At 72.0% G+C, this 43,052-nt stretch carries 62 protein-coding genes and 1 pseudogene; 58 read left to right on the top strand and 5 right to left on the bottom strand.

Annotation, left to right across the window (positions count from 1 at the left end):
- Positions 1-111 precede the first annotated feature (111 nt).
- From RIF68_RS01755 to RIF68_RS01720, 8 genes are all read left to right on the top strand, one after another.
- Complete coding sequence (locus RIF68_RS01755; RefSeq protein WP_309049292.1) at positions 112-1,065, top strand: phage tail protein; 954 nt, start codon at positions 112-114, stop codon at positions 1,063-1,065.
- Positions 1,066-1,078: 13 nt separating this feature from the next.
- Entirely contained in the window at positions 1,079-2,254 is a 1,176-nt protein-coding gene (locus tag RIF68_RS01750) for a siphovirus ReqiPepy6 Gp37-like family protein (protein ID WP_309049291.1), read from the top strand.
- Between the two features lie 51 nt (positions 2,255-2,305).
- Positions 2,306-3,190, top strand: a complete 885-nt coding sequence (locus tag RIF68_RS01745) for a hypothetical protein (protein ID WP_309049290.1) — start codon at positions 2,306-2,308, stop codon at positions 3,188-3,190.
- A 3-nt stretch (positions 3,191-3,193) separates the two neighbouring features.
- Complete coding sequence (locus RIF68_RS01740) at positions 3,194-4,999, top strand: glycosyl hydrolase family 28-related protein (RefSeq protein WP_309049289.1); 1,806 nt, start codon at positions 3,194-3,196, stop codon at positions 4,997-4,999.
- Between the two features lie 67 nt (positions 5,000-5,066).
- The gene (locus RIF68_RS01735; RefSeq protein WP_309049288.1) at positions 5,067-6,140 is read left to right on the top strand and encodes an N-acetylmuramoyl-L-alanine amidase; all 1,074 of its coding nucleotides are present in this window, start codon (positions 5,067-5,069) and stop codon (positions 6,138-6,140) included.
- A 2-nt stretch (positions 6,141-6,142) separates the two neighbouring features.
- Entirely contained in the window at positions 6,143-6,400 is a 258-nt protein-coding gene (locus RIF68_RS01730; RefSeq protein WP_309049287.1) for a hypothetical protein, read from the top strand.
- A complete protein-coding gene (locus RIF68_RS01725) occupies positions 6,400-6,828 on the top strand; it encodes a hypothetical protein (protein WP_309049286.1) in 429 nt (142 codons plus the stop codon). The genes RIF68_RS01730 and RIF68_RS01725 overlap by 1 nt, the downstream gene beginning before the upstream one ends.
- Positions 6,818-7,186 carry a hypothetical protein gene (locus RIF68_RS01720; RefSeq protein ID WP_309049285.1) on the top strand — a complete coding sequence of 123 codons (369 nt, stop codon included), beginning with the start codon at positions 6,818-6,820 and terminating at the stop codon, positions 7,184-7,186. Before RIF68_RS01725 ends, RIF68_RS01720 begins: the two co-directional genes overlap by 11 nt.
- Before the next feature lie 53 nt (positions 7,187-7,239).
- Here the strand turns inward: RIF68_RS01720 and RIF68_RS01715 are convergent, their stop codons facing one another.
- Positions 7,240-7,806, bottom strand: a complete 567-nt coding sequence (locus RIF68_RS01715) for a hypothetical protein (RefSeq protein WP_309049293.1) — start codon at positions 7,804-7,806, stop codon at positions 7,240-7,242.
- A gap of 308 nt (positions 7,807-8,114) precedes the next feature.
- Between RIF68_RS01715 and RIF68_RS01705 the strand changes: the two genes are divergently transcribed.
- Positions 8,115-8,702 (top strand): hypothetical protein, encoded by a 588-nt coding sequence (locus RIF68_RS01705; protein ID WP_309049284.1) that lies wholly within the window; start codon positions 8,115-8,117, stop codon positions 8,700-8,702.
- Here the strand turns inward: RIF68_RS01705 and RIF68_RS01700 are convergent.
- Both RIF68_RS01700 and RIF68_RS01695 read right to left on the bottom strand, forming a co-directional pair.
- The gene (locus tag RIF68_RS01700) at positions 8,656-8,979 is read right to left on the bottom strand and encodes a hypothetical protein (protein ID WP_309049283.1); all 324 of its coding nucleotides are present in this window, start codon (positions 8,977-8,979) and stop codon (positions 8,656-8,658) included. The genes RIF68_RS01705 and RIF68_RS01700 overlap by 47 nt on opposite strands.
- A gap of 45 nt (positions 8,980-9,024) precedes the next feature.
- Positions 9,025-9,270 (bottom strand): winged helix-turn-helix domain-containing protein, encoded by a 246-nt coding sequence (locus tag RIF68_RS01695; RefSeq protein WP_309049282.1) that lies wholly within the window; start codon positions 9,268-9,270, stop codon positions 9,025-9,027.
- 313 nt (positions 9,271-9,583) lie between these two features.
- Between RIF68_RS01695 and RIF68_RS01690 the strand changes: the two genes are divergently transcribed.
- Positions 9,584-9,769, top strand: coding sequence for a hypothetical protein (locus RIF68_RS01690; RefSeq protein ID WP_309049281.1), 186 nt, complete (start codon positions 9,584-9,586; stop codon positions 9,767-9,769).
- Positions 9,770-10,287: 518 nt separating this feature from the next.
- Entirely contained in the window at positions 10,288-11,235 is a 948-nt protein-coding gene (locus RIF68_RS01685) for a tyrosine-type recombinase/integrase (protein ID WP_309049280.1), read from the top strand.
- Between the two features lie 54 nt (positions 11,236-11,289).
- Here RIF68_RS01685 and RIF68_RS01680 read toward each other — a convergent pair whose 3' ends face one another.
- Together RIF68_RS01680 and RIF68_RS01675 are read right to left on the bottom strand one after the other, a co-directional pair.
- The gene (locus RIF68_RS01680; protein WP_309049279.1) at positions 11,290-11,478 is read right to left on the bottom strand and encodes a hypothetical protein; all 189 of its coding nucleotides are present in this window, start codon (positions 11,476-11,478) and stop codon (positions 11,290-11,292) included.
- 163 nt (positions 11,479-11,641) lie between these two features.
- A complete protein-coding gene (locus RIF68_RS01675; RefSeq protein WP_309049278.1) occupies positions 11,642-12,034 on the bottom strand; it encodes a hypothetical protein in 393 nt (130 codons plus the stop codon).
- A 217-nt stretch (positions 12,035-12,251) separates the two neighbouring features.
- Between RIF68_RS01675 and RIF68_RS36390 the strand changes: the two are divergent.
- The 47 genes and pseudogenes from RIF68_RS36390 to RIF68_RS01445 all read left to right on the top strand — a co-directional run.
- Positions 12,252-12,464: pseudogene (locus RIF68_RS36390) on the top strand (helix-turn-helix domain-containing protein); the annotation flags it as partial.
- Between the two features lie 73 nt (positions 12,465-12,537).
- A complete protein-coding gene (locus RIF68_RS01670) occupies positions 12,538-12,864 on the top strand; it encodes a hypothetical protein (RefSeq protein WP_309049277.1) in 327 nt (108 codons plus the stop codon).
- A gap of 94 nt (positions 12,865-12,958) precedes the next feature.
- The gene (locus tag RIF68_RS01665; RefSeq protein ID WP_309049276.1) at positions 12,959-13,585 is read left to right on the top strand and encodes a hypothetical protein; all 627 of its coding nucleotides are present in this window, start codon (positions 12,959-12,961) and stop codon (positions 13,583-13,585) included.
- Positions 13,582-13,857 carry a hypothetical protein gene (locus tag RIF68_RS01660; RefSeq protein ID WP_309049275.1) on the top strand — a complete coding sequence of 92 codons (276 nt, stop codon included), beginning with the start codon at positions 13,582-13,584 and terminating at the stop codon, positions 13,855-13,857. The genes RIF68_RS01665 and RIF68_RS01660 overlap by 4 nt, the downstream gene beginning before the upstream one ends.
- Positions 13,857-14,153, top strand: a complete 297-nt coding sequence (locus tag RIF68_RS01655; RefSeq protein WP_309049274.1) for a WhiB family transcriptional regulator — start codon at positions 13,857-13,859, stop codon at positions 14,151-14,153. The genes RIF68_RS01660 and RIF68_RS01655 overlap by 1 nt, the downstream gene beginning before the upstream one ends.
- Positions 14,150-14,323: a hypothetical protein gene (locus tag RIF68_RS01650; protein WP_309049273.1), complete on the top strand. Its 174-nt coding sequence runs from the start codon at positions 14,150-14,152 to the stop codon at positions 14,321-14,323. The genes RIF68_RS01655 and RIF68_RS01650 overlap by 4 nt, the downstream gene beginning before the upstream one ends.
- 82 nt (positions 14,324-14,405) lie before the next feature.
- Complete coding sequence (locus RIF68_RS01645; RefSeq protein WP_309049272.1) at positions 14,406-15,230, top strand: hypothetical protein; 825 nt, start codon at positions 14,406-14,408, stop codon at positions 15,228-15,230.
- 16 nt (positions 15,231-15,246) lie between these two features.
- A complete protein-coding gene (locus RIF68_RS01640) occupies positions 15,247-15,816 on the top strand; it encodes a hypothetical protein (RefSeq protein WP_309049271.1) in 570 nt (189 codons plus the stop codon).
- A gap of 84 nt (positions 15,817-15,900) precedes the next feature.
- Complete coding sequence (locus RIF68_RS01635) at positions 15,901-16,152, top strand: hypothetical protein (RefSeq protein WP_309049270.1); 252 nt, start codon at positions 15,901-15,903, stop codon at positions 16,150-16,152.
- Positions 16,153-16,245: 93 nt separating this feature from the next.
- Positions 16,246-18,714 (top strand): phage/plasmid primase, P4 family, encoded by a 2,469-nt coding sequence (locus RIF68_RS01630; RefSeq protein ID WP_309049269.1) that lies wholly within the window; start codon positions 16,246-16,248, stop codon positions 18,712-18,714.
- 253 nt (positions 18,715-18,967) lie between these two features.
- Complete coding sequence (locus RIF68_RS01625; protein ID WP_309049268.1) at positions 18,968-19,294, top strand: hypothetical protein; 327 nt, start codon at positions 18,968-18,970, stop codon at positions 19,292-19,294.
- Positions 19,291-19,677: a hypothetical protein gene (locus RIF68_RS01620; RefSeq protein WP_309049267.1), complete on the top strand. Its 387-nt coding sequence runs from the start codon at positions 19,291-19,293 to the stop codon at positions 19,675-19,677. The genes RIF68_RS01625 and RIF68_RS01620 overlap by 4 nt, the downstream gene beginning before the upstream one ends.
- Positions 19,674-19,880 carry a hypothetical protein gene (locus RIF68_RS01615; RefSeq protein ID WP_309049266.1) on the top strand — a complete coding sequence of 69 codons (207 nt, stop codon included), beginning with the start codon at positions 19,674-19,676 and terminating at the stop codon, positions 19,878-19,880. Before RIF68_RS01620 ends, RIF68_RS01615 begins: the two co-directional genes overlap by 4 nt.
- Entirely contained in the window at positions 19,877-20,068 is a 192-nt protein-coding gene (locus tag RIF68_RS01610) for a hypothetical protein (protein WP_309049265.1), read from the top strand. Before RIF68_RS01615 ends, RIF68_RS01610 begins: the two co-directional genes overlap by 4 nt.
- A complete protein-coding gene (locus tag RIF68_RS01605) occupies positions 20,065-20,991 on the top strand; it encodes a hypothetical protein (RefSeq protein WP_309049264.1) in 927 nt (308 codons plus the stop codon). Before RIF68_RS01610 ends, RIF68_RS01605 begins: the two co-directional genes overlap by 4 nt.
- The gene (locus RIF68_RS01600) at positions 20,988-21,185 is read left to right on the top strand and encodes a hypothetical protein (RefSeq protein ID WP_309049263.1); all 198 of its coding nucleotides are present in this window, start codon (positions 20,988-20,990) and stop codon (positions 21,183-21,185) included. The genes RIF68_RS01605 and RIF68_RS01600 overlap by 4 nt, the downstream gene beginning before the upstream one ends.
- Positions 21,182-21,349, top strand: a complete 168-nt coding sequence (locus RIF68_RS01595; protein WP_309049262.1) for a hypothetical protein — start codon at positions 21,182-21,184, stop codon at positions 21,347-21,349. The genes RIF68_RS01600 and RIF68_RS01595 overlap by 4 nt, the downstream gene beginning before the upstream one ends.
- On the top strand, positions 21,346-21,564 hold the full coding sequence (locus tag RIF68_RS01590) for a hypothetical protein (protein ID WP_309049261.1): 219 nt from the start codon (positions 21,346-21,348) through the stop codon (positions 21,562-21,564). The genes RIF68_RS01595 and RIF68_RS01590 overlap by 4 nt, the downstream gene beginning before the upstream one ends.
- Entirely contained in the window at positions 21,561-22,070 is a 510-nt protein-coding gene (locus tag RIF68_RS01585; RefSeq protein ID WP_309049260.1) for a hypothetical protein, read from the top strand. The genes RIF68_RS01590 and RIF68_RS01585 overlap by 4 nt, the downstream gene beginning before the upstream one ends.
- A complete protein-coding gene (locus RIF68_RS01580) occupies positions 22,067-22,681 on the top strand; it encodes a hypothetical protein (protein WP_309049259.1) in 615 nt (204 codons plus the stop codon). Before RIF68_RS01585 ends, RIF68_RS01580 begins: the two co-directional genes overlap by 4 nt.
- 161 nt (positions 22,682-22,842) lie before the next feature.
- Positions 22,843-23,031: a hypothetical protein gene (locus RIF68_RS01575; protein WP_309049258.1), complete on the top strand. Its 189-nt coding sequence runs from the start codon at positions 22,843-22,845 to the stop codon at positions 23,029-23,031.
- Positions 23,028-23,243 carry a hypothetical protein gene (locus tag RIF68_RS01570; protein ID WP_309049257.1) on the top strand — a complete coding sequence of 72 codons (216 nt, stop codon included), beginning with the start codon at positions 23,028-23,030 and terminating at the stop codon, positions 23,241-23,243. Before RIF68_RS01575 ends, RIF68_RS01570 begins: the two co-directional genes overlap by 4 nt.
- The gene (locus RIF68_RS36385) at positions 23,243-24,412 is read left to right on the top strand and encodes a hypothetical protein (RefSeq protein ID WP_375165660.1); all 1,170 of its coding nucleotides are present in this window, start codon (positions 23,243-23,245) and stop codon (positions 24,410-24,412) included. The genes RIF68_RS01570 and RIF68_RS36385 overlap by 1 nt, the downstream gene beginning before the upstream one ends.
- Entirely contained in the window at positions 24,409-24,585 is a 177-nt protein-coding gene (locus tag RIF68_RS01560; RefSeq protein WP_309049256.1) for a hypothetical protein, read from the top strand. The genes RIF68_RS36385 and RIF68_RS01560 overlap by 4 nt, the downstream gene beginning before the upstream one ends.
- Positions 24,582-24,893, top strand: a complete 312-nt coding sequence (locus tag RIF68_RS01555) for a hypothetical protein (protein WP_309049255.1) — start codon at positions 24,582-24,584, stop codon at positions 24,891-24,893. Before RIF68_RS01560 ends, RIF68_RS01555 begins: the two co-directional genes overlap by 4 nt.
- Complete coding sequence (locus RIF68_RS01550) at positions 24,890-25,093, top strand: hypothetical protein (protein WP_309049254.1); 204 nt, start codon at positions 24,890-24,892, stop codon at positions 25,091-25,093. Before RIF68_RS01555 ends, RIF68_RS01550 begins: the two co-directional genes overlap by 4 nt.
- Before the next feature lie 85 nt (positions 25,094-25,178).
- On the top strand, positions 25,179-25,835 hold the full coding sequence (locus tag RIF68_RS01545; RefSeq protein WP_309049253.1) for an NUDIX hydrolase: 657 nt from the start codon (positions 25,179-25,181) through the stop codon (positions 25,833-25,835).
- 6 nt (positions 25,836-25,841) lie between these two features.
- Positions 25,842-26,033 carry a hypothetical protein gene (locus RIF68_RS01540; protein WP_309049252.1) on the top strand — a complete coding sequence of 64 codons (192 nt, stop codon included), beginning with the start codon at positions 25,842-25,844 and terminating at the stop codon, positions 26,031-26,033.
- 85 nt (positions 26,034-26,118) lie between these two features.
- On the top strand, positions 26,119-28,236 hold the full coding sequence (locus RIF68_RS01535; RefSeq protein ID WP_309049251.1) for an FtsK/SpoIIIE domain-containing protein: 2,118 nt from the start codon (positions 26,119-26,121) through the stop codon (positions 28,234-28,236).
- A 169-nt stretch (positions 28,237-28,405) separates the two neighbouring features.
- A complete protein-coding gene (locus tag RIF68_RS01530) occupies positions 28,406-28,606 on the top strand; it encodes a hypothetical protein (RefSeq protein ID WP_309049250.1) in 201 nt (66 codons plus the stop codon).
- Positions 28,607-28,916: 310 nt separating this feature from the next.
- Positions 28,917-29,492, top strand: a complete 576-nt coding sequence (locus RIF68_RS01525; RefSeq protein WP_309049249.1) for a DUF4352 domain-containing protein — start codon at positions 28,917-28,919, stop codon at positions 29,490-29,492.
- A gap of 15 nt (positions 29,493-29,507) precedes the next feature.
- Positions 29,508-29,798: an HNH endonuclease gene (locus tag RIF68_RS01520; protein ID WP_309049248.1), complete on the top strand. Its 291-nt coding sequence runs from the start codon at positions 29,508-29,510 to the stop codon at positions 29,796-29,798.
- A gap of 76 nt (positions 29,799-29,874) precedes the next feature.
- Positions 29,875-30,318, top strand: coding sequence for a hypothetical protein (locus tag RIF68_RS01515; protein ID WP_309049247.1), 444 nt, complete (start codon positions 29,875-29,877; stop codon positions 30,316-30,318).
- A 361-nt stretch (positions 30,319-30,679) separates the two neighbouring features.
- Positions 30,680-30,952, top strand: a complete 273-nt coding sequence (locus RIF68_RS01510) for a hypothetical protein (RefSeq protein WP_309049246.1) — start codon at positions 30,680-30,682, stop codon at positions 30,950-30,952.
- Positions 30,891-32,474: a terminase gene (locus RIF68_RS01505; protein ID WP_309049245.1), complete on the top strand. Its 1,584-nt coding sequence runs from the start codon at positions 30,891-30,893 to the stop codon at positions 32,472-32,474. The genes RIF68_RS01510 and RIF68_RS01505 overlap by 62 nt, the downstream gene beginning before the upstream one ends.
- On the top strand, positions 32,456-32,656 hold the full coding sequence (locus tag RIF68_RS01500) for a hypothetical protein (protein ID WP_309049244.1): 201 nt from the start codon (positions 32,456-32,458) through the stop codon (positions 32,654-32,656). The genes RIF68_RS01505 and RIF68_RS01500 overlap by 19 nt, the downstream gene beginning before the upstream one ends.
- Positions 32,650-34,038 (top strand): phage portal protein, encoded by a 1,389-nt coding sequence (locus tag RIF68_RS01495; protein ID WP_309049243.1) that lies wholly within the window; start codon positions 32,650-32,652, stop codon positions 34,036-34,038. The genes RIF68_RS01500 and RIF68_RS01495 overlap by 7 nt, the downstream gene beginning before the upstream one ends.
- Position 34,039: 1 nt before the next feature.
- Positions 34,040-35,086, top strand: a complete 1,047-nt coding sequence (locus RIF68_RS01490) for an HK97 family phage prohead protease (RefSeq protein ID WP_309049242.1) — start codon at positions 34,040-34,042, stop codon at positions 35,084-35,086.
- Positions 35,086-36,576 carry a phage major capsid protein gene (locus tag RIF68_RS01485; RefSeq protein ID WP_309049241.1) on the top strand — a complete coding sequence of 497 codons (1,491 nt, stop codon included), beginning with the start codon at positions 35,086-35,088 and terminating at the stop codon, positions 36,574-36,576. The genes RIF68_RS01490 and RIF68_RS01485 overlap by 1 nt, the downstream gene beginning before the upstream one ends.
- Positions 36,577-36,652: 76 nt before the next feature.
- On the top strand, positions 36,653-37,018 hold the full coding sequence (locus tag RIF68_RS01480; RefSeq protein ID WP_309049240.1) for a hypothetical protein: 366 nt from the start codon (positions 36,653-36,655) through the stop codon (positions 37,016-37,018).
- A gap of 9 nt (positions 37,019-37,027) precedes the next feature.
- The gene (locus tag RIF68_RS01475) at positions 37,028-37,846 is read left to right on the top strand and encodes a hypothetical protein (protein WP_309049239.1); all 819 of its coding nucleotides are present in this window, start codon (positions 37,028-37,030) and stop codon (positions 37,844-37,846) included.
- Positions 37,846-38,298, top strand: a complete 453-nt coding sequence (locus RIF68_RS01470; protein WP_309049238.1) for a hypothetical protein — start codon at positions 37,846-37,848, stop codon at positions 38,296-38,298. The genes RIF68_RS01475 and RIF68_RS01470 overlap by 1 nt, the downstream gene beginning before the upstream one ends.
- Before the next feature lie 15 nt (positions 38,299-38,313).
- Positions 38,314-38,460 carry a hypothetical protein gene (locus RIF68_RS01465; protein ID WP_309049237.1) on the top strand — a complete coding sequence of 49 codons (147 nt, stop codon included), beginning with the start codon at positions 38,314-38,316 and terminating at the stop codon, positions 38,458-38,460.
- Positions 38,460-38,951 carry a hypothetical protein gene (locus tag RIF68_RS01460; RefSeq protein ID WP_309049236.1) on the top strand — a complete coding sequence of 164 codons (492 nt, stop codon included), beginning with the start codon at positions 38,460-38,462 and terminating at the stop codon, positions 38,949-38,951. The genes RIF68_RS01465 and RIF68_RS01460 overlap by 1 nt, the downstream gene beginning before the upstream one ends.
- A 3-nt stretch (positions 38,952-38,954) precedes the next feature.
- Entirely contained in the window at positions 38,955-39,461 is a 507-nt protein-coding gene (locus tag RIF68_RS01455) for a hypothetical protein (protein ID WP_309049235.1), read from the top strand.
- 9 nt (positions 39,462-39,470) lie between these two features.
- Complete coding sequence (locus tag RIF68_RS01450) at positions 39,471-39,920, top strand: hypothetical protein (RefSeq protein ID WP_309049234.1); 450 nt, start codon at positions 39,471-39,473, stop codon at positions 39,918-39,920.
- 140 nt (positions 39,921-40,060) lie between these two features.
- Positions 40,061-43,015 carry a hypothetical protein gene (locus RIF68_RS01445; protein ID WP_309049233.1) on the top strand — a complete coding sequence of 985 codons (2,955 nt, stop codon included), beginning with the start codon at positions 40,061-40,063 and terminating at the stop codon, positions 43,013-43,015.
- The last annotated feature ends 37 nt before the right edge of the window (positions 43,016-43,052 follow it).

The raw sequence follows: 43,052 nt of genomic DNA, 5'->3' as shown, positions 1-43,052 counted from the left end.
CTCGACGGTGTGGTGCACGTCGACCCCCGCCAGTCAGTGATCAGCGCGGAGGACCTGCGGCTGATCCAGCGGCAGGAAGAGGCGCGGCAGCGCGTGGGGAGGCCCGGATAGATGCCCCTGATCACAGCACCGGTCGTCACCCCGGAGGAGCCGACCACTCCGCCGGTGGAGATCCCGGAGATCGGCTACGCGACGGTCACCTACGTCGACCCGGCGGGGACCCGCTGGCCGATGACCGACCTGGCAGCGGACTGGTACACGCTCGCCGACGGCGTGTCCGGGCTGGGGGCCGCGCCCTACGTGCTGACGTCCGATCCGCACCCGCGCGGCGGGGCCCGGCTGCGGCATGTCCAGCCGCAGCCACGTTCGATCGTCTGGCCGGTGCTGGTCAAGGGCGCCGACCATCTCGTGTTCACGGCGAACTGGCGGGCGCTCGCTCGCGCGTTCACGCGGACGCTTCGGGAGGGGCCGGGCTGGCTGGAGGTGGTCCGCCCGGACGGCACCGGCCGCCGGATCGCCGTCTACTACAGCACCGGCTGGGACGGCCGCGGGCAGACCGCGACCGGCATCACGTGGGACTCGGCCGTCGTCACCCTGTGGTGCGAAGACCCGTACTGGCTGGACCTGGCCCCGCAGGTCGTGCACCGTGAGACCGGTACCCAGGTCGACTATCTGGTGCCGTACCCGTCGGTCAGCTCCAGCCAGGTCCTGGGCGCCACCACGGTCACCAACCCGGGCGACGTCGACGTATGGCCGGAGTGGCGGATCACCGGCCCCGCGAGCGTGATCACGTTCACCCGCGGTGACACCGGCGAGAGCTTCACGCTCACGATGGCGGACACTCCGCACGGGCCGCTCCTTGCCGGGGAGACGGTCACCGTGTCCACCGACCCGCCCCGGGTCCGGTCCGGGACGGGGGAGAACCTCGTCGCCGGACTCGACTGGCCCGGCGCCGTGCTCTGGAGCCTGCCACCGGGCGAGACGCCGGTGACTTTCCAGCTCGACGGCGCCGAGGCGGGCAGCGCCGTCGACCTCACCTTCTACCCCAGGTACGAGACCGCGTGAGGAGGTGGTGGCCGTGGCCGTCCAGCTCCTCGTCACCGACCGCAACTTGAACTTCCTCGGCGACCCGATCACCGGCTGGACGACGCTGTCGGTCGACCTCAACTTCAACCAGCCCGCCAGCGGCAGCGTCACGCTGCCCGCCTACCCGGCGGTCATGCAGCTGCTCCAGCCCGGCAACCGGCTCGTCGTCCTGCGGGACGGGGAGGTCTGGTGCGCGGGGCCGATGGAGGAACCGCAGAACTACACGTGGGCGCAGGACGGCGTCGGCACGGTCACCGTCGCCTTCTCCGACGACCTGTCCCGCATCGCCGGATACCTCACCTACCCCGAGCCCGCGAAGACGTTCGCCTCGCAGACCACGAGCAGCGACGTGTCCCGGACGTTCAGCGCGGTGAACGCCGAGACGGTGGTCCGGACGCTGGTGTCGGAGAACTGCGGGCCCGGCGCCCTGGCGGGCCGCCGCATCGAGCAGCTCGTCCTCGACGACGTGGCCGGGATCGGTAGCAGCATCACGCTGTCCACGCGGTTCGAGGCGCTGCTGGACGCCTGCCGCACGGCGGCCGTCACCGACGGGCTCGGGTTCCGCACCCGGCAGGTCGGTGACCAGATCCGGTTCGGGGTCTACGCCCCGGTCGACCTGACCAGCACAGCGAGGTTCTCCGCCGACCTCGGCAACTTGCGCTCCGTCTCCTTCACGATGGCCGCGCCGCTGGCCACCAGCGAGCTGGTGATGGGCGGCAACGACCCGGCCGACGAGGCGCCCGAGGGCGACCCGCCCAACCAGCGGGTCTACGTCGAGGTCGTCTCCGGCGCGGCCGCCGACTGGTACCGCGTGGAGAAGCTGATCGAGGAGTCCGGCAAGGACAACTCGGCGGGGGAGCTGACGCAGGCCGGGACGCTCGCCCTGGGCACCGACAATCCGCAGGCGTCCCTCGCCACGGTGACGGTGGACACCGAGGACCTGAAGGCCGGCCGGGACTACGGGCTGGGCGACCGCGTCACCGTCGTGCTGCCCACCGGCCTGGAGGTCACGGACCTGGTGCAGACGATCCGCCTGGAGGCAACGCCCGACGAGGGCGAGCTGGTGACCACGGTCGTCGGCGACAGCGACAAGACCACCACGACGGCGACCGTGCGCACCGTGCGCGACCTGGCTCGCCGCCTGGGACGACTCGAAGCAAGGGGGTGACCCGCCGTGGCACAGGAATCCTGGCCCAGCCCGGGACACAACAGCCGCAACGTGACCGACGTCGAATACGAGCTGCTGGCCGCGCGGTTCTCCGACGACGGGATCTACGGTGACCCGTCCGACACGGCCGTGGTGTCCGCGGGCACGGGCCTGTCGGTCAACGTCCGTGCGGGCGTCACCGGGTCGCTGCGCGGGCACGGCTGGATGTCCGGCACGTCGACGGTGACGCTGCCGGTCGACGCCAACAGCTCCGGCGCCACCCGCCGGGACCTGGTCGTGCTGCGCCTGGACCGCTCCGACTGGACTGTGCGGGCCGCGGTGAAGACCGGCGGCCCGTGGCTGCCGTCACCGACGCAGGACACCGGCGACACCGGCGTCTACGAGATCCCCCTCGCCGAGGTCACCGTCCTGTCCGGGGCGTCATCGGTCACGGTCACCCGCGGCGAGCTGTACGTCGGCGGTCGCTTCCGTCCCTGCACGTCCACGACCCGCGATCCCGCGCCGCGGGTGGGCGACGGCTGCGTGGAGACGGACACCGGCCGGGTCCGGGTGTGGAACGGCAGCTCCTGGGGCGTCGTCTACTCGAACTCCGGCGTCGTCGACATCTCCAGCCCGCTGTCAGCGTGGGAGATCACGACCGGGTCGATCCTGGAGGAGCGCAACGGGAACGTCCACCTGCGGCTCGGCAGCTTCACGCGGGCGGCCGGCAGCCTCTCCGGGCCCACCGAATCCCGCCTGCCCATCCTGATTCCGGCTGCCTACCGGCACCCCAACCGGGACCACTACACCATCTGCTACATCACTGGCGCCCGCATCGGCCGCCTCACGATCTTCTCCGCGGCAAGCGACCGGCCCGGCCAGGTGTGGCTGACGCAGCACCCGACCATGGCCACAGGCGACGCCTTGCTGAACTCCGGCTCCAGTTGGGTGGTGTGACGCGTGGCACGGTACGACTTCGGGGCGGGCATCGCGGACTACGTGGTGCAGCCGTCCGACGGCCTGTGGGCCATCGCCCCCGGCGCGGTGCTGACCTTCTGGTCGGCGGCCGACGGCGGCACCCAGTACACCGACCTCCTCGACGCCACGGACGCCCCGGCCACCCAGATCGTGGCTGACGAGCAGGGGTTCGTGCCCGCCTTCCGCGGGCCCGACGGCGTGGCCGGCATGTGGGCGGACGCGGGCGGCGCGTCCCGGGCGTGGATGTCCGCGCGCAACGCGGGCGACGCCGGCGGCACCACGGCCGGGTCGGTGCGGGACTGGCTCAACGTGGACGACTACGGCGCCCAGGGCGACAACGTCACCGACGACACCGCGGCGATCCAGGCCGCGCTCGCCGCCTGCCCGATGGGCGGCATCGTCTACCTCCCGGCCGGCGCCTACCGCACGTCCGCGCCCCTGACGATCCCGCCCGCCGTCACCCTCATGGGCACCCACTCCAACCTGATGGCCGTGACGGGACTCACCGATCCGCCCTGCTACATCAAGCCCTTGCCGAGCTTCACGGGCGACGCGGTGATCGAGTTCCTCGACCAGATCGACGGCGGCTACTCCACCATCTCCGCCGAGCACCGCATCCTGTCCGTCATGATCGACGGGCAGGACCTCACCGGGCCCGGCGTCGACGGCATCCGCGCCGCCGGCAACATCCAGAACGTCTCGATGCGCGACGTCACCGTCCGCCGGGTCACCGGCGCCGGCGTCCACACCGAAGCCAACGCGGGCTCGTTCCCGTACTCCTGGCGGCTGCACCGGGTGATGGTCGACAACTGCGGCTGGCACGGCTTCGCCCTGGAGGTGATGACCGACATCAGCCTCATCGACTGCCAGGCCATCGGCAACGGCGCCAACGGCTTCGAGATCGCCAACGCCGCGAACTCGCACGCGATCGGCTGCCGCGCCGAGTGGAACACCGGCAACGGCTTCCACCTGACCGGCAACTGGGCGACCGGCACCGGCTCCGGCGGCATGCTCCTCGGCGACTGCTCCACCGACCGCAACGGGCAGCACGGTGTTCTCGTCGACGCGACCGGCAACCCGCCGATCCAGATCGAGAACCTCCACACCCGCCGCGATGGCCGCAACAACAACCTCGGCGGTGGCGGCTACGCCGGCCTCGCCTGCACCGGGGCCACCGTGCCCGTGCTGGTCGGCAACGTCACCTGTTACCCGGGCGTCGACGACGACGGCACCGGCGCCAACTCCCCCCAGTACGGCGTGCGGTTCACCGGCTGCACCTACGTGTCGGTCAGCTCCGGGTTTCTGCACGCTGACACCGCCGGCTGGTCCGACGGCGGCGGCAACGCCGTCCTGCGCCGCGGCCCGAACATCGGCGAGCGCACCGGCACCACCGCCGCCCCGGTCGACGCGTTCGCCCAGGCATGGGCGGCAGCAGGAAACTTCACCGTCGGCGGATACTTCGCCACCACGTCCGGGCAGTCCGACGGCCAATGGAACATCTGGTCGCCTACGGCCAAGGCCTTGAACCTGGGCGGCGCTGGCGGCGGCATCGCGATCGCCGAGGGCGCCAACGCCCGCATGGGCGTCGCCACGCTGGCAGCCGGGACAGTGACCGTGGCCAACACCTCCGTCACGGCAACGACCCGCGTGGCCGTCTTCCGGCAGGCCGCGGGCGGCACCCTCGGCCACCTGTCCGCCACCGTCAACGCCGGCGTCGGCTTCACCATCACGTCCAACAGCGCCACCGACACGTCGACCGTCGCCTGGCTCCTGCTCGAACCCGCGTAAGCACCTCCTTCCCGCCACGCCCCGCGCCGCCAGCCCGGCCCGGGGCTTCGTCACGTCTGGAGCCCGTATGGCCACACCCCTGTCCGCCGACCGCTTCCTCGCCGCGCTGAGAGCCGAGGGCGTGAAGGTCGCCGAGCGGTCCGGCTGGCGCACCCACAACCGCAACAGCAAGGGCGCCTGGGGCCCCGTCAACGGCATCGTCATCCACCACACCGCCGGCACGAACAGCCTCAACCTGTGCTGGTCCGGAACGGCCGATCTGCCGGGCCCGCTGTGCCACACCCACCTGGCGAAGACCGGCGTCGCGACGATGCTCAGCGCTGGCCGCGCCAACCACGCCGGCACCTTCGCCGCGAACGCGTTCAACTCGATGCTCAACGAGTCCTCGACGCACCCCCGGCCGGACGCCGCCGAGCCGGTCGACGCGAACGCCCGGACCTACGGCATCGAGATCGAGAACCTCGGCAACGGCTCCGATCCGTACCCGGCGGCGCAGTACGACCAGGCGGTGCGGTGGGCGGCCGCCCTGTGCCGCGCGCACGGCTGGACCGCTCACAGCGTGATCGGCCACAAGGAAGGCACCCGCCGCAAGATCGACCCGTCGTTCGACATGGACGCCTTCCGCGACGCGGTCGCCGCACGCCTCGCCCACGACGCCGGATGGAGCCCCGGCACCAACACCAGCAGCGGTGACAGCGCTGCCACCAAGACGGGAGACGACGACATGCCCGACTACGTCAACCTCGGCGTGGCCGAGCCCTACGAGCTGCGGCCCGGCGGCTGGGACTCGATCGAGTTCACCCGCGAGTGGTCGGACACCGCCGGCGACCACGCCACCAACGGCTCGGTGTGGGCACGCGGCCCGGCCCGCTTCACCGGCACGGTCAGCCTGCACATCGAGGAGCTGCCCGTCGGGGAGGTCGTCCAGGCCCGCATGTCCGAGTACGAGGGCGACCGCTTCGTGCAGGACCACCCGATCCACGAGGTCATCGGCACAGCCGGCGGCACCTTCGCCGTGATCCCGCTGACCAAGCGGATCGCCTCCGGGCGCGGCATGCGCGTCCGTCTCAGGAACTACAGCGACCAGCCGGTCACCGTCTCCAGCGCCGTCCTCACCGTCCTGTCCTGGAAGGAATCCTGACCATGTCCCAGATTCATCTTCCCGACGCCGAGACCGTGGTGAAAACCGCGGCGACCTACGGCCGCGACCTCCTGGAGCGCGTCCTCGCCACGTTCCTGCAGGCGTTCATCGGCGGCATCGTCGTCACCACGCCCCTCGACGGCTCCATGTGGTACGCCGCGCTCGCCGGCGGCGTCGGCGCCGCCCTCGCCCTCGTCAAGGGCCTGATCGCCCGCGTCCGGGACGTCACCAACTCGGCGTCGCTGGCCAAGGGCGTCTGATGCGCGCGGCGGCCCGGCATCTGAAGCGGCGGCTGGGCCGCCGCGGCGCACTCCTCACCTGCAAGGGCATCGTCACCGCCGGGTACGGCTCCGGGCAGGTCGTCGAGCCGACCGGCGACCGGCACGGACTCACCCTTCTACTGAAGGCCGCGCCCCTGGAGACGTGGGGGTGGGCGTGGATTACGGCGGGCGCGATCGCGCTGGTCTGCGCCTGGCTGCCGCCCAGGGCCGACTGGCCGGGGTTCCTGGCCGTTTGGCTCATCGCCACCCCGTGGGCCATGGCCTACCTGCTGTCCTGGTGGCCACTGCACGAGTCGCCCCGCGGCTGGGTGCTCGCCCTGATTTTCGGCGCGTTCGGGTCGGTGTGCCTCGTCACCATCGGCTGGGACGAGCCACCGGCACGATCGGAGCCACCGCGTGAGACCTGAGATGCTGACCGCCCTGTCCGCCCTCGCCGTCGCGGGCGTCACGGCCGTGGGCGGCATCGCCACCGCCGTCGTCGGCCGACGGCAGCCACGCGGCCAGCAGCGCCGCGACGACTTCGCCGCGGTCACCGACCGCATGGACCGGGAGATCACCCGGCAGGGCGAGCGGATCGACGAGCTGGAGGCCGAGACCGAGAGGGACAGGGCCCGGATCACGGCGCAGGACTTCGCGCTGCGGTACATCGCCAGCTGGGCCCGGTCGCTGGTCACCTACATGCGTGCCCAGCAGCTGGAGCCCCCACCCCCGCCTCAACCCGTCCCGGACGAAGTCCGCCCGTACCTGCACGACATCAGCTCATGACCGCGGCCCCGCTCTCCTCCGGGAGAGCGGGGCCGCTTTCGTGCGTCCAGAGGTCAGCTGGCCGCGGGCACCGGCCGGGCCTGCGCCCACAGCACCTCGACATGCTCCGCGAACGGGTCGAACAGGCCGCCATTGCCACGGCGCCGCAGGTGAAACAGCGGCGAGTCGTGCCCGAGCAGGTCGGCCAGATGCGGAGTCACCAGCATCTCGTCGTCGAAGCGGAACACAGACAAGGCGATGTGCCTGTCAGACAGACGGGCCTCCAGCCCGTCCCCCTCGATCCGGCTCAGCGCGTCCAGCGTGATCTGGATGCGGGTGGACACGGTGAGCGGCACCGCCTCGATGTCCTCACGCCAGCGCGTCACCTCGGACTCCGGATCGCCGACGAGGAACCGCACCGCACAGCCCGCTGCCGCCTTGGCCGCGAGCCGATCGCCGACGCGCGGCTGCTCCTGCCAGATGAAGTAGTTGGTGTAGCCCGCGTAGGTGACCTCCCGCGTCGCGTCGTCGAGGAGGCGCTCCCACACACTGGTCGGGCACGCGTTGCGGGACGGGTACGTCGCCACGATCTCCCGGTCGGGGCCGCGCGTCACCGCGCCCCGGATCTTCGGCCACAGCACGTCTGCGTCAACTCCTAACGCCCCAGCCACGTCCTCCCGCGTCTGCGGGTGGGGGACACGGTTGGAGTCTGTGATCCAACGGTCCACCGTCTTGCTGCTCACCCCGACTCTACGGGCGAGGCGCGACCGGCTGAGTCCGGCGGCGTCAATAGCGCGTTGAAGCTCCGAATTCAAGTCGTCCCCCCAGGATACTTAGGCCATTTAGGACGGTAGCGCGTAGCGTCCCGAATGGACCCCGTCTGTCAGTACAACCGTCCTTCTGGGGCGTCCACGATGACGGTCACCAGCAACCCCCAACGGAGGTAGCAGTGGCCAACACCCTTTCCCGCCCCGCTCCGGAGACGGTCGCCGAGCGGGCCCGCGAGATCCACGCCGTGTGGATGGCGGACCCGGAGATGCCGGCCGTCCTCGACGGCTGCAAGCGGTACAGCAGCGACTGGACCGACGAGTACGGGCAGGTCCTCATCCCCGAGTACAGCGTCGAGCGCGACGCGCCGCCGCTCATCGACGACGCCCTGCGCGTCATGGCGCTCAAGAGCGCGGTGTACGAGATGACCGACGGCGACGAGCTGGCGGCCGAGCTGCCCGTGCCGGTGCCGATCGACACCGCCGTGCACGCGCTCACCGCTCAGTTCACCGCCCTCTCGCGGGTGCAGCAGCGCACGGGCCGCCTGTTCGTGCACAGCACCGTCCGCGAGCACGAGGCCGGCCGGGCGTGGCGGCTGGGCGACTACACCCACCAGGCGTACCGGCAGGCGTTCGGCCCGGTCGACGAGCGGTACTGGATCGACGAGCCGGAGGCCGAGCGGCGCCGCCGGATCCTCGACGAGAAGTACGCGTCCATCGGGATCACCGAGCGCGGGATGGCCTCCACCATCGACTACGCCGCGGCGTAGCCGACTGGCCGGCGGGCTCCGTCTCCAGCGGTCGGGGAGGCGGGGCCTGCCTGTCTGCCGGAAGGCCGATCTTGTCCGGGTGGACGCAGGCCGGGATGCGGCCGTCCAGCGTGTACCGCCGCCCGTCGACCGGATCGAACGGCGCCTCCCACGACGGCCGGTCGTAGATCACGAACTGGTCGCGCGGGAAGCGCAGCGACGGGCAGATCCCGCACACCGGCCGATCCTCGTGGTCGGAGTCGGGATCGATGTACGGCTGCTGGGCGGCGTCGTCCATGCCGGGAGGGTAGCGGCCTCCCCAGCCGCGCGGGCCCGCATCGGATCAGTCGCTCGGCAGGTCGTCCGCCACGAACGTCCCGATGCCTGTCTCGCCACGCACCCAGCCCTCGCGGCGCAGATGCGCCAGCGCCTTCTGGCTGGTCGATGACGCCACGCCCAGCTCAGTGGCCAGCTCCAGCGTGGACGGGACCCGAGACCCGGGCGGATACGTGCCGTCCTTGATCCGGCAGATCACCACCTGCGCGACCTGACGCCACACCGCGCGCGTCCGGTCAAGATCCTCACCCATACCGGTGACCGTAAGTACCCGCACCATGCCGCGCGACCGCAGGAACGCGCGGGTAACCTCGGTATGGCGCGGTAAGGTCCGAAGTTCAAGAACCCCCGCGCCGTGCTACCGGCCGGGGGCATGGCCGACTGGATGGAGTCGACGTGCGAGAGCGTAGAACACCCGCCCCCACCCCGGCAGCCCCTCGGTGCGCCACTTGCGAACGTCACGAAGCAGCCCTCGCGCAGGCCGCGGAGGAGCGGGACTACTCCCGTGCGACCGACGAGCGGGTCCTCCTCGCCCGGCACCAGCGCAGTGCCCACGGGGGCACTCGGTGACCGCGGAGCCGATGCGGCTGATGACGATGCGCGTGACCGTCGTCCGTGACGGCCGCGTCATCGAGGAGCGGCCCGAAGTCGAGATCACGTCCAACAGCAGACTGGACCCCTACGAGATCACGTCCGCGTGGCCGCCGTGCCAGTGCCCGCGGCACCGCCAGGACACCGCCCAGCCCCGCTGACCCCCGCCGGCGCTGCTACGCCGATGGCGGCGCCCGCGGGACGGACGGCCGCCCCCGCACCCCGTCGGGGGCGGCCGTCACCCACGTTGGGCCAAGTTTGATCTTGGGAGGCCCCGGGGAATGACCGGAGCGCCCCCCTCCGATGAACGGGGTCGGGTAGGCGGTAACCGCGCGAGGTACGCCACCCCGTCCAGATGACGGCCCGACTCCACAGCCGCCCCCGCCCCTCCGGCCGGGGGCGGCTGCCATGAACATGCTGCACGGACTCAACAGGATGAGACGAGACGGACCACACGGCAGGGCGTGGAAAACCCCCCAGAGATGGGGCAGGTAACTTCACTGAACGCGCTCAACGCCCACCAGGTCAGACGGCCCTATGCACATCGCTCACAGTGGGATAATTGCTGCCTACCGGCCGCACGAGCAATCCCCAATCCGTTCGCTGACCTGCTGTTTCATTCCTACAGACTTCCGTAGAACCATTGCACATCGCTTATGCGGCAGATAACTTTCAGTGCATGGCAGCGCACTCAGGCCCCTTCACTCGGCTGATCCGCTCATGGGAGCTCGCCCTGCGTTCCGCGAACAAGAGCCCCGAAACCATCCGCTCCTATCTGCGTTCCGCGAACCTCTTCGCCGACTATCTCACTCAACCGCCACCGCCCGCGAAGGACTCCGGGTTCGATCCCGTCGCCCCCGTTGACGACGTTCTCGACATCAGCCGCAACCACGTCCGCGCCTTCACCGCTCACGAAGTCGCCCGGACATCTGCGAGTAGCGCCCGCTCCCGCTTCCTCGGCGTCCAGGCATGGCTCAAGTGGCTCGTCGAAGAGGAAGAACTCCCCTCTTCTCCGGCCGCCGGTCTGTCGTCACCCCAGATCGAGGAGCCCGAGGTCCCCATCCTCACCCCGGACCAGCTGAAAGCGCTGCTGAAAACCGTCAGCGGCCGCGAGTTTCCCGAGGTCCGGGACCGCGCGCTCATCATGCTGTGGCTCGACTCCGGCGTGCGCCTGTCCGAGGCCGTGAACCGCACTGTGGACGACGTCGACCTGGAGCTGCAGGTCCTCCACGTCATGGGCAAGGGCAGCCGCGGGCGTGCCGTGCCCTTCGGGGCGAAGACGGCACAGGCGATCGACCGATATCTGCGCACCCGCGCCAGGCACCCTGGGGCGAAGGGGCTCGATGCCCTGTGGGTAGGCCTGAAGACCAAGCGGCCGCTGACCACGTCAGGGGCTGGCACTCTCCTGGCCCGACGCTCGGAGGAGGCCGGCCTGAACCGCATCCACCCGCACCAGTTCCGGCACACGTTCTCTCACATGTGGCTCGCGGCAGGCGGCAACGAAACCGACCTGATGCGGATCACGGGCTGGAAGTCCCGGTCGATGGTGGACCGCTACGCGCGGTCGGCGGGAGCAGAGCGGGCGCGCACGGCACACCGAACCCTGTCTCCAGGGGACCGGCTGTAGGGAGGGAGGGTCCCGGTCGGCGTCGGGGCCCTCCCTGGTCGGCTGCCTGCCTGATCAGGCAGCCACGTGCTGCACGGTGAACCCGTTGCGCACGAGGCCGGGCACGCGGATGCACAGCCATGCCAGCGCGGCGGATTCTTCTATCTGCCGAGGGTCGTATGCGGCCCTGACCCGGTCCCCTTGCACGGTGTGCACGACACGGACGCCATCGGTGAGAGTGGCGCGTTCGAGATGCACGGTCACATGACCCCCTGTTCCCCCGCATACGAACCCATGACAGCACGGGCTCGCACACGTGTTCGTTCTGCGCGAGGTCACGTCACTCTACGCCGAGTAACCACGTTCATGCAGTAAGTGGCAGAGAACAGATGTGGAACGTGAGCGGTATGTGGCGATTCTGATCGAGTTACTGATCAGTTTCGGTGGCCCACTTTTCCGCCACCCGGCGCTCCGGCTCCCCAGGCTCGGCGTCCAGGCGACGTAGTAGCGCGGCCGGCGCCCCACCCTCCAGCTCCGACTCCTCGTAGCCGATGAGCTGAAGGTGCGCGGCTGCGGCCACGATCTCGCGGGGTAGGCCCAGGCCGGCGGCGATGGCGCCGACGAGCTGAGGGATCTGGGCTGTCACCCCGAAGGAGCCGCCGCTCACGATCTTGCCGATGAGTCCGTTGCTGGGCTGATAGCCCGTGTCCGGGTCGATCGCCCTCTCGCAGAACTCCTTGACGCTCATCTTCTCGGGGTCCGTGTGCTTGCCGACGTGCTGCTGCACGAGCTCGGTCAGTCCGTCGCGCCGCTGCATCATCGGCCGCCCCTTTGTCTCTGAGTGTCCCAGAACACCCGCGCATGTGAGTCGCAAAAATGCAGGTCAGGGCGTACAACCTTCTGACCGGCGGGATTCATTGTCCACGACTACGGACGTGGATGGTACGCCCCCGGCCTGTGTTGGCCGAATCATTGAACACGGAAGGGATGGACACCGCTTAAGCGGTGTGCTTGAGTATCCACATCCACGGACGTGGATGGACGGAGATGACGTGCGAAACGAACGCCTACGCATTACAGACAGTGACCTTCTGCGCAAGCTCATGCAGCGCGCACCCTCCGGCCCGCTGACTGTTCGCCCCCTGGCCCGGATCGCCGGCATCTCCAAGACGCGCATGGACGACCTCCTCAACGGCCGGTACCCCACGACCACACCGGACGTGGCGACCCGCATAGCGGAGGCCGTCGGCGTCCACCGCGCTGCTCTTTTCACGCCCGACGCATCCACGTCCGTGGATGCGGATGAACGACAGGGAGGACGAAGTGAACACCAGCGAACGGTCGATGCAGCTCCGCGTCGCCGCGCACCTCAGCTGGGCGAAGACGAAGGACCGGCCCGCGCGCACCCTGGCGGCACGCCGCCAGTCGCACCACGGCCGGTTCGTCGAGAAGGCCCGCGAGCTGCACCCGGACGGCACCGAGGCGCAGATCGAGGCGGCGGCTGAGGCGCTGAAGAAGGCGCACTACCGCGAGCTGGCGCTGCGCTCGGCGCAGGCCCGCCGCATCCGCAAGGAGCAGGTCGAGGCCGACAAGCAGCGCCGCACCGTCCAGCTCCTGGAGTCGGCCGGCACCGAGCCCGCCACCGCCTGAACCACCCCTGAACGCGCCGAAGGGCCGCTCTGACTTCCCGGCCCGAGCGACCCCCGACCGGCGCCCCTACACAGCAGAGAAAGCAGAGGTCACCGTGACCACGAACACTACCGAACTGTCCGCCGAGCAGCGCGCCGCGATCGCCGGGCTGATCGGCGATGCGAAGCCCGCGACCGGGGACCTGCTGAAGCGGCTCGCCGCGTCGGTCCGGGACCGGCGGGAGCACGAGCACCCGACGTGGGAGGACCTGTTCTGCCTCAACCTCGTCTCTTGGATGGGCGAGCGGATGGCGCCGGTGCTGCGCCGCCTCCTGGACGCCGAGACCCGAGTTGGCGAGCTGGAGGCCGACCTCGCGGCGAAGGCGCAGGACGCCGAAGCGGCCGTGAAGGGCTGGGGCCGGTCCCGCGAGCGGGTCGCCGAGTTGGAGGCCGCGCCGACCACCGTCTACCGCGCCGAGCACCCGGACTCCGGGATCACCCTCGGCCACTACCGCAGCATCGACGCCGCGCACCAGCACTGCGAGACGCTGGCCCGCCGAGAGGGCGCCACCGGCCTCGTGTCATGGGTCCCCGACGACGGCGACGCGCTCAGCCCCGAGGAACTGACGTTCTTCGACGTCGAGTACTGCGACGGCGACGACGTGCCCGTCCAGACCTGCACCGGCTACGTCGTCACGCCGCTGGAGGTCGCCTCCGAGTACGACGAGGAGGCCGACGAATGAGCCCGCTGCGCACCCTCCGCCGGATCGCCGCCCCCACCGGCCGCCACCGCCGACCGCGCGCCACCGGGACCCCCGACCGCATCCAGGTCTCCCTGGACGGCCTGCTCGACATCTGGCCCGCCCCGTCCCGCCCGCACGACGCCGCCGCCGTCCAGTGCTGGAACGACTGCGAGCCCTGCGGCAGGGCCACCGCGGGCATCGTCCACGCCGACGGCTGGACCTGCGGCGAATGCCTCACCACCGCCCCCGCCCGCACCACCGGGGAGGCGTGATGAGCCAGCGCACCGCCGCCTGGACCGCACGCGCCCTCTGCGCCCAGCCCCCCTACCGGGGCGTCGACTTCTTCCCCCAGCCCAACGACCAGCGCAGCACCGCGAAGGCCGTCGCCGTCTGCGCGGACTGCCCCGTCTGGCGGGACTGCCTCACCGACGCCCTCCGCACGGAGGGCGGCTCCCGGCCCGAGTACCGGCACGGCATCCGCGGCGGCCTCACCGGCTACGAGCGGTACGCCAGCTACAGGCGCGTCACCCAGAACCGCCGCCGCGCCAGGCAGGCGGCGGCGCGGTGAGCGCCGGCCGGGCCCGCGGCAGCGACGCCCTCACCACCGCCGCACGGCAGACCACCGCCGCGGAACGCGTTGCCGCCTCCCGGCTCGTACTCCGCAAGGCCCGCAACCACGACGACCTCCGGCTCCTCCTCGACGCCCTCGGCCTGAACGAGCCGCCGCGCAGCACCTGACCGCCGGGCCCGCCCACTTCCCCCCGGGGCGGGCCCGGCACCCAGCACCACCACCGCACCAGCTCCAGCAGGAAGGCACGACGTGGCGACAACCAGCGGCAGCGACAGCACCGGCGAGATGCTCGCCGAGCGCATCGCCGCACTCATCACGGACACCGCCCACAACGCGCCCCGATCCCTGCAGAAGCGCCTCGGCCCCTCCGAGGTCGGCGACCCCTGCGAACGCCGCCTCTCCTACAAGGAACTCGACTGGCCCCGCTCGGCCGCCGAAAGCGACCCGGCCGCCAGCATCATCGGCACCGGCTTCCACTCCTGGATGGAGGAAGCGTTCACCCGGCGGCAGACGACGCTCCCCGACGGCCGGCCCCGCTACAAGATCGAAGAGCGGGTCACCGTCCAGCAGTCCCCCATCGAGGCCGCCACCGTCGCCGGGTCCACCGACCTGTACGACCGGCTGACGCGCACCGTGTGGGACTGGAAGCTCGTCGGCCACACCACCCTCGACAAGTACCGGCGCGGCGGCCCCGGCCCCCAGTACCGCACGCAGGCCCACCTCTACGGCCTCGGCCAGGAGAACGCCGGCGAGACGCCGGAGCGCGTCGCCATTTGCTTCGTCGGCCGCTACCACGAACTCCGCGTCCACGTCTGGACCGAACGCTACGACCGGCAGGTCGCCCTCGACGCGCTCGCCCGCCTGGCCCGCATCCGCGCCCGCCTCACCAGTCCCGAGGCCGCGGCCTCCGGCTACGACCACACCTGGTGGTCCCAGATCCCCACGAGCGAACTGGCCAAGTGCCGGTTCTGCGAGTGGTTCAAGCCCGGCTCCACCGACCTGTCCGTCGGCTGCCCGGGTGTCCAACAGCCGTCCGCCGCACCGCGGCACGGCTTCGAATCCCTCATCGCATAGAAGGAGACGCATCCGCATGGACGCGAACAGCTTCCTCATGGGAGGCGGCGGCGCCCCCACCGCCAAGTTCCCCACCCCCGGCACCGTCGTCGGCGGCCGCATCACCGAACCCCCGAAGGTCGAGCAGCAGCGGGACATCCAGTCCGGCGAGCAGAAGTTCTGGGGCAACGGCGACCCGATGATGCAGCTCGTCGTCACCGTCCAGACCGACCAGCGGGACCCGGCCATCGAGGACGACGACGGCCGCCGCCGCATCTTCGTCAAGGGCCAGATGAAGAACGCCGTCTCCGACGCCGTCCGGCAGGCGGGCGCGCGCGGCCTGGAGGTCGGCGGCACCCTGCACGTCCGCTACACCCACGACGGCGAGCAGAAGAACCGCGGGTTCTCCCCTCCGAAGCAGTACGCGGCGAAGTACGTCCCGGCCGCCCAAGCCGAACTCGCCGCGCCCGCCGGGGCCGCGGCGGCCGCCGCACCGTCCGCGCCCACCGCGGCCCCGGCCGGCGACCCGTGGGCCACCGCCGCCACCCCGGCCGGGGTGAACACCGTCACCGGCGAGATCACCGGCAACGAACCCCCTCCCTTCTGATCCACCCCGCCAACACCGCCCGCCGCCGCCCGACCCCGCGCCGCGGCGGCGGGCGGCCCAACCCGACAGCAGAGAGCAGCCGACATGCTGAACCACCAGCCCAGCATCAGCAGCGACACCGCCCGGCACGTCCTGTGGCACTACAGCAACCCCAACGGCTTCCGGCCCGGCAGCTTCACCCAGAAGCTCATGCAGACCATCGACGCCGCCGACGTCATCCACACCGCCCGGCTCAGCACCGTCTACCCCGAGCTGGTCGCCGCGATGAACCTCGCCGCCAACGACCCGAACGGCATCGCCCGCCTCCAGCGCATCGCCGGCGTCGCCACCCGCTGACCTTCCCTGTTCCATTACGCCTGCCCGCCGCATCCACGTCCACGGACACGGACGACGCGGGCAGCCCCGCACAACCCTGAGGAGCGCACGACCTTGAGCACCGCACCGGTCCGCGACACGCCACTCGACGGCGCCCTGTGGCTGGTCGGTCACGGCTTCGCCGTCTTCCCCGTGGACCACCCCGGGCTGGAGCGGTGCGTCGGCATCGGCCAGGGGCACGAACCCGCCACTTGCGAACAGCGCGGCAAGCACCCCGCCGTCGCCTTCACCAAGACCCACACCCGCGACCAACAACAGGCGCACGCCCTCTTTGCCGGGCAGCTCCGCAACGTCGGCGTCTTCGTCGGCGCCACCCGCGGCCCCAGCGGCGAGCAGCTGCTCGTCGTCGACTCCGACCGGCCCGGCGCCATCGAGGACACCGCCACCGCCTTCGGCGAGCAGCACACCCCGACGATGCGCGTGCACACCGCGCAGGGTCACCACGACTACTACTGGGCCCCGGCCGGCCTGAAACTCGGCAACAGCCTCGGCCTGCTGAAAGGCCGCTTCGACGGCGACGTCCGCGCGGGCAACGCCTACGTCATCGGCCCCGGCAGCGTCCACGCCACCGGCGTCATCTACGAACTCGACAACCCGGGCCAGCCGCCCGTCGGCGCCCCGTCGTGGCTGCTCGCTGCCCTCACCACCAAGCCCATCCCCGCCCCGGCGCCCGCGGGCCCGGCCGCGCCGATGCCGCTCGCCCCCGAGCGCCTCGACGCCTACACGCGCCGCGCCGTGCAGGCCGAGTGCGACAACGTCGCTCGCGCCGCCGACGGCGAGCAGAACAACCAGATCAACGAGTCCGCGTTCCGCATCGGCACCCTCGTCGGCGCCGGAGCCCTCACCGAAACCGAGGCCCGCCAGGCTCTCCTCGCCGCCGCCCGCGCCGGAGGCCACCCCGACGGCCGCGCCATCCCCACCATCAACAGCGGCCTCACCGCAGGCATCGCTCATCCCCGCACCCCCTGGCCGCCCGCCGCCCGCGACCGCAACCCCTTCGCCGGACTCATCGCCCCCGCACCCGCGGCCACGCCCAGCACCACGGCGCCCGGCACCGCCCGTTGGGCCGCGCCCGCAGAAGCCCCGGTCGCCCTCCCCTCGCCGATGCCCGCCCGCGAGTGGGACGACCTCGGCAACGCCGAACGGATCATCGACCGGTACGGCAGCGAGATCCGCTGGCTCACCGACATCGAACGCTGGGCGTACTACGACCAGGGCCGCTGGACTCTGAAGGGCGCCAACACCGGCGTATGGACCCGCGCCGTCGACACCATCAACCGACTCCACGACGAGGCCCCGAACTACAGCGACGAGGCCCCCGCCCCGGCCCCGGACAGCAAGGCGAAAGAGCCGCCCGCCAGCCCACGGGAGAAGTTCGAGGCGTGGGCCCGCAAGCAGCGCATGCGCCCCAAGATCGCAGCGGCCCGGGAAGTCCTCCAGGCGTACCCCGCCGTGCACACCACCATGGACGCCTTCGACCAGCCGGAGATGCTCCTTAACGTCGGCAACGGCATCGTCGACCTCACCACCGGCCGGCTCCTTCCCCACGACCGGTCCCTGTACCTGATGCAGCAGTCCCCCATCCGGTACCAGCCCGACGCCACATGCCCCATGTGGGAGAAGTTCCTCGACGGCGTCATGCCCGACTCCGACCGCCGCGCCTACCTCGCCCGCGTCGTCGGCTACAGCCTCACCGCCAGCACCGGCGAACAGGTCATGTTCATCCACCACGGCGATGGCCAGAACGGCAAGGGCGTGTTCATGCGCGTCGTCATGGCCCTCCTCGGCGACTACGCCCAGGCCGTGCCCGCCTCCACCCTCATGGCCAAGCACGGCGACGGCGGCATCCCCAACGACATCGCCCGCATGGTCGGCAAGCGGCTGCTGTCCACCAGCGAGACGGGCCGCACCAGCGAAGGCCGCGGCAAGCCCCTCGACGAGGAACTCGTCAAGCGCCTCACCGGCGAGGACCCCGTCTCCGCGCGGTTCCTCAACGCCGAGTTCTTCGAGTTCAAGCCCGTCGGCAAAATCCACCTGGCGACGAACCACCTGCCCGACGTGTCCGGCAGCCACAGCATGGCCCGCCGCCTCCAGGACATCGGCTGGGACGTCATCGTTCCCCCGGCCAAGCGCATCCGCGGCCTCGCCGAACAGATCATCGCCCGGGAAGCGTCCGGCGTCCTCAACTGGGCGATCCGCGGCTGTCTCGACTGGCAGCAGCAGGGCCTGGCCGTGCCCGCCTCCGTCACCGCGAAGACCCGCGAGCACATCGCCACGTCCAACCCGCTCGCCACCTGGCTCGAAGAACAGACCGACGACGTCCTCGGTGCCGTCACCGAGAACGGCCAGCTCTACGACAACTACAAGCAGTGGGCCGAGCGCGCCGGAGTCCGGCACCCCATGTCGATGAAGGCGTTCACGATCCGGCTGCAGGAGCAGGGCTACGAGCAGCAGAAGGACAGCCGCACCCGTCGCTCGGTCACCGTTGGCCTCGCGCTCGCTTCCCTCGGGGGTGCGCGGTGAGCCGTGCGAAGGGGTGCGAAGGGGTTGCGAAGGGGTTTGCGAAGGGGTCTGCGAAGCCTTTGACCTGCGAGTCGAAGGGGTCGAAGGGGTTTTCCTACGCTCCCGCGCATAAGGGAAGGGAAAACCAGTACCCCCCTTACGCAACAGGAGGACCGCGAAACCCCTTCGATCCCTTCGCATTGCAGGTCAACCCCTACGCACACCCCTTCGCGAACCCCTTCGCAACCCCTTCGCACCCCTTCGAGGCCGTTCGGTGACCCGCCTCCCGGCGCATCTGATCGCCGAGCGGGCCGCCCGCGCCGCCGAAACCGTCCGGTACGCGCCCTGCCCGCGCTGCGGCGCCGACACCGTTACCGCCCGCACCCCGGACCGGGTCGCCGCCGTCGACGTCCGCGCCGACCCCACACCCGTCGACCCGGCGGCGATCCCCGCCGACCGACTCGCCTGGTGCCTCGTCGACCACGACCACCTCCCGGCCCGGCTCCGCTGGCGCGACCGATGGCACGCCCGGTCCTGCACCCACACCGTCCTGATCACCCACGTCTGCCCGCCCCGACCCGTACAGGGAGTCCTGCTGTGAGCCGATCGAAAGCCAAGGGCACCGCCGCCGAGACCGCGGTCGTCCGCTTCCTCCGGGCGGCCGGGTTCGCCCAGGCCGAGCGTCGCACCCTCGGCGGCGCCCAGGACCGCGGCGACATCGCCGGCATCCCCGGGGTCGTCATCGAGGTGAAGAACTGCGCCCGTGACCAGCTGCCCGCCTGGGTGGCGGAGGCCGAGCTGGAGCGCGACAACGACCACGCGAACCTTGGCGTCGTCTGGCACAAGCGACGCGGCACCACCGACCCCGGCCGCTGGTTCGTGACGATGTCTGGCGCCCAGTTCGCCGCGCTGCTGCGCGAGCAGCAGGGCCTGCCCGCCCCGGCCGCCGAGGTCGACGCCGCGAACGGCGGTGAGGCGGCGTGATCGAGCAGCCCGCCCGCGTCGAGGGCATACCCGCCGGCCTCACCGTCCGCGGCCTCGATCGCGACCAGACCCCGGTCGCCGACTGGCTGTGCGCCTGCGGCCGCCACGAGCGCGCCACCGGCGGAGCCGCCGTCACCGCGCTCACCGCCTCCGTCATCGCCGGGCACTGCCCGCACCGCGCGGCGGGGAGGGCAGCCGCGTGACGCCCGCCCGGCAGGCCGTGCCCGACGCGCTCACCCCGGTGCTCGCCGCCGTCATCGCCGAACACCCCGCGGCCGGCCCCGAGCTGCTCGCCCGCCTGGTCGTCGCCGAACTGCGCGACCTCGGCTGGCACATCACCGCCAAGCCGCACATCCCGCATCCGCAACCCACCACCCAGGAGCAGACGTGAACACCACCCCGCCCCCCGAGCCGACCGCACCCACCGACCGGGCCGCGCTCCGGGACCGCATCGCCGACATCCTCGCCGCCGCTGACGGCTGGCGCTGGGTCGATGACCGCGACCGCAAGCGCAGCTCCACCTACCGGAGCTACCAGGACCGCGCCGGTGCGGTGATGGCCGTGCTGCCCGCGCCCGCCGACCGGGCCGCCGTCCTCCGTGAGGAGGCTGACCGCATCGACGCCACCCGCGCGGACTTTCCGATCGCCGTGCAGAACGGGATCACGTGGGCCACCAGCGAACTGCGCCGCACGGCCGCCGCCGGGGCGCAGCCCGCCACACCGGACACCGAGACGCCCCGACGCGGCGATCAAGTCGAGGCGTGGCTGAAAGCCCAGCGCGACGCCAGCACCGCGTGGCCCGACTGGCACACCCTGGACTCCGTCCTCGACCGGTACCGGCTGCACGCCGACACCCGCACGCCGCTCGGCGAGCACGTCTGCGAGGGCAAGGTCGTCGGGGACTGCGAGTGCCTGGAGCAGCCCGCCGGGTCTGCTGCCGCGCCCGCGCAGGACACGCCCACCGTCCCGTGTGCCGCCGCCACCCTGCGAGGCCCGCACCCGGCGCACGACTGGGAGCCCCAGCCCGGCATGACCCCGGTCCACTGCCCCGGCACCGCGCCCGCGAAGGACACGCGCCGGTCGTTCGGGGCCCGGCTTCTGGACGCGGTCACGCACAGCGGGCCCGGCTACGACCTCATCCCGACCGCCGAGCAGCCCACCACGCCCGCGAAGGACACGCCGCCCGCCGAGGAGACCTTCTGCGACTTCGGCGTGACGGACGCCCAGGGGTCCGGCTGCGTCCTCCTCGCCGGACACGAGCCCGCGAACCGGCACATCGTCACGCCGGGCGACACCGACGAGGACGACCTGTGATCGCCGAGGCTCTGGACACCCTGTGGACGCTGATCCTCGCGGGCGGCGCGTGGCTGCTCGCCCTCGCCCTGGCCGCCACCGCCGCCGTCTACGCGGCCGGGGTCCTCACGGTGCTCGCCTGCCGCGCGGCGTGGCGGGCGCTCCGAGCCGCCTGGAGCGCCGCCTCCCGGCCGAACGAGCGGGTGAGGGCGTGACCCGCCCGCGGTGCCCGCGCGGCCACTTCCTCCCCGCCACCGGCGACTGCCGATGCACCCGCCCGCGCGCGACCTGCAGCACCGCCGACCTGTACGGCCAGGGCCTCACCCTCCGCCAACTGCACAGCATCCGCACCGTGACCCTCACCGGGAGCTACCTGTGACCATCACACTCGCCCTCGCCGTGCTCCTCGCCCTCTCCACCGGCTGGCTCTGGGGCCACTCCACCGCCCGCGTCCGCCACGTCCCGATCGGTGCGACCGCCGCCGACGACGCAGTCGCCCTCGACCTCGCCGAGGCGTGCTGCGAGCGCTGGTGGACGTCCGCCGGCACCGAACACGACACCGTCCGCTGCACCCGGGAAGGCCACCGAGCATGAGCACCGAGCCCCGCCACACCGCCAGCAGCATCACCGATGACGCGCTGGAGAAGCTGTACGCCGAGCGCGACGCGCTCCTCGCCGAACTGGGCGGCCGGGACGAGGAGGCCCGCGAGCGCTGGGTGCAGAAGCAGCTCGACGAGACCGGGCTGAAGGCGACGGACTTCCGCAACGGGATGGCGATGGAGTTGGAGCCCGCCCGCGAGATGGTCGCCTGCTGGGTCGGTGCCGCACGGGCCATGCTCGGCGACGCCCCCAACTACAGCGAGACGCCCGTCGAGATGGAGGTCAAGGTCGGGGAGAGCCCCGAACGGTTCGCGTTCATCCTGCAGCGCGTCGGCAAGCTCACCCCGCATCAGGCACGGCAGCAGGCCGAGCAGCGTGCCCTCGAACTGGAAGCCGTCGTGAAGCGCGTGGAAGCCCTCGCCGAGGAGAACCCCGTCGGCATCGACACCGCGCTCATCCACGCCGCCCTGGCTGACTCCGAGGAGAGCAACACCCGGTGAACACCTGTGAACTGTGCGGCGACACGGCCGACGGCTACCTGTGCACCCGGCACCGGCAGCAGCTGGCCGAGCGCCTCGGCGACCTGCCCACCCTGTATGCCGAAGTCGCCGAGTGCCTGGTGCCGCGCCGCTCCGGCTTCGGTGAGATCGTCGCCACCCGGGGCGCGGCCGGGCCGCGCTCGCCGCTCGACGAGGACGTCCTCGACACCGTCAACACTGGCCGCGCCGCCGAGCTGGTCCGCTCCTGGCGGGTCGATGTCCAGCGGGTCCGCTGGCCGCACCACAGCGCCCCGCCTCCGGCCGGCCTCGCCGCCGACTGCCGCTGGCTGACGATGGAACTCGACTGGATCGCCACTGCCTACCCGGCGGCCGGTGACCTCGCCCGCGAGATCAGCGACCTGGAGCGTCAGGCCCGCTCGATCGTCGGCGACCCGGTGCCGCGGCCGCAGCGCCTCGGCCTGTGCGTCGCCGTGACGGACGACCAGGGCAGCGTGTGCGGCGCGGTGCTGTCCCGGCTGCCCGGCGGCCCGGTGCGCTGCCGGTGGTGCGGCACCGCGTACAGCACGGAGACCGATCTGCTGCTGCTTGCGCACTACCAGCCCACCGGCTGACGTATGGACATCGCACGAGCGATGTGCTTTGCTATCCACGTCCACGGATGTGGATGACCGTCGGAACCACGACGGGCCGAGCAGCAGCTCGGGGGCGGCAACCCCCGGCGCGCGCACCGCTCGACCCGTCCACCGAACACCTGACCTAACCAGGAGTCGGCATGACCGATCATTCCGCGCGCCCCAGCGCGTCCGCAAGTTCCCCGCACGACAGCCTCGCCGAGCTGCACGCGCAGTGCCGCAGCGACTACGAGCAGGCCGCCGCCACCCGCGCGGCCGCCGCCGGCGCCGCCCGCGACCAGCTCGCCCTCGGCCGCGCGCACGCCGCCGAAGGCGGTGGCCGCCGATGACCGCCTACGACCCGCTCTACACCCCCGGCGAGGACCGGGCCCCGGACGTCCACACCGTCGACCTGGCGCTGAGCATGGCCCGCGAGGCCCTCGACCGCTGCGCCCCGCGGAACGTCCACTCGGCTGGGCAGATGCTCGCCGCGGCCGTGGACCTCGACTACGCGCTGCGCCAGCTCGTCACCGCGCTGGACGCCGAACGGGGTGAGAGTTAGTGAGCACCGTCACCACCTGGGTTCAGGACCACCCGATCATCACCAGCGGCGCCGCGTTTCTGCTCCTCGCCGCGCTCGCCCTGCCCCTGCTGCACGCCCGCCGGCCGCGCGCCGCCGAGCGCACCCCGGCCGCCGTCGTCGTCGCCGCGCTCGGCGCGATCGCCTGCACCGCCTACTCCGGCGACACGTCCTGGCGGTTCGCCGAGCACAGCCTGGACATGACGGCGATCGAGGAGCGGGCGGCCCTGTTCCTCGCCGCCGAGCTGGCCCTGTTCGCCTGTGCCCTCATGGCCCGCCAGAACCTTCGCGACCACGGCGTCCCCGGCGTCCCCGGCACGCTGGTGTGGTTCATCACCGGCGTCCAGGTCATCCCCGCCTACAGCGAATCCGGCGTGGTGGGCGGCACCGTCCGCGCCGTCGTCGGCCCCGTCCTCGCCGCGCTGCTGTGGCACCTCGCCATGGGCATCGAACTGCGGCACGCCCGCCCGGACGCCGCCTCGGCGTCGCTGCCCGCCCTGATCGTCCGCGAGGCCCGCGAGCGGCTGCTGTCCCGCCTCGGCCTCGCCGTCCGGGACCGTACCGCGGAGCAGATCACCCGCGACCGGGCGACCGTCAAGGCCGTCGCCCTGGCCGCCAAGCTCGCCACCATGAAGCCGGCCGCGCGCGGCCGGGCACGGATCGAGCGGCGCCTGTCCGTGGCCGTCGGCAAGGCCCAGGCCGGTGCCGACGAGCAGCAGCGGGCGAAGCTGCTGGAGTTGCTCGCCGCCCGCCGGCACTCCGCAGCCCTCGCCACGATCACCCTGCCGTCGCCGTGGCAGGACGCCGAGGACGCGCCCGAGGACACTCAGGACGCCGAGGACACCCGGCCCGTCCCGAGCGTCCGGCCCGTCCCGCTGGCGGTCCCGCCCGGTGTCCGGCTGCTGCCGATCGTCGGCCGCCCGGCGCCGACGCCGGAACCCGAGCAGGACGCCGAGGACGCCGAAGGTGAGCCGTTGCCCGACCCGCCGCTGATGCTGTCCGCCGACGTCGCTCGGCACTACGGCATCGAGCAGTCCACCGTCCGCTCCTGGGTCTCCGCGGGACGCCTCACCGTCCACTCCAAGGACGCCCGAGGACGCAACCTGTTCCACCGGGACGACCTGCCCGAGTACGCGGAGGCGACGGTATGAAGGCCATCCTCCTCGGCATCGTCCTCGGCATCCTGCTCATCTGGCCGGCCGCGCTGTCGCGCACCGCCGACACCGCCGCCGCCCTCGCCGGACAGCCCACCGCCACCGCCTTCGCCCTCGGCGTCCTGGCCGGTCCCGGCCTGGCCCGCACCGTCAGGGGGTGGAGGTCGTGAGCGACGCCCTGCGCAAGGCTGAGGACGCCGTCCGGGACGCCCAGGACAGCGCGGACGTGGCCCGGATCGTGGCCGCCGTCCTCGCCACCCAGACCGCCCAGCAGCAGACCACCGCCCCCGCCTGCCAGCACCAGCACCCCCGCGGCCGCAGCGCCGGCGAGTGGCTCGGCATCAGCTGCGCCATCTGCATCGGCGGCACCGGCATCGCGTTCGCGTCGATCGCCATCGCCATCGGCGGGATCTCCGTCGCCATCCTCGCCCTGGTCCTGCGCTCCATCTGGCGCGACGTGCAGAAGCGGGGGCGGTGACCATGGGCCTCTTCAACCGGCGCGAGACCGCCGACGACGACCGGGCCCGCACCGGCCGCCTCCTCGACGGCCTCGACGCCGCCTACGACGGCCACACCGGCGAGATCACCGACTTCGAGGACGTGATCATCTCGGCGACCGGCGCCGAGGTCGACGGCAGCCCGTACCCGCCGCCCGGCCACGGCTACCCCCGCCGCTGACCCGCCCTTCCGTCCGGCCGGTCCCCGCGTGGACCGGCCGGAGCGGTGGGGCCGGACAGCCCGGCCCACGACCCGAGAGGCAACCATGAGCCACTCCCCGCAGCACGACACCCACCACTACCTGGTCACCCTCCAGGCTTCCCCGAGCGCGGGCGGCACCACCGGCACCTGGACCGGCACGCTCACCCCGCCCGCGGGCGCCACCCGCCTCGACGTCTACCGGTCGCTGCGCGCCGGCATCGGCCAAGCCAACCCGCCGTTCGCCGACGCCATCGTCCTGTGCTTCGACCTCCAGCCCAACCAGCCCGCCGCCCTGCTGGCCGAGCCCGTCGAGACCATCCGCTACACCGCGGACGTCGTCCTCGTCGACACCGACAGCCGCGTCCTGCTGATCGAGCGCGGCTGGGCCCCCTACCAGGGGCACTGGGCGCTGCCCGGCGGGCACGTCGACCCCGGCGAGACCAGCCGCGCCGCCGCCGCCCGCGAGCTGGCCGAGGAGACCGGCGTCCACGTCACCGCCGACGACCTGCGCCCGCTCGGCGTCTGGGACGCCCCCGGCCGTGACCCTCGCGGCCGGTACGTCACCGCCGCCTACCTCGCCCTCGTCCCCGCCGGCACCGAGGCCGTCGCCGGGACCGACGCGCGCGCCGCCCGCTGGTGGCCGCTCGCCGATCTCCCCGCCCTGGCGTTCGACCACGCCGACATCATCGCCAGCATCACCGGCACCCACACGGAGCGGTGACCACCCATGCCTGACCGCCCCGCCTGGAGCGACCTGACCCGCGGCGAGAAGTTCGCCGTCATCCGCGCCGAGACCACGGGCGTGCGCCGCGCGGTGGTGGCCGGCATGGACCAGCAGCCGGACATCGACCGCCGCGTGGCCGCCGTCTACGACAAGGCCGCCCGCCGCATCGCCCAGGACGCCAAGAAGCGCAAGTAGCTACGCCCCGGGGGCGGCGTCCAGCCTGCAAGCAGCCGCCGTCCCCGGGCCCCGGACCGCCCAACAGAACGACCGGAGACCCAGCATGACCGACACCGTCGTACAGCTCCACAAGGACACCCCCCAGGACGCCCAGGACGCCGCGCCCGCCTCCGCGTCCCCGGCGTCCCCCGAGCGTCCCCGCCGCCGCGTCCGCATCGACCACCTGCGCCGCATCGTCGTCGAGGTCCGCGCCGACGACGGCTACCGGGCCCTGGTCCGCCACGCCGCCTACACCCTCGGCGGCGCCCGCGTCCTCACCCGCCGCGCCTGGGACTCCCGCACCACCGCCCGCCACGAGCGGATGATGCGCGCCGCCGAGGCCGCCGGGAACGAGGAACTCGTCCGGCAGTGGGAGCAGCGCGCCTACGCCTACCGGTTCGCCCGGCACCGCCGCCGCGTCGAGCTGCTCCAGATGGTCATGAACGCCCCCAAGGCCATCGCCACCGGCACCGGCGCCGCGGCCGGTGTCCTGCTCCTGCTCGGCGTCATGCTGGCCTGGGCCAACCACGACATCAGCGACGTACTCACCCCGCTCGCCGCGACCATCGAACTGGTCGGCTGGGTCGCGTTCCTGGCTTCCGTCGTCTGGGAACCGCTGTTGTACTCCCTGCCCGTCCTCGGCCTCGCCGCCGCCTGGTCGGTCGGCCGCCGCCAGCACACCGCGCCCGCCTGGGCGCTGCCCGCCGACGCCGAGGACCGCGACGTCGTCCCCGACGAGGGCGCCATCCTTAAGGCGTTGGGCAACCTCGGCATCGCCCCGCTCAACCGCGCCATCAAGGACGGCTGGCAGGCCCGCTGGGTGTCCCCGACCACCCGGTCCGGCAACGGCTGGCACACCCAGCTCCAGCTCCCCATGGGCGTCACCGTCGAGATGATCAACCTGAAGAAGAACGTCCTGGCGCACAACCTGCTGCGCAAGCCCGTCGAGGTGTGGCCCACCGAGCCCCCCAAGCAGCCCGGCACCCTCGACCTGTGGGTCGCCGACCAGGGCTCCCTGTCCGGCGCCGTACCGCCGTGGCCGTTGCTCACCGAGGGCACCACCGACTACTTCAAGGGCGTGCCCGTCGCCGTGTCCCAGCGCGGAGAGCCCATCGTCGGCAGGCTGATGGCCTCCAACTGGATGGTCGGCGGCATCATGGGCTCCGGCAAGACCAGCATCGTCGTCGCCCTGCTCCTCGGCGCGATCCTCGACCCGCTCGTGGTCGCCGAGGTCTACTGCATGGCCTACAACGTCGACTTCGACCCGCTCAAGCCCCGCCTGAAGACGCTGGTCAAGGGCGACGACGACGAGGACATCGAAGCCGCGCTGCAGGCACTGCGGAACCTCCGCGACGAGGTCACCGCCCGCGGCAAGCTGCTGGAGCTCCTCGGCGGCGACGCCACCAAGGTCACCCGCGAGATGGCGCTGCAGGACCCGCGGATGCGGCCCAAGGTCGTTGTGTTCGACGAGTGCCACGAGCTGTTCATGCACAAGGAGTACGGCAAGGAGGCCGCCGAGCTGGCCATCAAGGTGATGAAGAAGGCCCGCAAGGTCGCCATCACCCTGATCTGGGTCACCGTCTCCCCGACCGCCGACAGCCTTCCGCGCGACGTCACCCGCAACACCAGCCACCGTGTGGCGTTCGCCGTCGGTGACCACGTCGCCAACGACGGCCTCCTCGGCTCCGGCCGCCACAAGGCCGGCATCACCGCCACCACCCTCATCCCCGGCGAGGACATCGGCACCGCCGTGACCGTGGGGTTCACCAACAAGCCGTTCGAGGTGATCCGCTCCCACTACGTCGCCCGGGAGCCGGAGAAGGGCATCGACGAGGTCACCCCCGTCGTCGACCGCGCCCTGCATCTGCTCGACGGGACCCCGGCCGCCGACGGCGAGCCCATGTTCGAGCCCGCCGACCCGCTCGCCGACGTCGCCGCCGTCCTCGGCACCGAGCCGCGCATGCTCACCCAGGAAGTCCTCCACCGGCTCGCCGAGCGACGGCCGGACGCCTACCGCGAGTGGGGGCCGGCCGACCTCAAGCGCGCCCTGGAGCCGTACAACGCCGAGCAGTACAAGAGCGCCGGTAAGTCCGTCGTGGCCCGCGACCGCGTCCTGGAGGCCCTCGCCGACCGTGCCGCCGACACGGAGGCCGACCTCGACGAGGAGCGGGGAGCCGCCTGAATCGGGGGAGTTCTCCCCGCCCGCCTCCCCGACACGCCTCCCCCGGCCCCACCTGCACAAACAGGCTTCGGGGGAGGCAAGGGAGGCATCCGGCATGAGCCCTCGGGAGACGGGAAAGAGGCCCTCCGTGTCCCCCGCGCGGCCTCCCTCGCTGCCGCATCATGGGGGCATGGAGTCGCAGATCATCCGGCCCGGCCACCTCACCGCCCACCAGACCGCCCGCCTCCTCGGCATCGGCCTGCCGGCCGTCCGCCAGCTCGTCCGCCGCGGCCAGCTCGCCCGCTCCGGCGGCACCGACCGTCAGCCCTGGTACGCCGCCGCCGACGTCGCAGCCCTCGCCGCCAAACGCGTGCGACGCGCTGCCGCTTGACCGCAGGTCAGAGACCTGTCACGATCCCGGTGTACAACTGTGCCCTCTGGCACCCACAGACAGCCCGGCCAGTGCGCCGAGGCGCAGAAGAGTCCGACGCCAAAGACGCGGCCGACGTCGGAACACGACTAAGTCCCGGCATCCAACGCTCGCCGCGGTGCGGCCGGGACTCATCAGACGCAGAGCGACGCCCCCGGCCCTTCACCGCCGGGGGCGTCGCTCTGCCCGGTCACAACACGGCCACAGCGGCCCCACAGTGCCCCTGCGCGACAGAAGATGCCCTGAGCATCAGAACGTCCTTGGGGGAACCATGCACACCCGCAGAGCCGCCGCCGCAGCCATACTGCTCACCGCAGCCCTGACCGCCTGCAGCAGCAGCGGAGAGCCTGAGACCATCACGGTCACCAAGACCGTCACCGCCACACCCGAAGCCGACACTCAAGCCGAGAGCGCAGACGACAGCGTCCTGAAGATGGGCGCCGAGCACGACATCGTCGACGCAGAGAACGACCTGCACCTCACCGTCCAGGCCGTCGAGTATCAGCAGCCCTACGAGGGCCCCCAGCCGGAAGCCCCTGCAGACTTCCGGGGCGGCGACACGTGGGCCACCGCCAACGTCAAGGTGTGCAACATCGCCGGCGCTGACGTCAACGTCAGCCAGATGCCCTGGTCCCTCGCCTACGAAGACGGGACCAGCATCGAAGTCACCGGCTCCTCCGGCGGTGACATGCCGAAGCCAGAGTTCCCGATGGGCAAGACGCTGAAGTCCGGACGCTGCGCCGCCGGCCTCATCGCCTTCCCCGTACCCAGCGACAAGACTCCCGAGCGGCTCGTCTACGAAACCGCCACGGCCGGCGTCACCGAGTGGGAGATCCCCAAGACCTGAGCGAGGGAGGCGCCCGTGGCCGGCAACCCCCGCAACGGGCGTCCCTACCGCCGCCTCACCGCCCAGCAGCGCGCCCTTGGCCTGCCCTGCTGGTGGTGCGGCGGCGAGATCGCCTACTGGATCACCGGCCCCGAAGCAGGCCGCCACCCCGCCTCGTTCACCCTCGACCACGCCGTTCCGCTCTCTCGCGGCGGCGACCTCCTCGACCCCGCCAACGCCCGGTCAGCGCACCGCCGCTGCAACAGCGCCCGCGGCAACCGCACCGACGCCGCACGACAGCCGGTCCGCGCATCACGAAGGTGGTGACCATGCCGCAGCAGCCAGCGGGACAGGGAGCCGCCCGCGCCCCTGCGAACCCACCACCGCCGGCGGCGAGGCGCCCATGCTGTACGTCGTAACCGGCCCGCCAGCCGCAGGCAAGTCCAGCTGGATCACCGCCCGCGCCCGGCCGACGGACATCGTCATCGACCTCGACCGCCTGGCCCTCGCCCTCGCCGGGCCCGGCGCCCCCAGTTGGCAGCACGACCCCACGCTGCTGAAGGTCGCGCACCGCGCACGGTTCGCCGCCATCGACGAGGCGGTCAAGCACCGGGACCAGGTCGACGTCTACCTGATCCACACCATGCCCAGCCCGAAGGCCCTCGCTCGGTACAAGCGCTGGGACGCCGAGGTCGTCACCGTCGACCCGGGCAAGGACATCGTCATGCAGCGCGTGCGGGACATGCGGGACCCGGCCATGACCGGCGTCGCCACCCGCTGGTACCGGCAGCACGCCAGGCGCCAGGTCGGGCGGCCGGCCGGACGGCAGGCATCCCGAGCCTGGTAGCCCACCGTGCCCCAGTCACCGACGGCGCCCGGCCTGGGCGGCACCGGCGGGCAGGGCAGGCGGCACCCCACCGGGGACGCACCGCCCCTCTGCCGGTCCACCCCAAGGCGAGCCGCTCACGCGTCGCGATCAACATCACGATTCGCTGCGATGAACAGCGCGATCGCGCCCGATCCGGCGGAGGGGAGGGGGGCCTTTGACCATCGTGAAAATCGGGAAGCGGGCGACCCAAAAGCCCTTGTCGCCCGATTTTTTGCGCGGCCAAATCCTGGCCCTAATCACCGCGAACTCGGGTCGAGTGAAATAGCAACGCGTCACTCAAAGTGACGTGACGCTGTGTGATGACCGGGAAGGGGTGATCATGAGCGTCGCTTCCAGCATCGCCGCCGAGCTTGACGAACTTCACGCCGAAGAGACGTCGCCCGGAATGGCAGCCGTCGCGCTCGCGCTCGCCGAGGCGATCGACGCCACGGAGTCCCTGCCGGAGAAGGCGACCGGCGCCGACAAGCTCCGCTCGATCATGAACGACCTGCGCAAGCTCGCGCCCGTCGAGTCGAAGGGGGACGCGGTCGATGACATTGCTGAGCAGCGAGCGAAGCGCCGAGCAGCCGCCCGCCGGGCAGCCGACGGCTGACGGCGGCCCGCTGCTCGGCTGGCAGGAGCCGCCGATCCAGACGGCACCACCGTCCGCATCCAGCGCCGGGCAGGAGGCCGTCGACCTCGCGGCCAAGGCCGGGCTGAAGCTGGACCCATGGCAGCAGCACGTGCTGCGCGTCGGCATGGGCGAGAAGCCCGACGGGTCCTGGGCGTCGTTCGAGGTCGCCGTGAACGTCCCTCGCCAGAACGGCAAGGGCGGGATCATCGAAGCCAGGGAGCTGTGGGGCCTGTTCATCGGCGGTGAGCAGCTCATCCTGCACTCCGCGCACGAGTTCAAGACCGCCAAGGCCGCCTTCAAACGCATCGAGCGCCTGATACGCGGGTGCCCTGACCTGCACAAACGCGTGAAGGCGTACCGGTACACGGTCGGTGAGGAGTCGATCGAGCTGCACTCCGGGCAGGTCCTGCGGTTCATCGCCCGCAGCAAGGGCAGCGGGCGCGGCTTCACCGGCGACTGCAACATCCTCGACGAGGACATGATCCTGGGCGACGACGCGATGGACGCGCTGCTGCCCACGATGGCGGCCGTCGCGAACCCGCAGATCTGGTACCTGGGCTCGGCGGGCATCGGCACGTTGTCGGTGCAGCTGGCGCGGCTGCGACGCCGGGCTCTGGCGGCGATCGAGGCCGGCGTGCCGGACCCGTCCCTGGCCTACATGGAGTGGTCGGCGGACCTGCACGTCAAGGAGTGCCCGCGCGACTGCACCGCGCACGACGATCCGGCCTCCGACGAAGCCGTGCTGAAGGCGAATCCGGCGGTCGGCTACCGGCTGACGCTGGAGAAGGTCGCCAAGGAGCGGGCCACGCTGAGCCCCGCCGGGTACGCCCGTGAGCGCCTCGGCCAGGGCGAGTACCCGGCCGAGGAGGGTGACGCCTGGGCGGTCATCGGCAAGGACGCCTGGGAGGCTCTGGCGGGCGTCGACAGTGCGCCTGCCGACCCGGTGGCGTTCGCGATCGACGTCACGCCGGAGCGCAGCCACGCGAGCATCTGCGTGGCCGGGCAGAGCGGCAACGCCGTGCATGTCGAGGTGGTCGACAACCGGCCCGGCACGGACTGGGTGGTCGACAGGGTCCGGGCGCTGGCGGAGAAGTGGCGCCCGCGGTGCTTCGTGGTCGACACAGGCAGTCCGGCGGGGTCGCTGATCCGCGACATCAAGAAGCGTCTGCAGGTCGACCCCGAGGACGACGCGGACGGGGACGAGGAGCCGCAGCTCCTGGCCCCGGTCGTGGAGATGAAGACGAGGGACGTCGTGCAGGCCGTGGGCCAGTTCTACGACGCGGTCGCCGCGAGCCGGATCGTGCACCTGGACCAGGCGCCGCTGTCCACCGCGCTGGCCGGTGCGAGGAAACGTGACCTGGGGGACGCGTGGGCGTGGGCCCGGCGCGGCGTCGGGGTGGACATCACGCCGCTGGTTGCGGCGACGAACGCTCGGTGGGGCCTTTCGGCGGATGTCGAGGAGCCGGAGGAGGAGGTGGAGCCGTGGGCCGAATTCGGATGACGCGGACCGCGCTCGCCCGGGCGGGCGTCGTGACGGGCGGCGGGCTGTTCACCGCCGGGGTCGGGCTCGCCATCGGCCTGGCGGCCGCGCTGATGACGGCCGGTCTCGGTCTGGGCGCCTACTGCCTGTTGTTGATGGACGTGGCCCCGCCGAAGGAGAGTCGAGGTGATGGCCCGTGGTGAACCTGTGGCGGGCCTCCCGTTCCCGTGGCGTGTCCCGGGCGATCGGCTCGATCGACGACTACGCGCAGGCGCTTCAGGACTCCCTGGGCTACGGCGGCTACTCGGCGCTCGGCATCACCCAGACCCAGCCCGGGCAGGCCGCGGAGAAGGCGCCCACGGACTTGCCGGGGTACGCGCAGCTGTTCGCGACGAACCCGGTGATCTGGGCGTGCATGGTTGCCCGGCAGATGGTGTTCTCCGCGCCGCGGTTCACGTGGCAGCGGCTGAACAACGGCACTCCGTCGGCCATGTTCGGCTCGTCGGATCTGCGGCTTCTGGAGGAGCCGTGGCCGGGCGGGACGACGCAGGACCTGCTGTCCCGCGATATCCAGGACGCCGACCTGGCGGGCAACGCGTACTGGACGCGCCTCGACAACGAGATGGTCCGGATGCGGCCGGACTGGGTGTCCATCGTGCTGGAGCGCCGCGAGCACCGCGGCGGTCACCTCGGGTGGCGCAAGCTCGGCTACATCTACCAGGAGCCCGGCGAGGAGCCCGTCGCGCTGCTGGCGGACGAGGTGGCGCACTTCGCGCCGGTGCCCGATCCGCTGGCGACGTACCGGGGCATGTCCTGGCTGACGCCGGTGATCCGCGAGGTGCAGAACGACGGGCTGATGGCCCGGCACAAGCGGAAGTTCCTGGAGAACGCGGCGACCCCGAACATGGTCGTCCGCCTGGCCCGCGAGGTCAGCCCGGAGGCGTTCGCCAAGTTCAAGGCCAAGATGGAGGCCAACCACCGGGGCGTGGAGAACGCGTACAAGACGCTGTACCTGGGCGGCGGTGCGGACGTCACGGTTGTCGGCAGCGACTTCCAGCAGCTGGACTTCGCGAAGGTGCAGGGCGCCGGGGAGACCCGGATCGCCGCGGCGGCCGGGGTGCCGCCGATCATCGTCGGCCTGTCCGAGGGCCTCCAGGCCGCGACGTACAGCAACTACGGGCAGGCCCGCCGGCGGTTCGCGGACGGCACGATCCACCCGCTGTGGCAGAACGCGGCGGGCAGCTTCTCCCGCCTGGTGCGGCCGCCCGGCGGCAGCACGTCCGGCGCGGTCCGGCTCTGGTACGACGCCCGGGACGTGCCGTTCCTACGGGAGGACGCCCGGGACGCCGCCGACATCCAGGGCACGCAGTCCCGCACGATCCGCACCCTGGTCGACGCCGGATACACCCCGGAGTCCGTCATGGCTGCCGTCACCGCCAGCGACTGGAGCCTGCTGCATCACACCGGCCTGTTCTCCGTCCAGCTCCAGGCACCCGGCACCTCGGCGCCGCCGTCCGACGCCCGCACGCGGGTCCTGGCCGCTGCTCTCCGGGACGCCATCCGACCGATCGAGGGAGGGGCCTGAGATGCCCGCCATGCAGTCCGTCGCCCGTGACCTGATGCGGTCGGCGCCGTTCCAGCTCCAGCGCGCCGATGGCGACGAGGACGGTGACGGCCGGGCCCTGTCCGGCTACGCCGCCGTCTTCAGCCAGCCCACCGAGATCAACTCCTGGGAAGGGCACTTCACCGAGACCATCCGCAAGGGCGCCTTCCGCAAGACGATCCGCGAGCAGACGCCGGTCCTTCAGTTCGACCACGGCCGGCATCCGCTGATCGGCAGCATCCCCATCGGGGCGATCGCTGAGCTACGGGAGGACGACCAGGGCCTGTTCGTCGAGGCGCGGATCACCGACAACTGGCTGATGCAGCCGATCCGCGACGCGATCGCCGAGCAGACCGTGAACGGCATGTCGTTCCGCTTCGAGGTGGTCCGCGAGGAGTGGCGGGACGTCAACGGCAAGCTCGTCAAGCCCGACGAGGTCCTGGACCTGCTGTGGATGCCCGGCGACCGCGGTCCGCTCCAGCGCGAGCTGATCGAGCTGAAGTGCCGCGAACTGGGCCCCGTGGTTTTCCCGGCCTACGTGGGCACGTCCGTGTCGGTGCGGGCCCGGGACGTCGCGCACGGCCTGGCCGACGACAGCGACGCCCGCGCCCGCCTGAGGGCCTCCCTCGCCCGCGACGCCGCCACTGTGGCGCCGCAGGTCCCCGAGGACCCCGAGCTGCGGCGCGAGGTCGCCACCGCTCTGCTGTACCGGCAGCAGGACACCGTGCCAGCCCGTCTCGTCGTCGACGTGGCGGGCATCGACGACCCGGAGCAGCTCAGCGCCGTCGTGCGCCAGGCGATCCGCCAGCAGACTGCCGCGCCGCTCATCGAGGAGCACCCGGCCGCACGATCCGCCGCCGCGCCGCCCGCACCCGGGCACCCGACGGCACCCAGCACCACAGACGCGCCGCCCGCCGATGGGCACCCGTCGCCCTCCCCCCGCACAGTCCGCATGCGCTCTCAGCTGGCCGAGATCGGCGAGCTGATGGACGGCGTACTGGCGTCCATCGACACGAAGGAGACGAGCTGATGTCACTTCAGCTTTCGCACCAGCAGGCCGTCATCCGCCTGCGTGAGATCCGCGCCCGGCTGGAAGAGCTGGAGCAGCGCGACGCCCTGACCGAGGAGGACGAGCGCCAGTTCGACGAGCTGACGACCGAGTTCGCTGAGGTCGACGACCACCGCCGCCAGCTGGAGCGCCGCAGCGCCCTGGAGCGCGTGCGGTCCGCGACCCAGACGACCGGCCGCCCGCCGGCCGCGGTCGCGGTCATGCCGGGCAGCGCGGCCACCGGCCGCTCGTACAACGAGGACCCGATCCTCAACCCGGACTCGGTGGAGGACCGCCGGTTCCGCAACCCGTGGGACCTCGGCGAGATGCGCACCTTCGACCGCTCCCCGGAGCAGGTCGGTGTCGAGCTGCGCTCCCGGGCCCTGGCCGCGATCGAGAAGATGTCCGCGGCGAACGACCCGATCCGGTCGGCGGCGACCAGCATCATCGAGCGGTTCGACGACAAGCGCGGCACGATCGCCCGCATGTGCCTGGCGACGTCCAGCCCGGAGTACCTGCGGGCCTGGTCCAAGCTGGCCGGCGGCCGCGGGCACATGATGTCCCCGGACGAGCAGCGCGCCCTGGAACGGGCCATGTCCCTCACGGACAGCCAGGGCGGGTACCTGGTGCCGTTCCAGCTCGACCCGACGGTGATCATCACCAGCAACGGCAGCCGGAACCAGATCCGGCAGGCCGCCCGGCAGGTCGTCGCCACCGGCGACGTGTGGCACGGCGTCTCCGCCGGCGCCGTCCAGTGGCGCTGGGCCGCCGAGGGCGTGGAGGCCGGGGACAACGCGCCGACGTTCGGACAGCCCCAGGTGCCGGTCCACAAGGCGGACGGGTTCGTGCCGATCTCCATCGAGGCGATGGACGACGCCGAGAACGTCACCATGGAAGTCGGGCGCCTCCTCGCCTTCGGGAAGGACGACCTGGAGGCCGCGGCGTTCATCAGCGGCACCGGCAGCGGCCAGCCGACGGGCATCGTGACCGCCCTGGCGGGCACCGCGAGCGAGATGGCCCCGGTGACGGCCGAGACGTTCGCAGCGGCCGACATCTACGCCATGGACGCTGCGCTGCCCGCGCGGTGGCGGGCGAACGCCTCGTGGCTGGCGAACCGCGGCATCTACAACCTCGTGAGGCAGTTCGACACCAACGGCGGCGCGGAGCTGTGGGAGCGGATCGGCGCGGACGTCCCGGCGCAGCTGGTCGGCCGCCCGGCGCTGGAGGCCGAGGCCATGGACGCCTCGTGGGACCCGGCCGTGGCGGGCGACAACCGCGTCCTGATCCTCGGCGACTTCGAGCACTACGTGATCGCCGACCGTATCGGCATGACGGTGGAGTTCATCCCGCACCTGGTCGGCGCGAACCGGAGGCCGACCGGCCAGCGCGGCTGGTACGCCTGGTACCGGGTCGGTGCCGACTCCGTGAACGACGCCGCGTTCCGGATGCTCAACGTCGCGACCGCCGTCTGACCGTAGGCGCCTCCTGCGGGCCCCGCCCTCGACTCCGAGGCGGGGCCCGCACCCGTGCCCAGAGAGGAGACATTCCATGGCACTGCGGAGCAAGAGGTCGTTCGCTGCCTACGGTCCGGGCGGGCCGCGCGTGGTGAAGGCCGGTCAGCTGGTCGCCGACGACGACCCGGTGGTCAAGGGCCGTGAGGACGCCTTCGAGTCCGTCGACGCGCATCTGGCGCGGCGCCCGCGCACCGAGCAGGCGACGGCCGGCCCGGGCGAGGTGCGCACCGTGGCCCCGTCCGCCGAGACTGCCGCGTTCGACCCGGCAGCGCACAAGGCCGACGAGGTCCTGGCGTACCTCCAGGACGCCGACGAGGACGAGCGCGCGCGGGTCCTGGCGGCCGAGGCCGCCGGGAAGAACCGCAAGGGCATCGTCGACAAGCTCGACAAGGCCAGCTAGGAGGCGTTCGTGCCGTTCGACCTCGGCGCGACGGTGCGCCTAACCGCTGAGTGCCGGACCCCGGACGGCGCCCTCACCACCGCGGCGACGGCCGCCGTGACGGTCACGCTGCCGGACGGGACGGCCGTCACCCCGGCCGCCGCCGAGACCGGCACCCCGGGCCACTACCAGGCCGACTACGTCACGACGGCGCCCGGCCGGCACTCGGTGCGCTGGCTGTGGACCGGCCCGGCCGCCGCGTACACCGACGTCTTCGACGTCCAGGAGGCGGCGCCTCCGGCGATCCTGTCGCTGGCCGACGCCCGCAAGCACCTGAACCGCGTCAGCACCGCGGATGATGACGAACTGCGGTTCTGGATCGCCGCGACCACGCGGGCCGTCGAGTCGTTCGTCGGCCCCGTGGTGGCCCGGCCGTTCACCGAGGAGCACGAGGTATGCCGCGCGGCGACGGTCGTGCTGCGCCGCACGCCGGTCGTCGCCGTGACCGCGGTCGAGTCCGTGCTGACCGGCGCGGCCTCCTACGCCGTCGACAGCCTCGGTGTGGACGGTGACACCGGCACAGTGTTCCGGCTGGACGGCGGCCGTCTGTCCGGGCGGCTGCGGTTCACCTACCGGGCCGGCCGGACGGTCATCGGCGAGAACATCTCCGGCGCCGCGCGGATCATCCTTCAGCACCTGTGGGAGACGCAGCGCGCGGGCCGCGGCGCCCTGCCCGGCGGCAGCCAGGACTACGCCGTCACCGAGCCCATCCCCGGCCTCGGCTACGCCGTGCCCAACCGCGCGGTGCAGTTGCTGGAGCCGGACCGCCTGCCCCCTGGAGTGGAGTAATGGGATCACGAGTACCCGAGGTGATCGAGACGCTGGTGGCGCTCGCCCGCGCCGATCTCGGGCTGGAGGGCGTGCGCATCTGCGACGGTCCGGAAGTCACCGGCGACACAGACCTGGACTGGCTGGTCATCGGGTTCGACGGTGACGCGTCCGGGGACTTCGAGGCGGCGCAGACCGTGGGCGGCTGGTCCGATCTCAGCGGCGGCCGCGAGGAGGAGTTCCAGCTCACGGTCGCGGCGATCGCCACCAGCGGCGACACGGACATCGCGGCCGCCAGGACACGCGCCTACGAGATCGCCGAGCGCGTCGAGGCCTGGCTGCGCACGAGTCCCGGTCTGGGGCTGCGCTCGCTGGAGGCGGCAGTGGCAGGCACCCGGCTGGTGCAGGACCAGACGGACAGAGGGGCGCAGGTACGGCTGCTGTTGTCGGTGGCCGGCCGCGCCTTCACGTAGAGAGAGGAGCGCGCGGTGGAGAACGTGCGGATGAGGCATGACGGCATCGAGGACGAGATCGAGGTGCCGGAGATGTCGGTGCTGGTGTACGAGCGGTCCGGCTGGAAGACCGTGTCCGACAAGAAGACGGCCAGGGGCCGTCAGGCGCAGGGAGAGAGCTGATGGCCACGCCGATCAACGAGTCGGTCCGGTACTACCGGCGCGGTGTGACCCGCGTGCTGTGGGTGCCCACGATCCTGAACAAGAACAGCCCGACCCGGGCCGAGCTGGACGCGGGGACGGCGCTGGAGGGCGAGACGGGGGCGATGGCCGGGTGGCAGACCACGTCCGGCACCGTGCCCACCCCGGCGCTGGGCAGCAGGTTCACGCCGGTGGTCGGCGGTGAGATCACCGCCGCCGACTCCAGCCTCACGTTCTGGGCGTCCCAGGACGGCGACGACGTGAGGCTGCTGTTGATTCGCGAGGCCCGCGGGTTCATCGTGTGGATGGACGAGGGCGACGTCCCGGCCCAGACGATGGACATCTTCCCGGTGCAAGTCACCTCGCAGGCGAAGGTCCGCGAGCTGGACCAGGCGGCGCAGATCATGGCGCAGTTCGCGATCACCTCGGAGCCCGCCGAGAACGTCGCCATCCCCGCGGCTGCGGCGCCCTGACCGATGGCGGGCAGCGTACAGATCCTGGGTACCGGCCAGCTGCTCACCCTGTCCCGGCGGATGCGGACGGCCGGCGGCCCCCGGCTCCGGCAGAACTTCGGCCGGCGGGTGCGCCGGGCGGCCGAGCCGCTGCACCGCGACCTCCAGCAGGCCATCCGCACGGTGCAGCTGCCCGGCCCGGGCCGGACGACGCGCGGCGGCCCGTCGCCGACCACCCGGCCGCTGCGGGCCACGCTGGCGGGCGGGGTACGGATTAGCGTCCGGTCCGGCGCGATGCCCGGCGCCCGGGTGTGGATGGACAAGAGCCGCCTGCCGCCCGACCTGCGCAACATGCCGTGGGTCATCGACCAGGGCCGGGTCCGGCACCCGGTGTTCGGCAACCGGCGCCGCTGGGCGACGCAGTGGGCGCGGCCGACCGGCTGGTGGACATCCACCGTCGCCGCCGGCACCCCGCGCATGCGGGCCGAGATCGAGCGAGTCCTGGCCGACGTGCGCCGGGACCTGGAGTAAGGACAGACAGTGATCATCTCGTTCACGCAGGACGACGGCACCGTAGAGCAGCTGTCGACGGACGACCTGTCCGCGCGGGAGGCCGCCGCCATCGAGGAGGCGCTGGGCGATACGCAGTGGCAGCGCGTCGAGGCGCTGCTGCAGCTCCAGGACCCGACCGCGCTGCGGGCCGTGGTGTGGGCGTTCCGCAAGCGCGAGCAGAAGGACCTCGCGTTCGACGACTTCGACATCCCCGGCTGGCGGCGCCGCCTGCGGGCCCGGATCTCGCGCGGCGAGATCGAGGACGCCCTGAACAACCTGATGGTGCAGGCCCTCAGCAGCCGGGCGGAGGACACGCAGATCGACCTGCTGACGCCGCACCTGCGCAAGCTCGCCGCTGACCCCGCCGACGTGGACGCTGCGCTGGACGGGCTGGGAAAAGGCCACCTGGTACGCCGCCGCCAGGACTCCGCGGCCTGAGGCAGCAGTACGAGGCGCTGTTCTACCACTACCTGCACATGCAGCCCAGCGAGTACGACCAGCTGTCCGTCGGCCGGTTCCTGAGGCTGGTCGCCTGGCTCGACCAGCACCTGGCGGCACTCAAGAGGAGGTGAACCAGCGTGGCGCAGCGTCTCACCTTCACCCTGACCGGCCGCGACGAGCTGTCCCGCGTCCTGAACGGCACGGCCAACAGCGCGGACCGGCTGCGGCTGCGGCTGTCGGGGATCACCGCCGACAGCGACGGGCGGCTGCGCGACCTCGAAGGCCGGTACCTGTCGGTCACCGACGCGCAGACCCGGCTCGCTGACCGCACCGCCGGGACGACGGACGCCTTCGGCCGGCTGCGCGCCACGACGGACGAACTCGGTGACGCGCTCAAGGCGTCCCTGATCAGCCTCGCCCCGGCGGCGATCCCCGCCGTGGCGGGCCTGGCGTCCTCGGCGACGGTGCTGGCCGGGCAGCTCGGCGCGGTCGCCGTCGCGGCCGGCGCCTACGCCCTCGCCCTCGGCCCGCAGATCGGCGCGATCGGTGAGGCCGCCGACGCGCAGGAGAAGTACGAGGACGCGGTCGCCCAGTCCGGACGTGGCAGTCAGGAAGCCATCAAGGCGCAGCAGGCGTACCAGCAGCAGCTGGCCAAGATGCCGCCCGCTACCCGCGAGGCCGCGGTCGCCGTCGGCCTGCTGAAGGACAACTACCAGGAGTGGTCCGACGCGCTGGCCGACGACGTCATGGCGCCCTTCACCAAGGGCATCGCCGTCGCCAACGAGCTGCTGCCCGAGACGACCGGGCTGGTCAAGGGCGCGTCGACTCAGTTCGACCGGCTGATCACGATGGTGGCCGGCGGCATCAACACGCCCGGCTTCGACGCCCTGAACGACCGGTTCACGGACTTCAGCGAGCGGACCATGCGGAACGCGGTCGACTCGCTGACGATCTTCCTCGCCAAGCTCGACTCCGGGGAGTACGACTCCTCGGGGGTCACGCAGTGGATGGACTGGGCCGCCGAGCAGGGGCCCGTGGTGTGGGACACGCTGGAGAACGTAGCCGAGGCCCTGCTGCACGTGCTGGAGGCAGGCTCAGAGGTCGGGGTCGGCATGCTCGACGTCGTCAACGTCTTGTCCAACATCGTGTCCGCCGTGCCGCCGGAGGCGATCTCCACGCTCCTTCAGCTGGCCATCGCCATCAAGGCCGTGAAGCTGGCCGCAGCCGGAATGGCCGCGGCACAGGCCGGTGTCGCAGCGCTCGGACTGCAGATCGCGGCGATGCGCACGGCGGCGGCCGGGGCGCCCAGTGCGCTCGCTGGGACGACGGCCGCAATCGGTACCCTGTCCCGCACCGCGAAGCTGGCCGTGGCGGGGACCGGAATCGGCCTGCTGCTGATCACCCTCGGCGAGCTGTCGTCGGCGAGCCAGCAACCGAAGCCGGACGTCGACAAGCTGACCACCTCGCTGACCGAGCTGGGCCACTCGGGGAAGGCGTCCGGCGAGGCGGTCCGCGCCTACGGCAAGGATCTGGCCGGCCTCGCTGACAGCCTGCAGAAGGTGGTCGATCCGGAGGGCATCGACCAGGTCCAGCAGTCCATCACCTCGTTCTTCGGCATGGACTCCACGCCGGTGAAGAACGCCAAGGACGACATCGACGCCCTCGACAAAGCCCTGGCCGGCATGGTGTCGAACGGGCAGGCCGACCTCGCGGCGGCGGCCCTGGACAACATCATCGCCAAGATGAAACAGCAGGGCTTCACGTCCGAGGAGATCCGGGGCCAGCTCGACGACTACCGGGACGCGCTCGCCGGGCAGGCCCTGGAACAGGAGCTGGCAGCCCAGTCCATGGGCATCTTCGGTGACCAGGCCCTGGAAGTGCAGGCCAAGCTCGACGCACAGAAGCAGAGCGCCGAGGGCCTGCGGCAGAGCATCCTCGCGTTGAACGATGCGAACCGCTCCGCCTACGACAGCCAGATTCAGTTCGAGGCGGGCATCGACGCGCTGACCGAGAGCTTCAAGGAGAACGGGGCGACGCTCGACCTGAACACGGAGGCCGGCCGCGAGAACGCATCGGCCATGTCCTCCGCCGCGAAGGCGCACGACGAGATGATCGCGAGCGGGATGGCGGCCGGTGAGTCGCTCGGGTCGATGACCAAGAAGTCCGACCAGCTCAGGGAGAAGATGCTGAGCCTGGCGCAGGCCACCGGCATGAGCGATGCCGAGGCCCGCGAGTACGTGAACACACTGCTGGGCACGCCGGGCGAGATCAAGACCGCGGTCAAGCTGGAGCGCGAGCAGGCGATCGCGGGCCTGCAAGAGGTGCAGTCCGAGATCGAGCGGACGCCCGGTGCCAAGTCGGTCAAGGTGTCGACGCTGAACGCCGCGGCGATCGCTGCGCTGGAGGCCGTCGGGCTGAAGACGCGGCAGCTCCCGGACGGCCGGACCGAGGTGACCACCAAGAACGGGCAGGCCCTCGGCGCCGTCGCTGACGTCCGGGCCGCCATCAAGTCGCTGAAGGGCAAGTCCGTCACGGTCTCCGCGAAGGACCGGGCCAGCGCGACGGCCGCGGCCATCAGATCGGCCATCGACAAGGTCCAGAGCAAGCAGGTCACGATCACGGCTGTCTACCGGACGCTCGGCATCGAGGGCACCGCCGGCCGGAACAACGCCAAGATGAACGGCTACGCGCAGGGCGGCCTGATCCGGCGGGCGTCCGGCGGGCCGATCCCCGGGTACGCCGACGGCGGGCAGCTGGACGGGCCCGGCACCCCGACGTCGGACAGCATCCTGATGTGGGGGTCGGCCGGGGAGTACATGATCCGGGCGGCTGCCGTCGACTACTACGGCCAGCCGCTGTTCGACGCGTTGAACGCCAAGACGCTGGAGCTGTCGGCGCTCACGGCGGTCGCCGGACAGGCGGCCTCACCGGGCCTGCCCGCCGCGCAGGCGGCGCCCTCCTCGGCGGCCGTGGCCGAGCGGCAGGCGGTGACGTACAACGTCTACCCCCGCCAGTCAGTGATCAGCGCGGAGGACCTGCGGCTGATCCAGCGGCAGGAAGAGGCGCGGCAGCGCGTGGGGAGGCCCGGATAGATGCCCCTGATCACAGCACCGGTCGTCACCCCGGAGG

It is taken from the genome of Streptomyces sp. (assembly GCF_031178505.1).
GTDB classification, from domain to species: domain Bacteria; phylum Actinomycetota; class Actinomycetes; order Streptomycetales; family Streptomycetaceae; genus Streptomyces; species Streptomyces gulbargensis.
Note: the sequence above shows the minus strand (reverse complement) of the source record. Positions and strands in the feature narration are given on the sequence as shown.

Excerpts from the sequence above, each read along its gene's own strand:
- RIF68_RS01755 (WP_309049292.1), top strand. The coding sequence starts at position 112 with ATGCCCCTGATCACAGCACCGGTCGTCACCCCGGAGGAGCCGACCACT.
- RIF68_RS01735 (WP_309049288.1), top strand. The coding sequence starts at position 5,067 with ATGGCCACACCCCTGTCCGCCGACCGCTTCCTCGCCGCGCTGAGAGCC.
- RIF68_RS01730 (WP_309049287.1), top strand. The coding sequence starts at position 6,143 with ATGTCCCAGATTCATCTTCCCGACGCCGAGACCGTGGTGAAAACCGCG.
- RIF68_RS01725 (WP_309049286.1), top strand. The coding sequence starts at position 6,400 with ATGCGCGCGGCGGCCCGGCATCTGAAGCGGCGGCTGGGCCGCCGCGGC.
- RIF68_RS01700 (WP_309049283.1), bottom strand. The coding sequence starts at position 8,979 with ATGGACGACGCCGCCCAGCAGCCGTACATCGATCCCGACTCCGACCAC.
- RIF68_RS01695 (WP_309049282.1), bottom strand. The coding sequence starts at position 9,270 with ATGGGTGAGGATCTTGACCGGACGCGCGCGGTGTGGCGTCAGGTCGCG.
- RIF68_RS01685 (WP_309049280.1), top strand. The coding sequence starts at position 10,288 with ATGGCAGCGCACTCAGGCCCCTTCACTCGGCTGATCCGCTCATGGGAG.
- RIF68_RS01675 (WP_309049278.1), bottom strand. The coding sequence starts at position 12,034 with ATGATGCAGCGGCGCGACGGACTGACCGAGCTCGTGCAGCAGCACGTC.
- RIF68_RS01660 (WP_309049275.1), top strand. The coding sequence starts at position 13,582 with ATGAGCCCGCTGCGCACCCTCCGCCGGATCGCCGCCCCCACCGGCCGC.
- RIF68_RS01655 (WP_309049274.1), top strand. The coding sequence starts at position 13,857 with ATGAGCCAGCGCACCGCCGCCTGGACCGCACGCGCCCTCTGCGCCCAG.
- RIF68_RS01640 (WP_309049271.1), top strand. The coding sequence starts at position 15,247 with ATGGACGCGAACAGCTTCCTCATGGGAGGCGGCGGCGCCCCCACCGCC.
- RIF68_RS01635 (WP_309049270.1), top strand. The coding sequence starts at position 15,901 with ATGCTGAACCACCAGCCCAGCATCAGCAGCGACACCGCCCGGCACGTC.
- RIF68_RS01585 (WP_309049260.1), top strand. The coding sequence starts at position 21,561 with ATGAGCACCGAGCCCCGCCACACCGCCAGCAGCATCACCGATGACGCG.
- RIF68_RS01575 (WP_309049258.1), top strand. The coding sequence starts at position 22,843 with ATGACCGATCATTCCGCGCGCCCCAGCGCGTCCGCAAGTTCCCCGCAC.
- RIF68_RS01570 (WP_309049257.1), top strand. The coding sequence starts at position 23,028 with ATGACCGCCTACGACCCGCTCTACACCCCCGGCGAGGACCGGGCCCCG.
- RIF68_RS01560 (WP_309049256.1), top strand. The coding sequence starts at position 24,409 with ATGAAGGCCATCCTCCTCGGCATCGTCCTCGGCATCCTGCTCATCTGG.
- RIF68_RS01545 (WP_309049253.1), top strand. The coding sequence starts at position 25,179 with ATGAGCCACTCCCCGCAGCACGACACCCACCACTACCTGGTCACCCTC.
- RIF68_RS01540 (WP_309049252.1), top strand. The coding sequence starts at position 25,842 with ATGCCTGACCGCCCCGCCTGGAGCGACCTGACCCGCGGCGAGAAGTTC.
- RIF68_RS01535 (WP_309049251.1), top strand. The coding sequence starts at position 26,119 with ATGACCGACACCGTCGTACAGCTCCACAAGGACACCCCCCAGGACGCC.
- RIF68_RS01530 (WP_309049250.1), top strand. The coding sequence starts at position 28,406 with ATGGAGTCGCAGATCATCCGGCCCGGCCACCTCACCGCCCACCAGACC.
- RIF68_RS01525 (WP_309049249.1), top strand. The coding sequence starts at position 28,917 with ATGCACACCCGCAGAGCCGCCGCCGCAGCCATACTGCTCACCGCAGCC.
- RIF68_RS01515 (WP_309049247.1), top strand. The coding sequence starts at position 29,875 with ATGCTGTACGTCGTAACCGGCCCGCCAGCCGCAGGCAAGTCCAGCTGG.
- RIF68_RS01510 (WP_309049246.1), top strand. The coding sequence starts at position 30,680 with ATGAGCGTCGCTTCCAGCATCGCCGCCGAGCTTGACGAACTTCACGCC.
- RIF68_RS01505 (WP_309049245.1), top strand. The coding sequence starts at position 30,891 with ATGACATTGCTGAGCAGCGAGCGAAGCGCCGAGCAGCCGCCCGCCGGG.
- RIF68_RS01490 (WP_309049242.1), top strand. The coding sequence starts at position 34,040 with ATGCCCGCCATGCAGTCCGTCGCCCGTGACCTGATGCGGTCGGCGCCG.
- RIF68_RS01485 (WP_309049241.1), top strand. The coding sequence starts at position 35,086 with ATGTCACTTCAGCTTTCGCACCAGCAGGCCGTCATCCGCCTGCGTGAG.
- RIF68_RS01480 (WP_309049240.1), top strand. The coding sequence starts at position 36,653 with ATGGCACTGCGGAGCAAGAGGTCGTTCGCTGCCTACGGTCCGGGCGGG.
- RIF68_RS01470 (WP_309049238.1), top strand. The coding sequence starts at position 37,846 with ATGGGATCACGAGTACCCGAGGTGATCGAGACGCTGGTGGCGCTCGCC.
- RIF68_RS01460 (WP_309049236.1), top strand. The coding sequence starts at position 38,460 with ATGGCCACGCCGATCAACGAGTCGGTCCGGTACTACCGGCGCGGTGTG.
- RIF68_RS01455 (WP_309049235.1), top strand. The coding sequence starts at position 38,955 with ATGGCGGGCAGCGTACAGATCCTGGGTACCGGCCAGCTGCTCACCCTG.